The 57,671-nt window shown below is 36.3% G+C and carries 53 protein-coding genes and 1 other RNA gene (2 of these 54 cut by a window edge); 20 read left to right on the top strand and 34 right to left on the bottom strand.

Features of this window, described 5'->3' with window-relative positions; translation table 11 throughout:
- From M030_RS0117150 to M030_RS0117215, 14 genes are all read right to left on the bottom strand, one after another.
- Nucleotides 1-948 carry the 5' portion of a nucleotide sugar dehydrogenase gene (locus M030_RS0117150; protein ID WP_027374622.1) on the bottom strand. It extends 348 nt beyond the left edge of the window, so the window shows 948 of its 1,296 coding nt (coding positions 1-948); the start codon lies at nucleotides 946-948; its stop codon lies beyond the left edge, outside the window.
- Complete coding sequence (locus M030_RS0117155; protein ID WP_027374623.1) at nucleotides 948-3,347, bottom strand: GumC family protein; 2,400 nt, start codon at nucleotides 3,345-3,347, stop codon at nucleotides 948-950. Before M030_RS0117155 ends, M030_RS0117150 begins: the two co-directional genes overlap by 1 nt.
- A gap of 7 nt (nucleotides 3,348-3,354) precedes the next feature.
- On the bottom strand, nucleotides 3,355-4,176 hold the full coding sequence (locus M030_RS0117160; RefSeq protein WP_027374624.1) for a polysaccharide biosynthesis/export family protein: 822 nt from the start codon (nucleotides 4,174-4,176) through the stop codon (nucleotides 3,355-3,357).
- 36 nt (nucleotides 4,177-4,212) lie between these two features.
- Entirely contained in the window at nucleotides 4,213-6,141 is a 1,929-nt protein-coding gene (locus M030_RS0117165; RefSeq protein ID WP_027374625.1) for a polysaccharide biosynthesis protein, read from the bottom strand.
- A gap of 127 nt (nucleotides 6,142-6,268) precedes the next feature.
- Nucleotides 6,269-7,369, bottom strand: a complete 1,101-nt coding sequence (locus tag M030_RS0117170; RefSeq protein WP_034722816.1) for a DegT/DnrJ/EryC1/StrS family aminotransferase — start codon at nucleotides 7,367-7,369, stop codon at nucleotides 6,269-6,271.
- 59 nt (nucleotides 7,370-7,428) lie between these two features.
- Nucleotides 7,429-7,887, bottom strand: a complete 459-nt coding sequence (locus tag M030_RS0117175; RefSeq protein WP_171032604.1) for a regulatory protein RecX — start codon at nucleotides 7,885-7,887, stop codon at nucleotides 7,429-7,431.
- A gap of 56 nt (nucleotides 7,888-7,943) precedes the next feature.
- Nucleotides 7,944-9,209: a serine hydroxymethyltransferase gene (gene glyA, locus M030_RS0117180; protein ID WP_027374628.1), complete on the bottom strand. Its 1,266-nt coding sequence runs from the start codon at nucleotides 9,207-9,209 to the stop codon at nucleotides 7,944-7,946.
- Nucleotides 9,210-9,361: 152 nt separating this feature from the next.
- Complete coding sequence (locus M030_RS0117185) at nucleotides 9,362-10,267, bottom strand: NAD(P)/FAD-dependent oxidoreductase (RefSeq protein ID WP_027374629.1); 906 nt, start codon at nucleotides 10,265-10,267, stop codon at nucleotides 9,362-9,364.
- Between the two features lie 152 nt (nucleotides 10,268-10,419).
- Nucleotides 10,420-11,175 carry a CIM family subclass B1 metallo-beta-lactamase gene (gene blaCIM, locus M030_RS0117190; RefSeq protein WP_027374630.1) on the bottom strand — a complete coding sequence of 252 codons (756 nt, stop codon included), beginning with the start codon at nucleotides 11,173-11,175 and terminating at the stop codon, nucleotides 10,420-10,422.
- Between the two features lie 67 nt (nucleotides 11,176-11,242).
- Complete coding sequence (locus tag M030_RS0117195; RefSeq protein WP_027374631.1) at nucleotides 11,243-12,772, bottom strand: glycosyltransferase family 39 protein; 1,530 nt, start codon at nucleotides 12,770-12,772, stop codon at nucleotides 11,243-11,245.
- A gap of 118 nt (nucleotides 12,773-12,890) precedes the next feature.
- Nucleotides 12,891-14,102 carry an efflux RND transporter periplasmic adaptor subunit gene (locus M030_RS0117200; protein WP_027374632.1) on the bottom strand — a complete coding sequence of 404 codons (1,212 nt, stop codon included), beginning with the start codon at nucleotides 14,100-14,102 and terminating at the stop codon, nucleotides 12,891-12,893.
- Between the two features lie 94 nt (nucleotides 14,103-14,196).
- Complete coding sequence (locus M030_RS0117205) at nucleotides 14,197-15,468, bottom strand: ABC transporter permease (protein ID WP_027374633.1); 1,272 nt, start codon at nucleotides 15,466-15,468, stop codon at nucleotides 14,197-14,199.
- 40 nt (nucleotides 15,469-15,508) lie between these two features.
- Entirely contained in the window at nucleotides 15,509-16,738 is a 1,230-nt protein-coding gene (locus M030_RS0117210) for an ABC transporter permease (protein ID WP_027374634.1), read from the bottom strand.
- 93 nt (nucleotides 16,739-16,831) lie between these two features.
- Entirely contained in the window at nucleotides 16,832-17,521 is a 690-nt protein-coding gene (locus M030_RS0117215) for an ABC transporter ATP-binding protein (RefSeq protein ID WP_027374635.1), read from the bottom strand.
- Between the two features lie 424 nt (nucleotides 17,522-17,945).
- Here M030_RS0117215 and M030_RS0117220 point away from each other — a divergent pair, with 424 nt between their 5' ends.
- The 3 genes from M030_RS0117220 (at nucleotide 17,946) to M030_RS0117230 (ending at nucleotide 21,056) form a co-directional block, all read left to right on the top strand.
- Nucleotides 17,946-18,920: a ribonucleotide-diphosphate reductase subunit beta gene (locus M030_RS0117220; RefSeq protein ID WP_027374636.1), complete on the top strand. Its 975-nt coding sequence runs from the start codon at nucleotides 17,946-17,948 to the stop codon at nucleotides 18,918-18,920.
- Nucleotides 18,921-19,051: 131 nt separating this feature from the next.
- Complete coding sequence (locus M030_RS0117225; RefSeq protein ID WP_027374637.1) at nucleotides 19,052-19,342, top strand: hypothetical protein; 291 nt, start codon at nucleotides 19,052-19,054, stop codon at nucleotides 19,340-19,342.
- Between the two features lie 55 nt (nucleotides 19,343-19,397).
- Nucleotides 19,398-21,056 carry a ribonucleoside-diphosphate reductase subunit alpha gene (locus tag M030_RS0117230; protein ID WP_027374638.1) on the top strand — a complete coding sequence of 553 codons (1,659 nt, stop codon included), beginning with the start codon at nucleotides 19,398-19,400 and terminating at the stop codon, nucleotides 21,054-21,056.
- Nucleotides 21,057-21,257: 201 nt separating this feature from the next.
- Here the strand turns inward: M030_RS0117230 and M030_RS0117235 are convergent, their stop codons facing one another.
- Nucleotides 21,258-24,443, bottom strand: a complete 3,186-nt coding sequence (locus tag M030_RS0117235; protein ID WP_027374639.1) for a TonB-dependent receptor — start codon at nucleotides 24,441-24,443, stop codon at nucleotides 21,258-21,260.
- A gap of 419 nt (nucleotides 24,444-24,862) precedes the next feature.
- Here M030_RS0117235 and M030_RS25620 point away from each other — a divergent pair, with 419 nt between their 5' ends.
- Nucleotides 24,863-25,021: a hypothetical protein gene (locus tag M030_RS25620; protein ID WP_155860269.1), complete on the top strand. Its 159-nt coding sequence runs from the start codon at nucleotides 24,863-24,865 to the stop codon at nucleotides 25,019-25,021.
- Between the two features lie 134 nt (nucleotides 25,022-25,155).
- Nucleotides 25,156-26,046: a DUF72 domain-containing protein gene (locus tag M030_RS0117250; protein WP_027374640.1), complete on the top strand. Its 891-nt coding sequence runs from the start codon at nucleotides 25,156-25,158 to the stop codon at nucleotides 26,044-26,046.
- 222 nt (nucleotides 26,047-26,268) lie between these two features.
- Here M030_RS0117250 and M030_RS0117255 read toward each other — a convergent pair whose 3' ends face one another.
- The 7 genes from M030_RS0117255 to M030_RS0117285 all read right to left on the bottom strand — a co-directional run bounded on the left by M030_RS0117255 (nucleotide 26,269) and on the right by M030_RS0117285 (nucleotide 33,100).
- Nucleotides 26,269-26,862: a hypothetical protein gene (locus M030_RS0117255; RefSeq protein ID WP_027374641.1), complete on the bottom strand. Its 594-nt coding sequence runs from the start codon at nucleotides 26,860-26,862 to the stop codon at nucleotides 26,269-26,271.
- Between the two features lie 37 nt (nucleotides 26,863-26,899).
- Complete coding sequence (locus tag M030_RS0117260; protein ID WP_027374642.1) at nucleotides 26,900-27,544, bottom strand: HD domain-containing protein; 645 nt, start codon at nucleotides 27,542-27,544, stop codon at nucleotides 26,900-26,902.
- Nucleotides 27,541-28,386 carry an alpha/beta fold hydrolase gene (locus M030_RS0117265; RefSeq protein ID WP_027374643.1) on the bottom strand — a complete coding sequence of 282 codons (846 nt, stop codon included), beginning with the start codon at nucleotides 28,384-28,386 and terminating at the stop codon, nucleotides 27,541-27,543. Before M030_RS0117265 ends, M030_RS0117260 begins: the two co-directional genes overlap by 4 nt.
- An 89-nt stretch (nucleotides 28,387-28,475) precedes the next feature.
- A complete protein-coding gene (locus M030_RS0117270; protein ID WP_027374644.1) occupies nucleotides 28,476-29,366 on the bottom strand; it encodes a ribokinase in 891 nt (296 codons plus the stop codon).
- A 68-nt stretch (nucleotides 29,367-29,434) separates the two neighbouring features.
- Nucleotides 29,435-30,070, bottom strand: a complete 636-nt coding sequence (locus M030_RS0117275) for a DUF4241 domain-containing protein (protein ID WP_027374645.1) — start codon at nucleotides 30,068-30,070, stop codon at nucleotides 29,435-29,437.
- Nucleotides 30,071-30,264: 194 nt separating this feature from the next.
- A complete protein-coding gene (locus M030_RS0117280; protein WP_155860270.1) occupies nucleotides 30,265-30,411 on the bottom strand; it encodes a hypothetical protein in 147 nt (48 codons plus the stop codon).
- A 73-nt stretch (nucleotides 30,412-30,484) separates the two neighbouring features.
- Nucleotides 30,485-33,100, bottom strand: coding sequence for a valine--tRNA ligase (locus M030_RS0117285; protein ID WP_027374647.1), 2,616 nt, complete (start codon nucleotides 33,098-33,100; stop codon nucleotides 30,485-30,487).
- A 128-nt stretch (nucleotides 33,101-33,228) separates the two neighbouring features.
- On the opposite strand from M030_RS0117285, the gene M030_RS0117290 reads away from it, so the two are divergent.
- The 4 genes from M030_RS0117290 to M030_RS0117305 all read left to right on the top strand — a co-directional run bounded on the left by M030_RS0117290 (nucleotide 33,229) and on the right by M030_RS0117305 (nucleotide 35,927).
- Nucleotides 33,229-33,693: a DUF1573 domain-containing protein gene (locus M030_RS0117290; protein ID WP_027374648.1), complete on the top strand. Its 465-nt coding sequence runs from the start codon at nucleotides 33,229-33,231 to the stop codon at nucleotides 33,691-33,693.
- A 257-nt stretch (nucleotides 33,694-33,950) separates the two neighbouring features.
- Complete coding sequence (locus M030_RS0117295) at nucleotides 33,951-34,823, top strand: polyphosphate kinase 2 family protein (RefSeq protein WP_027374649.1); 873 nt, start codon at nucleotides 33,951-33,953, stop codon at nucleotides 34,821-34,823.
- 147 nt (nucleotides 34,824-34,970) lie between these two features.
- Nucleotides 34,971-35,348 (top strand): hypothetical protein, encoded by a 378-nt coding sequence (locus M030_RS0117300; protein WP_027374650.1) that lies wholly within the window; start codon nucleotides 34,971-34,973, stop codon nucleotides 35,346-35,348.
- A gap of 54 nt (nucleotides 35,349-35,402) precedes the next feature.
- Nucleotides 35,403-35,927: a hypothetical protein gene (locus tag M030_RS0117305; RefSeq protein WP_027374651.1), complete on the top strand. Its 525-nt coding sequence runs from the start codon at nucleotides 35,403-35,405 to the stop codon at nucleotides 35,925-35,927.
- 58 nt (nucleotides 35,928-35,985) lie between these two features.
- On the opposite strand, the gene rnpB is transcribed toward M030_RS0117305, so the two are convergent.
- Nucleotides 35,986-36,309: RNase P RNA component class A (rnpB, locus tag M030_RS25050), an RNA gene on the bottom strand.
- Nucleotides 36,310-36,493: 184 nt separating this feature from the next.
- On the opposite strand from rnpB, the gene M030_RS0117310 reads away from it, so the two are divergent.
- From M030_RS0117310 to M030_RS0117320, 3 genes are read left to right on the top strand one after another with little or no spacing between them, the layout of a single operon-like run.
- On the top strand, nucleotides 36,494-36,985 hold the full coding sequence (locus M030_RS0117310; protein ID WP_027374652.1) for an RNA polymerase sigma factor: 492 nt from the start codon (nucleotides 36,494-36,496) through the stop codon (nucleotides 36,983-36,985).
- Nucleotides 36,978-37,652: a hypothetical protein gene (locus tag M030_RS0117315; RefSeq protein WP_027374653.1), complete on the top strand. Its 675-nt coding sequence runs from the start codon at nucleotides 36,978-36,980 to the stop codon at nucleotides 37,650-37,652. The genes M030_RS0117310 and M030_RS0117315 overlap by 8 nt, the downstream gene beginning before the upstream one ends.
- A gap of 59 nt (nucleotides 37,653-37,711) precedes the next feature.
- On the top strand, nucleotides 37,712-39,337 hold the full coding sequence (locus M030_RS0117320; protein ID WP_027374654.1) for an AMP-binding protein: 1,626 nt from the start codon (nucleotides 37,712-37,714) through the stop codon (nucleotides 39,335-39,337).
- 70 nt (nucleotides 39,338-39,407) lie between these two features.
- Here M030_RS0117320 and rpoN read toward each other — a convergent pair whose 3' ends face one another.
- The 3 genes from rpoN to M030_RS0117340 all read right to left on the bottom strand — a co-directional run bounded on the left by rpoN (nucleotide 39,408) and on the right by M030_RS0117340 (nucleotide 44,942).
- The gene (rpoN, locus tag M030_RS0117325; RefSeq protein ID WP_027374655.1) at nucleotides 39,408-40,871 is read right to left on the bottom strand and encodes an RNA polymerase factor sigma-54; all 1,464 of its coding nucleotides are present in this window, start codon (nucleotides 40,869-40,871) and stop codon (nucleotides 39,408-39,410) included.
- 159 nt (nucleotides 40,872-41,030) lie between these two features.
- Nucleotides 41,031-42,479: an asparagine--tRNA ligase gene (asnS, locus tag M030_RS0117330; RefSeq protein ID WP_027374656.1), complete on the bottom strand. Its 1,449-nt coding sequence runs from the start codon at nucleotides 42,477-42,479 to the stop codon at nucleotides 41,031-41,033.
- Nucleotides 42,480-43,217: 738 nt separating this feature from the next.
- The gene (locus M030_RS0117340; protein ID WP_027374657.1) at nucleotides 43,218-44,942 is read right to left on the bottom strand and encodes a helix-turn-helix domain-containing protein; all 1,725 of its coding nucleotides are present in this window, start codon (nucleotides 44,940-44,942) and stop codon (nucleotides 43,218-43,220) included.
- A 319-nt stretch (nucleotides 44,943-45,261) separates the two neighbouring features.
- Between M030_RS0117340 and M030_RS0117345 the strand changes: the two genes are divergently transcribed.
- The gene (locus M030_RS0117345; RefSeq protein ID WP_027374658.1) at nucleotides 45,262-46,101 is read left to right on the top strand and encodes an SDR family NAD(P)-dependent oxidoreductase; all 840 of its coding nucleotides are present in this window, start codon (nucleotides 45,262-45,264) and stop codon (nucleotides 46,099-46,101) included.
- A gap of 101 nt (nucleotides 46,102-46,202) precedes the next feature.
- On the top strand, nucleotides 46,203-47,117 hold the full coding sequence (locus M030_RS0117350; protein WP_027374659.1) for a helix-turn-helix domain-containing protein: 915 nt from the start codon (nucleotides 46,203-46,205) through the stop codon (nucleotides 47,115-47,117).
- Between the two features lie 49 nt (nucleotides 47,118-47,166).
- On the opposite strand, the gene rimM is transcribed toward M030_RS0117350, so the two are convergent.
- The 5 genes from rimM to M030_RS0117375 form a co-directional block, all read right to left on the bottom strand.
- Entirely contained in the window at nucleotides 47,167-47,709 is a 543-nt protein-coding gene (gene rimM / locus M030_RS0117355) for a ribosome maturation factor RimM (protein WP_027374660.1), read from the bottom strand.
- A gap of 14 nt (nucleotides 47,710-47,723) precedes the next feature.
- Nucleotides 47,724-48,290, bottom strand: a complete 567-nt coding sequence (locus M030_RS0117360) for a 30S ribosomal protein S16 (RefSeq protein WP_027374661.1) — start codon at nucleotides 48,288-48,290, stop codon at nucleotides 47,724-47,726.
- 183 nt (nucleotides 48,291-48,473) lie between these two features.
- The gene (locus M030_RS0117365) at nucleotides 48,474-48,983 is read right to left on the bottom strand and encodes a nitroreductase (RefSeq protein WP_027374662.1); all 510 of its coding nucleotides are present in this window, start codon (nucleotides 48,981-48,983) and stop codon (nucleotides 48,474-48,476) included.
- 139 nt (nucleotides 48,984-49,122) lie between these two features.
- Nucleotides 49,123-49,572 (bottom strand): hypothetical protein, encoded by a 450-nt coding sequence (locus tag M030_RS0117370; protein WP_027374663.1) that lies wholly within the window; start codon nucleotides 49,570-49,572, stop codon nucleotides 49,123-49,125.
- A gap of 214 nt (nucleotides 49,573-49,786) precedes the next feature.
- On the bottom strand, nucleotides 49,787-50,311 hold the full coding sequence (locus M030_RS0117375; RefSeq protein ID WP_027374664.1) for an SRPBCC family protein: 525 nt from the start codon (nucleotides 50,309-50,311) through the stop codon (nucleotides 49,787-49,789).
- A 212-nt stretch (nucleotides 50,312-50,523) separates the two neighbouring features.
- On the opposite strand from M030_RS0117375, the gene M030_RS0117380 reads away from it, so the two are divergent.
- The 4 genes from M030_RS0117380 (at nucleotide 50,524) to M030_RS0117395 (ending at nucleotide 54,022) form a co-directional block, all read left to right on the top strand.
- A complete protein-coding gene (locus tag M030_RS0117380; protein WP_027374665.1) occupies nucleotides 50,524-52,545 on the top strand; it encodes a M3 family metallopeptidase in 2,022 nt (673 codons plus the stop codon).
- A gap of 69 nt (nucleotides 52,546-52,614) precedes the next feature.
- Nucleotides 52,615-52,998 carry a tetratricopeptide repeat protein gene (locus tag M030_RS0117385; protein WP_027374666.1) on the top strand — a complete coding sequence of 128 codons (384 nt, stop codon included), beginning with the start codon at nucleotides 52,615-52,617 and terminating at the stop codon, nucleotides 52,996-52,998.
- A gap of 28 nt (nucleotides 52,999-53,026) precedes the next feature.
- Entirely contained in the window at nucleotides 53,027-53,227 is a 201-nt protein-coding gene (locus M030_RS0117390; protein ID WP_027374667.1) for a YqaE/Pmp3 family membrane protein, read from the top strand.
- 63 nt (nucleotides 53,228-53,290) lie between these two features.
- Complete coding sequence (locus tag M030_RS0117395) at nucleotides 53,291-54,022, top strand: class I SAM-dependent methyltransferase (RefSeq protein ID WP_027374668.1); 732 nt, start codon at nucleotides 53,291-53,293, stop codon at nucleotides 54,020-54,022.
- A 225-nt stretch (nucleotides 54,023-54,247) separates the two neighbouring features.
- On the opposite strand, the gene M030_RS0117400 is transcribed toward M030_RS0117395, so the two are convergent.
- Both M030_RS0117400 and M030_RS0117405 read right to left on the bottom strand, forming a co-directional pair.
- Nucleotides 54,248-55,651, bottom strand: coding sequence for an MFS transporter (locus M030_RS0117400; protein ID WP_027374669.1), 1,404 nt, complete (start codon nucleotides 55,649-55,651; stop codon nucleotides 54,248-54,250).
- A gap of 40 nt (nucleotides 55,652-55,691) precedes the next feature.
- Nucleotides 55,692-56,240, bottom strand: coding sequence for a TetR/AcrR family transcriptional regulator (locus M030_RS0117405; protein ID WP_027374670.1), 549 nt, complete (start codon nucleotides 56,238-56,240; stop codon nucleotides 55,692-55,694).
- A gap of 193 nt (nucleotides 56,241-56,433) precedes the next feature.
- On the opposite strand from M030_RS0117405, the gene M030_RS0117410 reads away from it, so the two are divergent.
- Nucleotides 56,434-56,811 carry a VOC family protein gene (locus tag M030_RS0117410; RefSeq protein WP_027374671.1) on the top strand — a complete coding sequence of 126 codons (378 nt, stop codon included), beginning with the start codon at nucleotides 56,434-56,436 and terminating at the stop codon, nucleotides 56,809-56,811.
- 149 nt (nucleotides 56,812-56,960) lie between these two features.
- On the top strand, nucleotides 56,961-57,572 hold the full coding sequence (locus M030_RS0117415; protein WP_027374672.1) for a hypothetical protein: 612 nt from the start codon (nucleotides 56,961-56,963) through the stop codon (nucleotides 57,570-57,572).
- A gap of 55 nt (nucleotides 57,573-57,627) precedes the next feature.
- On the opposite strand, the gene M030_RS0117420 is transcribed toward M030_RS0117415, so the two are convergent.
- Nucleotides 57,628-57,671, bottom strand: the final stretch of a protein-coding gene (locus M030_RS0117420) for a hypothetical protein (protein ID WP_027374673.1). 325 nt of this gene lie beyond the right edge of the window; 44 of the gene's 369 nt are visible here — the last part of the coding sequence; its start codon lies beyond the right edge, outside the window — the gene reads right to left on this strand; the stop codon is at nucleotides 57,628-57,630.

Consider the following 57,671-nt stretch of genomic DNA (forward strand, 5'->3'; position numbering starts at 1 on the left):
TTTTGCAATTAAAAGCTTAACTACTTTGGACGCAACAAACTTGGCAATTGAATCATTTACCCTACGTCCTGAGAGAATTACATCTGGATGATATCCTAACTGTTCAGCTTTGTGAGCAAGATAATAAGGGTCAACTGAAATACAGTGTCCTCCAACCAATCCTGGTTTATATTTAAGGAAATTATATTTTGTTCCTGCGGCTTCTAATACATCATTGGTATCAATACCAATTCTGTCGAAGATCAGTGCCAGCTCATTCACAAAAGATATATTTACGTCTCTCTGCGCATTTTCTATAGCTTTGGATGCCTCTGCTACTTTAATACTTGATGCTTTATGTGTTCCGGCAGTAATAATTTTTTTATACAATTGATCTACTTCTTCGGCAATTTCATCTGTAGAACCAGAAGTTACTTTCTTAACACTTGTAAGTGTATTTACTTTATCACCCGGGTTAATTCTTTCCGGAGAATAACCTACAAAAAAGTCTTTATTAAATACCAGACCTGAATGTTTTTCAAGGATTGGAACACATTCTTCTTCTGTACAACCAGGGAAAACAGTAGACTCATAGATAATTATATCCCCTTTTTTTATAATCTCTCCCAACATTTTTGATGCAGAAATCAATGGTTTCAGATCAGGAGCATTATATTTATCAATAGGCGTCGGAACAGTAACTATGAAAATATTAGCTTCAGCTATGTCAGCCAAAGTACTGGTAGCCATATATCCTACACCTCCATTAGAGTCTTTGAAATTTTTTAACCCGTCATTAAGTTTTTCAATTTCAGCTTCAAGAGTAATATCGACTCCCTGATTAAGCTGACTAACTCTTTCTGCATTGATATCAAATCCTAAAACCGGATAGTGAACAGCAAATTCTAAAGATAAAGGCAGCCCTACATAACCTTGCCCTATAACAGCTATTTTATATGTTTTCATCATTAGCTAAATTTATTTTTAATTTTTTCCAACCAGGTTTGTTCTTTCTGATTATTATATCCATAACCGTACTTATTACTATATCCCAGATTTTCTCTGCTGACATCGTTTAGAACAAATCCAACGTTTTTAATCTTATTTTGATCAATATTTTTATTTGCAAATTCTGTTAAAACTTTTTCTGTGTATTTAGATCTTGAAACGTAAATAGTGACATCTGCAAGTTCTGCAATCAGGAATGTATCTGTCACTAAAAGCAACGGAGCGGTATCCAGAATAATGTAATCATACTTCGACTTCAACTGATCCAACAATAATGCATAACGTCCGTTAGAAAGCAATTCTGTAGGATTAGGAGGAATCATTCCTGAATAGATAACATCCAAATTAGGATTAAATGATGAAACATGTATAATTTCTTCCAATTTAGTCTGATCAGAATAAAGATACTCAGTAAGTCCTGCCAGTCCTTTTCTAGAAGGGTTATATCTTTGCAGCTGAGGATTACGAATATCAGACCCGATAATAATCGCTTTTTTCTTAGGATTAGCTAAAGTAAGGGCAAGATTTACTGAAGTAAAAGTTTTACCTTCTCCCTTGACTGTTGAAGTCACAAAAACAATTTTTCCTCCATCCTTATTTTTAGAAAGCATAAAATTCATATTTGTGATAAGAATTCTGAATGCTTCAGCCATTGGAGTAATGTCGTTTACTCTGACAATATCGGAATCTCCTTTTTCAAGACTAGGTAATTCTGCAATAACCGGAGCATGAACTAATCTTTCAAGATCATGTTTATTAACAATTTTATTATTCAGCAATTGTAATATATAAACAATTACAAATGGCACTAATAATCCTGCTGCCAAAGCTGCAAGCAAAATAAAATTTCTTTTCGGCGCAACAGGTATACTTGACGCGTATGCGGTATCAATAACTCTTGCTTTAGGAGCTGTAATAGATTGAGCAATTGCTGTTTCCTCTCTTTTTTGTAAAAGAAGCAGATACAAATTTTCTTTTATTTGTTGTTGTCTTTCAATGCTTCTGAACATCTTTTCAATAGAAGGAAGCTTTGAAATTTTACCTGAAACTTTATTTTGTTCTCCTAAATATTCATTTCTGGCTAACTCAAGCCCTGTTCTGTTTCTTTGCAAACTTTGCGTAATAGTACCACGCATTGTATTAATCTGTTTGGTAATATCAACAACTGTAGGGTTTTCTGCCGTTGCAGATTCAAGCAATCTGCTTCTTTGTAAAATTAGCTGGTTGTACATTGAGATGCCCGCGGTAGCCTCAGGATTATTCAATCCAACATTTGCAGGTAGAGCCTGAAACTGTCCTTGCTTCGAAACAAATCCAATTAATGCATTTGTTAATTCGAGCTGAGAATCGATTTCAAGTTGCTTGGCTCTTGCAGCTGCAGAGCTTTCTAAACTAATTTTAGCCTCGGTTTCAATATCTGTAAGGTTATTTTTTGACTTAAAACTTTCTTTTTGATTTTCAACCTCCCCTAGCTCTCCAGATAGCTTCTTGATTCGATCTTCAATAAAATCCAATGTCTTTCTAGACTCTGTATTTTTGTCTAGAATAGCATCATTATTATAAGCAATAATCAAACTGTTAAGAATGTCTTCTGCTTTTTCTATTTGAGGATATTGCATTGCTAATCTTACAACAGTAGCTTCTTTTGATATCAAACTTACAGTTAATGCATTTTGCAGGCTTAATACTTTAGATTCTAATGATGAAATCTGTAGTTGAAGATTTTTAGAATCAACTCCCTTTATTAAGTTGGGATTAAATTTATTATTTTTAGTAATAATGATATTTGCAAATGGTAATCCTACTGTTTTACCATAAGTAGTTATTATATCTTTTTTAAATTTTTCCGAAGAAATTGTAAGTTTATTTCCATCAATAGAAAGATTAACTGTATTAATAGGACCTTCTGTAAGTTTTTCGGAAACTACTTTAATTTCAACTGGAGAAGTTTCTTTATACAGTTCCATGCTAGCGAGTCTGCCCTTCCCTATAATATTTGTCTGAAGATTCTGGTTGACAACTACTTCTCTCATCATTTTTTTTGATTTAAGAATCTCTATTTCATTGGCAACACTATTTGTTTTTAAACCTCCTAAACCTGACAAATCGGGTAAAAAACCTAATTCATTGGCAACTGGCGAACCTGTTCCTTTAGAATCCTTTACAAGCACAGTCGCCTGTACTTCATAGACAGGTGTCATAAATTTTAATGCAATATATCCTATGATCAAAGCCATAAGAGCACTTACAATAAACCATGGCCACTTTCTAACATATGGTTTAACTATTTCATTAATATCAATACTACTTGAATTATCATTTTCAACTTCCGAAAGTTGTGACGATTTCTGAATATCCATCAAATTTTTATTTCTTGTTAAATAAGCTTACTACAACAGCGACAGCTGTAACGGCAATGGAAACACCCGTTAAGATAAGGCCAGTATTTGGATTTTGTTTTGCTAAAACATCTTTAGTATTATTTGAAGAAATAATAATAGCGTCGCCTTGCTTAAGATTATAGTAAGGTGAATTAATCAGATTAGCATCTCTAAGATTAACACGTCCATGGGAAACAACACCGTTCTCCGTTCTGATTACCAACACATCTTCCCTTTTTCCATATGAAGTAAGATCTCCCGCCATACCTAAGGCGTTTAAAATAGTTCCTTTTCCATTTACTATTGTATAATCTCCCTGTCTGTTCACTTCACCTAAAACAGTTACTTTAAAATTCGCCAATCTTACACTAACTGTGGGATTAATGACATATTTGGTCATTTTTTTATAAAGCTCTTCTTTAAACTCTAATAAAGTTTTATCAGTTGTGTTTATTTTGCCTAAAACAGGAAAGTCTATATTGCCTTCTGCATCTACAATATAACTAGGTCCTGTAATAGTTGTCATCCCTTGATTAGGAGTATTTCCTCCAGCCAGAGAATTCGTTTGAATAAGTTCAGACGAAGAATAATTTTGATTGAATGGCTTTACAACATCCATATCTTTTGCAGTAATCATGATAATCAACTGATCCCCTGCTTGTATTGTAGATTGAGAATTTTTCTCTGATGCCTCTATAGCCACTTTTTCTATATTCTGCATATAGTTCAAGTCATTTGGTCTGGATTGGTTAACTTTACAGGAAACCAGTACCAAAGCCAGAGATATTGCTAATATTTTTCCCTTCATATTTTTAAAATTGTACAAATATACATTTATATTTTTCTATTTATCCAATGCCTCGTAGATAGAATTATTACTCCTAAATTCGGGCACAATCATTTTTAGAAGCTTGACAACTTCTACCTTGTCTCTTCGTAAAGAGGCTTTCGTAATTTGCTTGGTCAGCAAATCAATTTCATCAAATCCTATGGTTGGATCTTTAGATACCATAATTTTTTCATTATGAGTAGGAAGCGTTTTGGCATTATCACTTAAAAGCTCCTCATAAAGCTTTTCTCCAGGTCTTAAACCTGTATAAATTATCTTGATATCAATATTGGGTTCAAATCCTGAAAGCTTAATCATTCTTTTCGCCAGATCAAGAATTTTAACTGGCTCACCCATGTCAAACACAAAAATTTCTCCGCCCTGTCCCATCGTACCGGCCTGTAGAACCAGTTCACAAGCTTCAGGAATGGTCATGAAATATCTGACAATATCAGGATGGGTAATCGTTACGGGACCACCTGCTTCGATCTGTTTTTTAAAATGAGGAATCACAGAACCGTTTGATCCTAAAACATTTCCAAATCTTGTGGTGATAAATTTAGTAGTATTACCTTCCAGATTCTGGAGAGATTGTACAAAAAGTTCAGCGGCTCGTTTTGAAGCTCCCATTACGTTCGTAGGGTTTACTGCTTTATCAGTGGAAACCATGACAAAACGATTCACCTTATATTTACTGGATAACCTTGCAATAATTTTAGATCCTAAAATATTAACAAAAATAGCCTCATGCGGATTTTCTTCTACTAATGGAACATGTTTATAGGCAGCTGCATGATAGACCATTGAGAAATTATATTGCTGGAACAATGATTCCATTCTGTGCTGATTAGAAACGTCTCCTAAAACAAATTTAAAAGCTATATTAGGAAACTTCTCTCTCATTTCAAGTTCAATCTCATACAGTGGCGTTTCGGCCTGATCAAGCACAACAATTAATGAAGGATTAACTAAAGCAACTTGTCTTACGATTTCGCTTCCTATAGATCCTGCTCCTCCGGTTACCAGTACGTTTCTTTCAAAATGTCTGCTTTTAATTTTTTCGTTTTGGATCTTGATAGGTTTTCTGTTCAATAAATCTTCAATTTGAAGATTCTTGATGGAGCCGCCTAAATCACTGTCTCTAAGCTTTTGTACAGATGGTGCTTTGAAAACATTTAAATCTTTTTCAAGGAACAAGTTTACCCATGAATTCATTTCTTCTCTGGCCATCATTTCCTTAACGACCAACACCCCGTCAATGATCAGATCCTCTTTTGTATTTTCTTCAATTTTTTGTTTCTCGTAGATAGGCTTACCTAGCAAAGAAGCTCTTTTGGAATCTGTTCTTTGGGTTAAGAAACCAACCACCTGATACGGCAGACTTGGATTATCCAAAATAGCTCTGGCAATTGCAATAGATTGCTCATCAATACCAAGTACCAAGATTCTTTTCTTCAGAGCACTTCTCCTGTATTCTCTCACCACATGAAAAAATTCCTTAACATAAAGCCTGAAAAGAAATAACCCCATAAAAGAAATAACAAAATACAGCACCAAATAGGGAGTCAGTATAAACTTACTTCCAGTAGTCCAGAAATAGAATATGTTTATTGTTCCAATGGCAAGCATTGTACAAAGACATGATACAAATAATTTAAAAAGATCTATAAATGTTGAATGGCGAATGATGCCTGCATAGGTCTTAAAAAAATACATAAAGACAGTATTTACGATTACGATAAAAGCAAAAACAATACTTTTATCTTCATGGTAAATAAACTCCCTTTGCGTAATTTTCTCTATGATATACGTTGAAAGGAATAGCGAAATTACCAGAATGATAATATCTATAATTAGGATTATCCACCTGGGTAGATATCTTACATCTGAGAGATTGACAACATTATCTCCTCCAAATATTTTTTTCCTGAAAGAATTATACATTGTCTTTATTTGTGTTCATATGTTATTATTACGGTACAATCTCAGTTACCAATTTAAAATACTGTAAAGCATTGCTACAAAATTAAAATAAAATATCGTCTATGCTTCAGATTTTAAAAAAATAAATCTAGCTCCTGAAATTTATTAAAATGTTCATTATTTTATCTTTGTCACGATCAGTCAAATTTGTGCCTGACGGTAAACATAAACCCTTGTCAAAAATTATACCACAAACATTACTTCCAAAGAATTTATACTCTTTAAAAAGTGCTTGCAAGTGCATGGGTCTCCACAAATACCTGGTTTCTATATTATTTTGAGAAAACTTTCTTTTTAAATTTTCTTTTGTTGTTTCTATATTATTTCCTTCAATGGTGATTGTATTTAACCAATAATTAGAAAAATAACCATCCGCAGGTTCCTCAAAAAGATTTACTTCCTCAATATTTTTAAAAATATTTTTATAAAATTCGTGATTTTCTCTTCTTTTAAAAATTCTTTCTTCCAAAACCTCAAGCTGCCCCCTGCCGATTCCTGCAGATATATTATTCATCCTATAGTTATATCCTACTTCGGAATGGCTGTAATAGTCTCTGTTTTCTTTGGCCTGGGTGGCAAAATAGATCGCCCTATTCTTACTTTCCTTATTCCGAGATATCAGGATCCCACCGCCTGAAGTTGTGATAATTTTATTTCCATTAAAGCTGATGACTGAAAGATCCCCAAAAGTTCCACAGGGTTTATTTTTATACTTACTTCCCAAGGCTTCTGCACTGTCTTCAATGACCGGAATATCATATTTCATTGATAATTCAAGGATTTCATCTACCATAAATGGCATTCCGTATAAAGAAACGGTAATGATTGCTTTGGGTTTTTTACCTTGCTTCAAGCAGTATTTAATAGCATCCTCCACGGCGTTTGGACACAGGTTCCAGGTAGTAGACTCACTGTCTACAAAAACAGGTATCGCTTTTTGATAAAGTATAGGATTTGCGGAAGCAACAAAAGTAAAGGACTGGCATATGACGAAATCCCCTTCTCCCACATCCAGCAATCTTAATGCAAGGTGTATTGCTGCTGTACCGGAAGACAACGCCGTTACGAATGAATTATTTCCCAGTGAATTTTCCAATATTTTTTCAAATTCATCGATATTTGATCCATACTGAGAAATCCAGTTGGTATCAAAAGCATCCTGTATATATTTCAATTCGTTTCCTCCCATGTGCGGAGGTGACAACCAGATCTTATTTTCTTCCAAGTCTTTTGTGTTGTTATTAATTTTCAGCCAAAAATATCAATTATTTTCTCATATTCAAAACCTCTGCTCATGAGATATTTTATGGTTTTGGATTTTCTTTGATATTCGGGCATCCCTTTTTGCTTTGAAAAGTAGTCTTCGTAGATTCTTGAAATTGTTTTTATATAGTCATCTTCATAAATTTCATCAAAGCACTTATTCATCAGTCTTTCAGAAATTTGCTTCTGTTTAAGATGCATTCTGATCTTATTTTTACCCCAATGTTTGATATAAAATTTTCCTCTGATATAGCTACGGGTAAAACGCTCTTCGTTGAGATAATTTTCTTTCAAAAGAAATAAAATAATTTCTTCTTTTGCTTCATCAATAAGCAAAAATTCTCTCATTTTCTGTTCTACTTCTGCATGACAGCGATCCTGATATACGCAATAGCTGACCAGTTTTTGCTTAATTTCATCAAAAGTAAAAGATTTTTTCTCCATGTGTATAAAAAAAGAATGAGCAAGCGCTCATTCTTTATATGTTATAATACTCTCAATTAATAGTTGAATAAAGCCTTCCCTTCCATCAGTTCGTTTACTTTCTTTCTTACGGAAGCAAGAACTTCTTCGTTTTTGATATTGTCAACAACTTCAGAAATAAGTCCTGCAATAGTATCCATATCATTTTCTTTAAGGCCTCTGGTAGTAATGGCAGCTGTTCCTAATCTGATACCTGATGTAGTGAATGGTGATTTATCATCAAAAGGAACCATGTTTTTGTTACATGTAATATCGGCAAGAACTAATGCTTTTTCAGTTTCTTTACCGTTTACTCCTTTATTTCTAAGATCTACCAACATAAGGTGATTATCAGTTCCTCCACTTACAATATCAAATCCTCTGTCGATCATTGCTTTTGATAAGGCCTGAGCATTAGCTTTCACTTGTTTTGCATAGGTTTCAAACTGTCCATCAAGAGCTTCTCCGAAAGCAACTGCTTTACCGGCGATCACGTGCTCCAGCGGACCTCCCTGTATTCCCGGGAATACAGCTCCGTCCAATACCTGGCTCATCATTTTAATTTCTCCTTTGGGAGTCTTATGACCGTATGTATTTTCGAAATCTTTCCCCATCATAATCATTCCTCCTCTTGGACCTCTTAATGTTTTATGAGTGGTCGTAGTTACTACGTGGCAATGTTCAAACGGAGAATTCAGTAATCCTTTGGCTACAAGACCTGCAGGGTGTGCAATATCAGCCCAAAGTGTCGCACCTATTTCGTCTGCAATCTCTCTGTATTTAGCATAATCAAGATCTCTTGAATAAGCAGAGAAACCTGCAATCATCATTTTTGGTCTTTCTCTTAGAGCTACTTCTCTCATTTGATTGTAATCGATAAGGCCTGTTTCTCTTTCTACTCCGTAAGAAACGACCTCGTATTGAATTCCTGAGAAGTTCACGGCAGAACCATGAGTAAGGTGTCCTCCCATTGAAAGGTCCATCCCCATAATTTTATCACCTGGTTTCAAAACTGCAAGATAAATGGCTGCATTGGCCTGAGAACCTGAGTGTGGCTGTACATTTACATAATCTACACCGAAAAGCTCTTTTGCTCTGTTGATCGCAAGAGTTTCAACCTCATCTACTACTTCACATCCTCCGTAATATCTCTTTCCGGGATATCCTTCAGCATATTTATTGGTCAGTACACTTCCCATTGCTTTCATCACATTTTCAGAAACAAAATTTTCTGATGCGATAAGCTCTAATCCATGAGTTTGTCTTTGTCTTTCTTTTTCAATCAGGTCGAAAATAATATCCATTTTACTTTTAGTTTTTGAAATTTTTCACTCCAAATGTACGGATTTTTCGTCGAGATTTCAGTATCAAAAAAATGATTTTTGAACGCGAGATATGGAAAAACAATAGGTTAAATTATGACTTCAGGTCTTCATAATCATATCAGATTCATGGTTTAAAAAGCTTCATCAGCGAGCTCTTTATTGGCTACAGCGCCCGCAAAATTTCCTTGAGCAACGGCATTAGCAACCGATCTCATCATCGTTACATTATCACCACAGGCAAAGACTCCGGGAATACTTGTTTTCTGCATAAAATCAACTTTTACAAATCCCTGTTCTGTCATTTCGCAGCCAAGATCTTCAGAAATATTGATATTTTGTTGGAAAGGAATTTTAGCATATAAAGCTTTTAGCGGAAGAAAAGTTCCGTCTTTAAAGACAACCTTTTGAATATATCCGTCTGTATGTTCAATCTTATCAATTTCATTTTCATTCAGGCTGATAGTATTTTGTTTTAATTTTTCAATCTGTTCATTTGTTAAAACAGAATTTCCATTCGTCAGCAAGGTCAGGTCTTTTGTCATGTTAAAAACCAGTTTTGAAAAGTCAAAAGCCATATCTCCGTCAGACAGAATTCCCGTGGTCTCATTTTTCACTTCATAACCGTGGCAATAAGGACAATGGAGTACAGAAATTCCCCAGCACTCTGCAAACCCCGGAATCTCAGGCATGATGTCTTTTACTCCTGAAGCCAAAATCAGTTTTTTAGCGTAAAAAAAATCATGGGTATCGGTTTCTACTTTAAAACCTTCGGGAGTCTTTTTTGTCTTAATGACAGTTCCCGGATAAAATTTCACTGTATTATATTTTTCTACCTGTTCTCTGGCCAGCCCCGCAATTTCTTTCGGAGGCCTTCCGTCGTGAGTGATAAAATTGTGTGAATGGGGAGTCTGCCTGTTGCAGGGTTTTCCGCTATCAATGATTGCAACATTTCTCAATGATCTTCCTAAAGCCATCCCTGCAGATAACCCTGCATAGCTGCCTCCAATGATAATAACGTCAAAATTTTTATTTTCCATTGTAATTGGTTCTAAAGCAATAATAACTGTTTGCCATGACAAAGATAAATCAAAAAACAGTTAACGCAATAAAGTTGCATTAAATATTTTTATATATTTATATTTATTATACACCTGATCCGTGGAAAGGAAAATTCTATGCATTAAAGAGGCTATGATTCATCCTTGAACAGGGCAATCGTATAATCCAGTAGTTTTATTCCTCCTGTATCACCATGACCCGGGATGATAATTTTCACATCAGGATAATGTTTTTTTATCTTGGCCACGGTAGCTGACCAGTCTTTTACATTAGCATCTCCTAAGTAGCCTTTGCCTGCTCCTATTTCTTTGATCAAACAACCTCCAAACATAATCCGTTCATCAGGAAAGTAGGCTACTACATTATCTTTTGTATGGCCTTCACCGAAATATTTCACAAAAACATTCGTACTCCCGACTTTTAATGTCAGATCATTGTCAAAACTATACTGTGGAATATTTGCATTATTCTTTTGAGCAAGACCGATTGTTTTCTTACTGGCATAGGAAGGGATCTTATTTTTATCAAATTCTTTAAGACCGCCCAAGCAGTCATTGTGAAAATGAGTAGCAACGACAGCATTAACACCTGCATTCAGATTATTTTTAATCCAGGAAATAAGGTCTGCTGAACTTTTGTCATCAGAAGGAGTATCTAATATTACGGTTTCATCTCCCTGCTTTACAACCATTCCGTTGCAGGGTACCCGGCCAAAAGAGTCTGTATTCAGGTAAGAAATATGCTGGTACACATGATCGGACAACTGAATAACGGTGAGGTTATCGGTTTTAAAGACTACCTTAGGCACATGTGAAGGTTTCTTGGTATTGCAATTCAAAAAAAATAAAAACAGGGAAAGTAATAGTATTTGGGAAACGGACTTCATATCAATTCTTTAACGATGTAACTAATTTAAAGATTCTTATCCGTTACCTCTTGCCAAAAAAAGTTAATTATCTGTTAAGATACCCTTTAACCTCATCTATTTCATCTGATACTCTTTTGTTGATGTCTATTTTCGCTCCTTTAAACCCGAAAATAACGGCACCGTTTTCTCTTGCAAACGGATTGGTAACTGAACCAACCACTACACTGTTTTCGAAATAAGGACCTGTTTCCCTGAGCTCATTTTTAGACTCGGAATAATCTTTAACCCTGATGACATTATTATATTTTTTACTTAAATCAAACCAATTGATATAATCTGCATTGAATGACACAGCCCTGATTCCCAATTTCGAATAATAATTGATGGCACCGGCCTGGCCGTAATTGTCACATAAAACCAATGTATTTCCTGATTTTGACAAATAAGAGTATTCGCTATCTACTTTCTGTGCCAGCTCCTTCCATCCCTGCATATCAGCAAAATCCTGAGGTAAGGAATGATCTTTTCCGTCTTCCCATCGAAGCAAACCTATCTCTTTGTACCATTTCGGGTGACCTGCAATATACTCAGGACTGTTATTGGGGAATGCAAAGAAATATAAGGGAAGAAACATAAGTATGGGAAATATAATACATAAAGGTTTACAAACTTTTTTCCATCCTTTACCGAACCAATAATCAAGATAAACACTCCCAAAAGCAATATACACGGGATAAAGCCCTATCGCATAATAATCTTTTGCTTTGAAAAACATAAATAATCCTATTGTAAAGACATATCCCCAGAAAAAGAACCGGAATTTTTCAAAAGGCCGATAAAACAACAAGGCATACCAGCCGGCAATAACAGCAAAAACAATCCCTATAAAAAACAGCATCTGAGCTTTTAAAAAATCAAATCTGTTCACATTAACCAACTGCCGTTCTGAAAGTTCTTTCATATGGTGTATGACAGGAAACCGATAATGATATTGCCAGAGAAGATTGGGCAACACAATGATGAATGTTAAAAGTAACGCTCCATATACATGTTTGTTGATGAAAATTTTCCTTTGACGGGTGAATAAAAGGGCCGGAATAAAACCCAACGCAAGAAAAGCAATATTGTATTTATTTAAAACCCCAAGGCCAAAAACAAATCCTCCCCAATAGAGCCATTTTACTTTTTCTGAATTGATATATTGGATCAGAATGTAGAAAAACAAGGTCCATAGAAGCACTTCTAATGAATTAGGCTGGAAAAGCATATTTAAACGGAGAAGTATTGATAATAGCAGTCCTAAAGAGGCTAAAACCTGAGCAAACAGGCTTCCCTTTAATTCTTCAATGATCTTCCAGACTACAACGATCGTTAAGGCTCCGAATAAAGCCGGGAAAAATTTAACCCAAAACACAGAACCTCCCAACATCCTGATCATCCAGGCCTGCCATGAGGTAACGGGTGGAACAGACAAATATCCCCATGCGAGGTGATATCCCTGATCGAGGTGCAGATATTCATCGCGCTGCAATTCATATTCCGGAGCAATGAGTGAATACTGAAGAATAAACTTTGCAATAATAAAAAGAAGGAGGACCACATAACTTTTCTTCATGGTTTAAAGTTTGGAATTAAAATTAAGACATTTTACCTTTCTTTTTTATTACATCACAAAAAATCCCGGAGACAGGTCTCCGGGATTCAACAGTTTAAAAATGTATAGTGTTAGTTTATTATTTTTTCTTTGCTTTTTCTTTTAGTTCTTCTTTATCTTTATCAGACGGGTTCCATACTTTCACTTCAGAATCTTTGGTTATTTCTGAGCCAGGAAGAATCTGAACATTGATCCCATCGCTGGCTCCCAGTTTCAAGTATACCTTTTTAAATTTTCCGTCTTTTTGCTTTACCTCTGCAAAAGGAACATCTTTCCCCTGTTTCTTTTCATACTGAACGAGGGACTCATCCAACAGCAGAGCATTTTTTTGTGAGCTTAATACAATTTCACCATTCGCAGAGAACCCTGCTCTGATATATTCATTATTAGGATTTTCCACATTCCCTTCTACCGGGAATTTGATGGTTCCTGCATTATCTTTTCCTTTAGGAGCGATCATGGTAAGTTTTCCCGGAAATGTTTTATTCTGTAAGGCACCGATCACAATATTCATTTCCATTCCCTGGCTTAATTTGCCGGCTTGTGCCTCATCAATTTCTCCTTTAAAGATTAAAGAATTTAAGTCTGCTACTGAACAGATCGTTGTTCCGGCGTTGAAATTATTTGCTTCAATCACCTGGCTTCCCAATTTTACAGGAACTTCAAGAACGGTTCCTGATGCCTTGGAACGAATCTGTGTAGTGGCAAGACCTTGCCCCTGAAGTTCCGGAGTTGCTCCTGTTTTTGCAATCTGCAATCTTTTTTGAGCGGTATTCAATTGTTGCTGAGCATTTTTAAGGGTCTGCTGCTGAGAAAACAATTGTTGCTGTGAGTTTAGATAATCCTGCTTAGAAACTACCCCTTGCTTGTAAAGTCTGTCCTGCATATCATATTGCTTCTGCATATTTCCAACATTCAATTTGGCATTACTTATTTGAAGCTGTGCATTTTGAACTTCCTGCTGAGCAGCGTTTACTTCAGAAATACTGGGAACAATTCTTACAGTAGCAATCAACTGTCCTATCTCCACTTTATCTCCTTCTTTCACTAAAATTTTATCGATAATCCCGGTAATATTCGGTTTGATTTCAATTTCCTCTTTCGGAACAATTTTTCCTGTAGCCATTACCTTATCATCCATATTCTGAATCGTAGGTTTACGGGTCAGGAAAGCTTCTCCCTCCTGAGAGTTCGATTTAATAAGATAGCCAATCCCTGAGAACAATGCCACTGCAAATAAAAGCCCCAACACTATATAAATGGCTTTTTTCCAAGTGAATTTCTTTTTCATATGTATAGTTGTATAGTTTATTTTTTTATATAAAGTTTAAAAGCTAAAAACAATTTTTTATCGAATGATGTGATCAATTTTATTTTCAAATGAGTTACTCTGTTCTTAAGGCTTCAATAGGTCTGATCTTTACGGCTCTCTGTGCAGGGATCATTCCGATTATTAATCCTAAAACAACCATCACACCCATGGCTGCAAATACGTTCCCATAATTCACGGTCGGATTATAGAATGGAAATGCGTCCTGGCCCTGCGTCAATGCATTTAAAATCATCAATACAAAAATCCCGAACATAAAGCCCAACAATCCCGAAGAAAGTGTGATTACGACACTTTCCAGCAAGATCTGGTTTCTTACTTCCGAAGGTTTGGCTCCCAGTGCACGCCTGATTCCTATTTCTTTTGTTCTTTCTTTCACTGTAATAAGAAGGATATTGGAAATTGCGATTACGCCTGCGAGAATCGTCAGTGTTCCCACGATAATGGTCAACAGCTGCATTCCGGTAAGGAAACCTGTCAGTTTTTTAAATTCTTTTCCTAAGTTGAAACTCCCGAAAGCATTGGTATCTTCAGGGGAAATTTTATTTTTAGATTTTAATACCTGCTTTACATCCTGTTCTACGGAATTCACATTTGCATTAGGCTTGCTCACGATCGAAAATAAATCAATCTGCTCTCCGGCATTATACATTTTCGTATAGGTAGACAATGGAATAAATGCAGTCTGATCATTTTCAAAACCACCTCCTTTTTTCACTCTGAAAACTCCGATTACATTAAAGAAAATGCCTTTGATATTGACAGATTTACCGATAGGGTTTTCTTTCTTCTTGGAGTCAAAAAAGTTTTTATAAATTTCTTCTCCGATGACAACTACATTTTTATTTCCTGAAACATCAGCATCATTGATGTAGCGCCCGAAAATGAGTTTCTTTTCTGATATTTTATTTCCTACGGCATAATCTCCGGTCAGGGAATACGTTCCGTTTTTACCGTTTCTTGACATCGCTTCACCGGGAGTTCCTGTAAAACTTCCTCTTGCATTTTGTGGTGATATGTAATCTATAGCGGTGACCTTTCTTTTCAGCATATCCATGTCAGAAAGCTGCAAATGCACTTCCCTGCCCTTGGGAAATCCTTCGTACGGAATGGAGGTTTTCTGTGCCCAAAGGAAGATTGAGTTGGTAGCAAATCCTGAAAACAGTTTATCGAAACCGTTTTCCATTCCTTTTGCCGCTCCGAGAAGGCTTACATACAAAAACATTCCCCATCCCACACCGATCATGGTAAGAAATGTACGGAGTTTATTATTCCTCAATGAATAATAAATCTCCTGCCAAGTATCTTTTTTAAATATGATATTCACCTTTCTGAATTATAGATTATACATTCTGTTTGTCTATTCATTATTCCGTTCTCAATGCCTCAATCGGTTTAATTCTTGAAGCTCTGTAGGCAGGAACAAATCCTGCGATGAGTCCTGAGAAAATCAATGCAATAAATGCCATAAACACAGTTCCCCATCCTACACCAGGATTTTTAATAAAAAATTCTTCAAGGCTATCTCCAAGTAAATTCAATGTTAAAATCCCCACACCGACTCCTACAAATCCTGAAATAACTGTAATGACAACACTCTCCTGGACAATCAAAGCAACGATTCCTCTCGGTTTGGCTCCGATCGCCTTTCTCACACCAATTTCTTTGGTTCTCTCCTTTACGATATACACCATGATATTACTGATCCCGATAATTCCGGCCAATAATGTCCCGAGACCGATAAATCCTACAATCGCGGTAAGAACAGCCATAAACGTAAAGGTATCATTCATATTTTTGGCATTATTCCATACACGAACTCCGTTTTCATCATCAGGGGAAACATTTTTTCTAGATTTTAATTTATCCTGCAGCTCATCACCGTATTTGATGGCCTGATCGGGAGTCAATTTATCATTATATGTGATATAGGCTATATTTACCGTATCAGAGCCTTTTTTCATCTGTTGTAAAGTGGTAATCGGCACTGTAATATGTCTTTCGTCCCTGTCTCCACCGTCATCTGAAAAAACTCCGATCACCTTGTACATTGTTCCGTTAATATCCAGCTCTTTTCCAATCGGGCTTCCGTTTTTAATCAAATCCCGCTGCACCATTCTTCCAATGACCGCAACATTCAATTTTCTTGTCAAATCCATGGAGGTCAGGTAGCGGCCGTCAATAACTTTTCTGTTTTCAATAACCTGCTCACCCGGTTCAGCACCATTGATCTGATAAAGGCCACTCTCCTTTCCGTATTTCACCATTAAATTGGCGCTGTATCTGGGGCTGGAGGGACCTGCTTTTTTCTTATCGGCATTCACTAAAAAATCATAGTCTGCATTATTCATGGTAACATTACGATCAGACTGCAGACCTTTATAGGCTAAGGTCGCTTTTCCTGTAGAAATAATAATAAGGTTTTTGGCATCACCGGCGAAACCTTCGGAGAAAGCATTTTGAAGTCCTTTTCCTATTCCGAAAAGCACAATAAAAATAAACAACCCCAAAGCCACCGTAAACCCGGAAAGTACCGTTCGAAGTACATTACTCCGAATAGAACTGAATATTTCCTGCCAACGATCTAGGTCAAACATTTTAGTTGATATTAAAAGATTGAAAAATTTAAAGACTAAAAAACTGTATCATTAAATTTTCAAATTATTCTATTTTCAAATTCTCAAATTCCTTTATAAAACAATCTGCTTAATAAACTCATCACTTTCGATGATCCCGTCTTTCAGCACTACATTCCTTTTGGTCTGCGCTGCCACATCAGGTTCGTGAGTCACAACGATAATTGTTTTTCCTTCATTGTTAATATCCTGAAGAAGCTTCATGATATCGTGAGTCGTTTTGGAATCCAATGCTCCCGTAGGCTCATCTGCCAATACGACTTTTGGATTGGTAATCAAGGCTCTGGCAATAGCAACTCTTTGCTTTTGTCCCCCTGACAGTTCACTCGGAAGGTGGTTCGCCCATTGTGCAAGGCCTACTTTTTCCAGATATTCCATCGCCTTCTGATTACGTTCTTTTCTGGGTACGTTCTGGTAGTATAAAGGAAGTGCTACATTTTCCAGAGCGGTTTTATAATTGATCAGATTAAAGGATTGAAAAATAAATCCCAGGAACCGGCTTCTGTATTCTGCTGCTTTTACTTCAGACAAATGCTCAATGGGAACTCCGTCCAATTCATAAGTTCCTGAATCTTTTTCATCCAGAATCCCAATAATATTAAGAAGTGTAGATTTTCCCGAACCGGAACTTCCCATAATAGAAACAAACTCGCCTTCTGAAATGTTCAGATTAATCCCTTTAAGGACGTGAAGTTTACTTTTTCCCGTATCGTATGATTTATGTAAATCCTGAATTACTAACATTAAGTGATCTATGTTTTATACCCAATAAGTAGATGATATTTTCAAATTGTTACAAGAATAAAAATTTATTCAAATATTTTTTTGTTTAATACATTAATCCTTTATTACAAGCTATTTATTGAATTTTGTTTAACTGTAACTTTAGTTTTCTATCTATTTCTCCACTCTATCCCTCTTCAGGCTATTATTCGTGGCTGTTTCATGTAAATGTGGAAAACTTTTACGGCTAAAAGTCAACTGATTAGTATTTACCTCTTTCAAAATCAGTTCTTTTTTTCGAACTTTGTATTTAGATTCTGATCAGAAACACAAACTTAAAATGTGAATAACCAATATTCACAACCATCACAAAAACAAAAGGTTACACATTTTACGAACGTTATCCACAGAGATCTGAATTATTTAATTATAAAGATATTTTAATATGGGAATTTTTGATAAGAGAGTAAGTTATAAGCCATTTGAATACCCGGAGGTGCTGCAATTTGTAGAAGCAATCAACAAATCATTCTGGGTACATTCGGAAGTGGACTTTACTGCAGATGTACAAGATTTTCATTCGCAGTTGGAACCGCATGAGAAGAACGCTGTGAAAAATGCGCTGTTGGCCATTGCACAGATCGAGGTGTCTGTAAAGACATTCTGGGGAAATTTATATAACCACCTTCCAAAACCGGAATTTAATGGATTAGGATCTACTTTTGCAGAATGCGAGTTCCGTCATTCTGAAGCATATTCCCGTTTATTAGAGGTATTGGGATATAATGACGAGTTCCTTAACGTCATTGAAATTCCTGCCGTAAAAGGCAGAATCGAGTTTCTTGGAAATGCCTTAAAACATGCCAATTCAGCAACTCCCAAAGAATATGTTTCTGCACTGTTACTTTTCAGTATCCTGGTAGAAAACGTTTCTCTTTTCTCTCAATTTGCCATCATTCTTTCTTTCACAAGATTTAAAGGATTCATGAAAAATGTTTCCAATATCATCGCATGGACTTCTGTAGATGAGCAGATTCACGCCAATGCAGGAATCTACCTGATCAATAAAATCCGTGAAGAACAACCTGATCTTTTAACAGACAGCGATATTGAAGATATCTACACGCTGGTAGATGAATCTATCGCAAGAGAAGGTGACATCCTTAGCTGGATCTTTGAATTGGGTGAAATCGACAATGTGTCTAAAGAAGACCTGTTGAACTTCATGAAGTACCGTGTAGACGACAGTTTAAAGAAAATCAATATGAAAACAAGATACAACATCACTCCTGAGCAATACAGACCAATGGTATGGTTCGAGGAAGAAGTATTCGCAAATTCATTGGATGATTTCTTTGCCAAAAGACCTGTAGATTATACGAAACACGATAAGAGTATCACTGCAAACGATTTATTCTAAGAGAAAAGGCGCGAGCGAAGCGAGCGTCGAAACATATAGTATTAGCGTTTTGTCGTTCTGAACAAATAAAGGAATCATACAGCATTCTTCATTTCTCAAAATGACATGTTTAAATAAAAATAAACACAAAAATGATTAATGTAATCGTAACCTATACGGTAAAACCTGAATTTGTTCCAGCTAATAAAGCTAATATTCAAAAGTTCCTGGATGATTTTAAAAACCTGGATCAATCAACCTTTGAATATAAAGTGTATACAAAAGAAGACGGCGTTACATTTTTGCACTATTCAAACTACATCAATGAAGAAGTTCAGCATGAAGTTTTGAATAAACCATCTTTTAAGGAGTTTCAAAGATTAAGAGATGAAAGTGGGCTCAATGGTTCCCACAAAGTAGAAATTTTACAATCAATAATATAAAAAAACAAAATTCCGGAGTGATGATCCCATTCCGGAATTCGAAAATATAACATCTATGGAAGAGCAAAATTCAAATATATGGTGGCTCAACGAGGAGTCTGAGCAAATGCTGAACAGAGGGTATCTGTTGAAAGGGGAAACGGTAGACGGGGCTATCGACAGAATTACCACTGCAGCTGCAAAAAGACTGTATAAACCTGAGCTTCAACCGGCTTTTAAAGAAATGATCACTAAGGGATGGATCAGTTTCTCATCTCCCGTATGGGCTAATATGGGAACGCAAAGAGGTCTTCCTATCTCATGTTTTAACACCCACATTCCTGACAGTATTGAAGGTATTACTCACAAAATGGGTGAAGTAATTATGCAGACAAAAATTGGTGGAGGAACTTCAGGATATTTCGGAGAATTAAGAAACAGAGGTACTGCAGTTACTGACAATGGAAAATCTTCGGGAGCCGTATCGTTTATGAAACTTTTTGATACCGCAATGGATGTTGTATCTCAGGGAGGCGTAAGAAGAGGTGCTTTTGCTGCTTATTTAGATATTGACCACGGAGATATTGAAGAATTTTTATCCATCAAAGATATCGGAAGCCCTATTCAGAACCTGTTTACAGGGGTATGTGTTCCGGATTACTGGATGCAGGACATGATCGACGGTGATATGGAAAAACGTAAAGTTTGGGCAAGAGTTTTAGAAAGCCGCCAGCAAAAAGGTCTTCCATATATTTTCTTTACAGATAACGTTAACAGAAATAAGCCACAGGTTTATAAAGATTTAGGAATGACGGTGAATGCAAGTAACCTTTGTTCAGAAATTATGCTTCCATCCACTATGGAAGAATCTTTCATCTGTTGCCTTTCGTCAATGAACCTTGAGTTGTATGATGAGTGGAAAGATACAGATGCTGTAAAATTAGCTGTGTATTTCCTTGACGCTGTTTTATCAGAATTTATTGATAAGACAGAAGGAAACTATTACCTTCAGGGAGCAAGAAACTTCGCTATGCGTCACAGAGCTCTTGGATTAGGAGTTTTAGGATACCATTCTTATTTACAGAAAAATATGATCCCTTTTGAAAGTTTTGAAGCAACCCAATTCAATGCAAGAGCATTCAGACATATCAAAGAACAAGCTGAACAGGCTTCAAGAGAGCTTGCCAACATATACGGAGAACCTGAGGTATTGAAAGGATACGGACTGAGAAATACCACGACCATGGCTATTGCTCCTACCACTTCAAGTTCTGCCATCTTAGGACAAACCTCTCCGGGAATTGAGCCTTTCTCTTCCAACTACTATAAAGCAGGTCTTGCTAAAGGAAACTTTATGCGTAAAAACAAATACCTTGCAAAATTATTGGAAGAAAAAGGATTGGACAACGAAGAAACATGGAGAACCATCATGTTGAACCACGGTTCCGTACAGCACCTGAATGAACTGACTCCTGAAGAAAAGGCAGTATTCAAAACATTCAAGGAGATTTCTCCGATGGAGATCATTTCTCAGGCTGCACAGAGACAACAATATATAGACCAGGCACAATCACTGAATCTTCAGATTCCTTCTACAATGCCTGTAAAAGATGTGAATTACCTGTATATTGAAGCCTGGAAAAAAGGAGTAAAAACATTGTATTACCAAAGAAGTTCTTCTGTTTCAAAAGAAATGATGGTGAACTTTGTGTCATGTTCAAGCTGTGAGGCTTAGACTCAAGTAATAAACACGCTATATTATTAAAGGCATACCGAAAGGTGTGCTTTTTTATTTTCTTAACCGGCCGGCTTTATCCCTAAGAAAATTGTACTACTTTTACAGTTACCAGGATAAAAAATTATTGCCATAGAAAAGGCCCGGAAAGAAAATCCGGACCTTGAAAAAGAATTATATCGAAGTAAAGTAAATAAAGTATTAAAAATTATATCTTATCCCCAGCTGCGCCTGGAATCTGGAGGCAAACTGATCGATAGTATATGGCAATCCCGGTGTTTTAAAGTTATAGGTAGGATCACCCGCTGATGGTTGACCTGCAGCTACGTTTCCTACTTTAGTCAATCCTACACTTGCCGTAGAGTTGAATGTATTAGGTACAAAATACACTTTTCCCCAGTCTTTATTCAGCAGGTTGGTAAAGTTGATAATACTTAACGAAATCTGTAGTGTATTTTTAGATTTTTCACTCAATTTGATTTCGTCCATTATTCTGATATCAGCCTGAATATTCCAAGGGGTAACATCTCCGTTTCTCTCGGTAAATTTTCCTCTTCTGGATTTTAAATAATCATTATTGTTGACAAAATTTTCATAATCAGCAATCTGTTGCTGGGCACTTACCAAAACATTTCCTGTTCCGTCTTTGATGGGAACGATGTATTTGGCTGCTTCAGCGGCATCTTTAAAAATATAAGACAGACCTGCCGCTTGTCCCGTATTAGCAATGGTACTGTTGACAAATCCCCACGTGAAAGGATTTCCTGATTGTGCATTGAAATATACATTGGTGTACAACCTGTTCGATTTAGAAATATTAAAGGCATATCCCAGATTTGCCACTACCCTGTTTTTGATGGCAAAGTTGGAAGTTGTCAGCTTAGGATCATTAGGAGTTAATGACTGGTTCATTTGCCAGTTGCTTTCCATAGAGTTTCTGATCCCGTTGGTAATATCTTTAGCATCCCCATAGGTATACGCAACAAAGAAATTGAATCCGAAGTTATATGATTTTGACAACTGCGCTGTCAGGTTATAGCGGTATCCTTCTTTTGTATTGGACAGGAGGTAAGCATTAGAAAACTTACTGTTGATATTGGTGGTATAGATCGGCATCTCATGATTCACATCATAGCTGTAATAGGTCACATTATCCGTTTTATTAACCTGCTGGAATTTTAAGTCGTACAGTACTTTTGTATAAATTCCTTCCAAAGTAAATTTATATCCTTGTAAGTTATAATCAAATGCAAGGGAACTTCTCCATACTCTCGGCATTTTAAAATTATTATCAATAAGGTCTACCTGTACCTTGGAAGAATTCTGCCAGTTCGCAAAATTGGAACCTATCAGCGGGTCTCCGTTGGCAGCAATCTGAGCAGCTGTGGGTGCATTATAATCGTAGCTTCCAAAACCTACCCCGTCATTGTAATACGCATATCCAAGCCATGCAAATGGAATTCTTCCTACAAAAATACCCGAGCCACCTCTCAGAACCATTGATCTGTCTTCGGTAACATCAATGGTAAACCCTAGTCTTGGAGAGATAGTCGGTTTATTAAGATACGTATTGGTTAACTGGCTTAAGGGCGTATAGGTATAAGTGTTCCCAAAATTAGGATCTTGTGGAGAATTGTTTACCAACGGGCTCAGCTGCGGTTTATTAGGCAAATCGGTATAATCTACCCTGATTCCCGGAGAAAGTCTTACCCTTCCCCAATTGATCTCATCCTGCAGGTATAATGAAAGGAGATTGACTTTATACTGGGCATAAGGATTATCAAAAAGAGTCTGTCTGCTGTCTCCGTTAAAAGGATAGGTTCCTCTTATTCTGGAAGGAGTACCGTTATAAAAATCATTCAAACTTTTATAAGATATTCTTCCGTTTAAAGCATTGACAAAACCGTAATTGATATTATACAGTTCATTATGAGTTCCCAATAAGAAAGTATGGTTTCCTGTTTTATAAGTAAGGTTGTCGGTAATTTCGAATGTTTTCTGTTTCATGTTGAAAACAGTTGCTTCCCTGTCATTACCCAACAGAATAGTTCCGCCGTTATAACTGATTTCGACCTGCGGAAACATCGCATTTCCTGAGGTAGGATCTCTGTAATCATGAATAGAAGAATACCCTGCCACAAAACTATTGCTCCATTTATCATTGAAACGGCTTTTCAACTCAAGTGTGGTAGTAGACGCAGTATTTTTCTGGACGAAATCCATACTGGCAAATCTGAAATTGGCGCCATCCCTTTCCAGGTTGGAAGCCTGGGAAAATACTGTATTATTTTTAATGGATAAGGTATGTTTATCATTAATTTTCCAATCTAACTTGTTGAAAAGCTTGGCGCTTTCAGAGAAATTATTGTACTGATTAAAACTACCAACGTTAAAGCCATATTTGTTTTGTACAAAATCTGAAATCTGTTGTGCTACGGTCTGGTTTACCAATGCATTGGGATCACTGGCGTTATAAAAAACAGGATCTGTTCTCTTTGTATATTCGAGATTGGTAAATAAAAACACCTTGTCTCTCACCACCGGCAAGCCAACTCTTCCACCATAGATAAAATCTGAGAAATCCTTGGGCATTTTTGAATGATCTCCTACCCTGTTATTCCCGGTAATCACAGCATTCCTTCCGTACACATACATAGATCCCGTAATATCATTACTTCCGCTTCTGGTCACCGCGTTGATACTTCCTCCGAGAAAATTTCCCAGCTTTACGTCATAAGGAGCAATATAAACCTGTACATCCTGAATAGCATCCAGACTTATCGAGTTGGAGCGCGTACTGCTACCAGGCATCCCGGAGGTTCCCGTCTGCCCTCCTAACGAAGGACTGAACCCAATGGCATCATTATTTATAGAACCATCAATCGTAACATTATTATAACGGAAATTTGTTCCGTTAAAAGAGTTATTGGCGCTCTGAGGCACCAATTTGGTAACATCCTGAATCCCCCTGTTGATATTAGGAAGCCCTGATATCTGAGCCTGAGTGATTCCCACACCATTCTTTACCGCAGTCTTTTTAGATGTTATTTTCACTTCATCGATTGTCTTTTCCTTACTCCCCAAATCTACCAAAGGTAGATCGTTATTTCCTAAAGACAGCTGTAAATTGGTATTTTCATAGATCACCTTTGAACCATCCAGGACCTCGATCTTGTAAGGACCACCCGGCTGAAGGTTATCCAGACTAAACTGTCCTTTACTGTTACTTTTCGTCTCAAAAGTACTATTGGTAGGCACGTGTACTACCTTTACAGTGACTTCAGACGAAATCCCCTTTAATCTTCCAAAAATTTTAGAACTGGTTTCCTGTGAAAATGCAAACCCAAACGATAATAAGGCAAAAGCACAGATCAATTTTTTCTTCATATTTTTTATTACTAAAACCTGCCGTAAAAGTAGATGTACTAAATATGAAGTGTGGTAACATAAAATTAATATTATGTAACAGGATGTTTAACATTTCCTTAAAAAAAACTTAATATCAATACCAGAGGAGTTTTCGACATTTTTTCCCACATATTTATTACCATTGGCATCTTTACCGCTGATCAACCAGCTGAATACCTCTCCTAGCGGTAATGTAAGAAATGTCTTTTTAATAATTGTCCCCAGATTACTCACCTCAACTTTTCCGGTTCATCACAATTGCAGGGAGTTTCGTTATGGAATATGGCGAATTTCACATGCGTGAACTTAAGAAACGGCTCAACGGAAGATTTAGTTGATTTTAACAATAATAACTCCGGCTTATCGGTTTGTGTGGATGACAGATAGATGAGGTTCAGATGATGTATCCTGATATCACATTTACGACCAACTGTAGGGAAAGCACACGGGCCCTCACACCGGGAATCACAGGAAAGAAAATCCGTTTTTTTCCCAACGCTGTAAAAGATATTCTTTTTGTGAACGCAGATTCTCCTATACAGGGTTATAACAAATAAAAATCAGGTTACAGAAAAAATCATCACAAAATAAAAAGACTTAATACAATTGTTTTCGATAAAAATCATAGAACTTTCTATGATTTTTTTGGTTTATATTTGTGTTTATTGTTTAACACTACAAAATTACAGATATGAAATTCGGACAAGTAGAAGACCCGTCAAAAATAGATTTTACCCTACCCAAAGATCATTCTAAAACCAAAGAAATTTTAAACCTTAATAAAAAAGGTCTTGAAAATATCTCTATCGGATGTGCCAAGTGGAATAAAACGGATCTTAAAGGTTTTTATCCTAAAGGAACCAAAGATGAACTGACCTATTATGCAACTCAATTCAACTCTATTGAACTGAATGCTACTTTCTACGGAATGCCAACCCCGGATCAGGTCAAAACATGGAAGGAAAAAACTCCGGAGAATTTCAAATTTTTCCCCAAAATCACCAATACGGTTTCTCATTTCAGAAGGTTAATTGACGTGACAGATCCGGTTACCCATTTTGCATCGGCTGTCATGAATTTCGATGAAAAACTGGGAATGGCTTTTCTTCAGCTTCATGATAACTTTAAACCCAAAGATTATGACAGGCTGGAAAAATTTGTAAAAGAATGGCCTAAGGAAGTTCCGCTAGCTATAGAACTCAGAAATACCGAATGGTTTACTGACGAAGAAATTCTCAATACAACATGTGAACTTTTCGAAGCCCATCATATTACCAACATCATTGTAGATACAGCGGGAAGAAGAGATATGCTGCATATGCGCCTTACGACTCCCAATGCGTTTATCAGGTATGTAGGAGCTAATGCAGAGAGTGACTATGAAAGGCTGGATGATTGGCTGAAACACCTCACCCAATGGAAAAAGCAAGGGCTTCAGAATCTTTATTTCTTTGTACACCAGAATATCGAAAAAGCGTCACCGCTGTTATCAGCTTACTTTATCAAAAAATTGAACGAGGAATGGAAAACAGATTTGCATATTCCACAAATGGCTACGGAAAACACCGGTACACTTTTTTAATACAAAATAGAAAATTATCTAAAAAAGATAATCAAACCGATTTTAAACTGTTGATTTTACAGTAAAAAATCCTTTTCACATCAAAAAAACATACATTAGGCATGATAAGGCTGTCCGGAAGACTGCAAAGAACAGATGATGCTGATCCTGAATTATCATTAACGCAATACAGCCAATGGGTAAGATATCATCTCTTACCCATTGATTTTTTATCTTATATCACTATTTGTTTTTTCTCAGAAGCAATACCAGATTAAGAAATAAAAGCAGAAAATCGAGGGTAATCCAGATTCCCAGTTTTGTATTCTCATAATTATATGCATCGACTTGTTTTTTGGCAGCGTCAGAAAGTTTCATACTCTGGTTGATATAATTCTGTACTTCTACAATCTGATCAATATTCTTGTTGGGAACTGCATGCTGCGAAAAGTAGACGAGGTTCTTTTTGCCGAGATAGCCGACGATCCAGTACTCATCAGACTTATCCATTTTCAGATATTCTACTCTATAATATTCCGGGCGTATTTTACCAATATGTTTAGGAATAAGTGTAGTACTTTTATCCACCTTATCTACATTGATGAGATAAAAATCAAGGGCCTGAGGAAGTTTGTTCACCACCTGAAGTCCTACAGAATTATCCACAAATGCAACAGCACTTTTTTTGATAAACCAATACGCAAAAAACGAGATTGAAAAAACAAGCGTCAGGATCCGAAACAATTTTGCCCATTTTGCTATCCTTCCCGATTTAACCTTATATAAAATCAGGGAAAGCACACAAGTCCAAAAGATAACAACGATGAAAAATTCCATACGGCAAAGATACTGATTTCAGAATTGAGTGGGAAGATTAATCTACATTCCACTCTTTATAAAACTGATCGAGGAAATTCAGCATATAGTCATGCCTTTCTTCCGCCATTTTTTTTCCATGCTCTGTATTCATAAGATTTTTCAGAAGCAATAATTTTTCGTAGAAATGGTTGATCGTAGTACCATTAGACTTTTTATATTGTTCCTTGGACATATTCAGGTCAGGCTTCGCTGCAGGGTCATACATCGGATTGTTTTTAAACCCTCCAAAATTAAACGTTCTGGCAATTCCGATAGCTCCAATGGCATCAATTCGGTCTGCATCCTGTACAATCTGAAGTTCAATAGGCGGATTTACCGGAGCCTGATCTCTGTTTTTAAATGAAATATTTTCAATGACAAACAAAACCTTTTCGATGGTTTCATTGGTTACATTCTGCTTTTCAAGAAACTCGCGGGATATTTTTGGGGCTATAGTTTCGTCACCATTGTGAAATTTAGGATCGGCAATATCGTGAAGAAGTGCAGATAATTCTACCACATCTTTGTCGCAATTTTCTGTTTCGGCAATTTTTCGGGCCAGCTTCCACACTCTTTCAATATGAAACCAGTCATGTCCTGCTTCTGCGCCTTCCAGTTTTTCTTTTACAAATTCTACCGTGTTGTTAATCGTACTTTTCATTTATCTATCAGTTCATTTAAAATAATATCCCAAAGTTTGTGGTTATAACTTCTAAAAAAATTAACGTGGCCGATCTCTTTTTTCACAGATTCCGAGGTTTTTATAAGTCTGTAGGTAGGTTTCAGATTAGGATAGGTATTGTTCAGTAAGCTGAGCACTCCCTTTTCTGTAAGCCATACATCATCTTCGGCACGAATTACAAATACTTTTTGTGTCAAATTTTTAGAATAATCATCAATTTTTTCCAACAGCCTGTTGGTTGATTTCTTGTTTAAAATTAAGGTTCTCCAGTCATATGCACAATTTTTTGGAAGACTTTCTCCAAGTCCAAACCAATTTGCCGGGAAATATCCTAACAATGAAGTAGTTAACGGCTGAACGATTCCAAAGCCCAGATAAGCTTCAATTTTGGTTCTCAATTTCAGGTTTCCTACGAAAGCATTCTGTGTACCTACAAAAATAAATTCATCGAACATTTCGGAATCCTTGTTCATTCCTAAAATCAATGCTCCTACAGAATGGCCAAGGCAATATTTTTTATAATCGGGAAATTCTGTTCTGATATATTGAGTTACGGCTTTATAATCTCTGGATCCCCAAATCCTCATAGACCCGTGGAACCCCCTCATATCCTTCGGCTTCGAGAGTCCGATTCCCCGGTAGTCATAAGTAATCACAGTAAAGCCCTGTTGAGAAAAATAGCTGGCGAAAGAAAAATACACCTGTTGCTTTACTCCTGTTGCAGAGTTAATCAGCAGGAATTTACCGTTACTTTTTTCTGGCCGGAAAAGATGAACGGCTAATAATGCATGATCTTCTGTGGTAAGTATTAGTTTTTCCATATCTTAAAAGAAAATGTCCACTATAAAAGTGAACATTTTAGGTATATTTTTATGTTAAGTTTTAAACTTTTGATATGCCGTAAATAGCTTTAAGAAAGGAAATCTGAGATTCTGGGCAGCCCTGTCTGAGATCCTTTTCCTCTGGAAACCCTTGACGAAACTTCATTTCCGAATTTCACACAATCTTCAATGGTATTCCCATGGCAGAGTGCTATTGCAAATCCTGAAGTAAATGCGTCTCCCATTCCCATTTTATAAACGGTTTCATCTTTATCATTTCTGTAATACTTCATCTCTGTACCGTCAAAATAGATCGTTGAATTGGTATCATCCCTTACAAACACCTTGTTGAAGTATTTGGTAAGAACTTCTTCTCTTTTCTCTTGCCCAAAGATGATATACAGTTCGCTGCTTTTTGCTACAATAAAATCAACATTGGCTAAAACATCATCACTGACCCTCATCGCAGGAGAAGCATACAAACCTACTTTTTTACCATGTCTTTTGGCTTTTTTAACGGTGTATTCCACTACCTCCATCGATACTTCAAGCTGCACGAGAACAAGATCAGCACTGTAAAAATACTTATCCGCTTCGTCAATATGAGATTTATTAAGATATTTATTGGCTGCAGGCACCACCACAATCGCGGCATTTCCGTTGCTGGTTGTCACATATGCCGTTCCTGTCGCTTCTTTATCCGTTTCATGAACAAAACCCACATTGACATTCTCGCTCACAAGGTTTCTCATGATCTGTTGCCCCAGAGGATCCATTCCTACACAGCCTATGAAATAAACACTCGCTCCGAGCCTTGATGTACCTACTGCCTGATTTGCTCCTTTTCCTCCGAAATAGCTATCTGAATTTACAGCTAAAACGGTTTCATTCGGTAAGGGAAGCTTTTCTGTTTCCAGGACAAGATCTATCGAAGAACTGCCTACAACAATAATTTTGGGTTGTTCTGATGAGAAATTCATTGTGTTTTTGACATTAGTTTTACAATTTATAATGAATGAAAATTCTGTATAAAAATAAATAATTTTACTTAACTAATTTCAATAAATTCAGTTATTATCTTCACGGGTGATTGATCTTTATCATAACCAATGTAGCTGGCATAGAATCCTTCACCGTATCCTGTCTCAAAAGCAAGTATAGTTCCGGGATGTGTTTCTGAAGGTTTTAAAAATGCGTACTGGTCAATCGCTCCGTTTTCATCAAAGAAATGTCCATGGAAAAATTCTTCATAAATTCCCATAAAATCTCCGCCTTTATTTTCGTATAACCTCTGCTCAAGGTCATTAAGACTCTGCTGTGTTTCTACATCCATAAAGCAGCCCATTCCACTTTCAACGGGATAACCAAAGACCTCTCCATCAGCCAGTTCTTTTATATTCTGCCCGTTGGTGGTTGCCAGTTTCCATTCTTTAATTTCAGAATGGCTAAAGATAATTTCGGCATAGGCCACACAATTGCTTTCCCTTTCTTTGTGTAGCGTCACAGAAAAATCCCCTTTCGGGAATTCGGTAGAAAACGGAATCATATCATTGGTGATCAGAGGATCACATGCAACCAGTTTCCCACTGGAAAGATAGATTTTCCCGATTTCAAAACTTTCCAATAAAGGACTTTCTACAAAGTCTTTTGAAAATAGTTTTTTTATGTTTTCTATATGTTTCATTGTATTATATTACTTATTCTCCGTGAAAGGTTAAACAACGCAGAAGGTATTCATCACGGTCAGAATAGCTTACTGACAATTCTTTGAATTGATCCCAATTATTTGTATCGCCCCTTTTCCCTTCTGTTCTGACCTTTCACCTGATTTTCAAACCCAAGAGTTTGAATGATGTCATTAAATGCAATAAAAGAAGACTAGTTGAACCGGTCTTCTTTTATAGGTATCATTTTCAGGAAATTTACCTGATTGATATTGTACAAAATGGCTTCAATATCATGGGCAACTCCTGTATAATAGGAGTTGTTGGAACATCTTAAAATATATACGAAATTTTGTTTCATTTTTATTTCAAAAACAGGCTTTGACTCTGCCGCAGCCCGACATTCCAACAACTTCTTTAGTTATTGGGGTTATTTACAAACTTTTCAGTTTCTCTTCCAAAATTGCAATTTTATCAAGAGCATCTTTTTGTTTCTTACGCTCAACCTCAACAACTTCAGGTTTTGCATTGGCAACAAATTTTTCGTTGGAAAGTTTTTTGTCAACTGAAATTAAAAATCCTTTCAGATATTTTAATTCTTCTTCAGTTTTCGTTTTTTCTTCTCCTAAATCCAGGTTTTCACTCAAAGGAATTGACACTTCCGTAGCTCCTACCAGGAATGTAAAGCTTGGCTTATCCGTTTTCTGTCCGAAGTGGATTTCCGCAACATTGGCCAATTTTCTCACTACTGCTTCATTAGTAAATTCTGCAGCATTAGTATAAACTTCAACAGCCTCTCTTGGCGAAATCCCTTTTGTCTGACGATAGTTTCTTACTCCGGAAATCAATTCTTTTGAAATCTCAAAGTTTTTAATGACATCTTCATTAAAGCTGCCCGCCTCTTTTTGCTGAGCAATGACCAAAGCCTCATCCAACTTTCTTTCTGAAATCAGTTGCCAGATTTCTTCTGACTGGAAAGGCATGAACGGGTGAAGTAACTTCATCAGTTCTTCAAAGAAACCAATGGTTCTGTCATAAACTTCTTTAGAAATTCCTTCTCCATAATTCGGTTTGATAGCTTCAAGATACCATCCGCAAAAATCGTCCCAAATTAATTTATAAATCAGGTGTAAGGCATCAGAGATTCTAAATTTCTCAAACTGATCATTGATTTCAACAATCGTTTTATTCAATTTATTCTCAAACCATTCTATAGCCTGATTATCTGTAGCAACAGCCGGTTTGTCCTCATGATTCCACATATTGATCAAACGGAAAGCACTCCAGATCTTGGTCATGAAATTTCTTCCCTGAAGCATAAGATCTTCATCAAAAAGAAGGTCGTTTCCGGCAGCAGAGCTTAACAAAATACCCACACGTACTCCATCAGCCCCGTATTTTTCCATCAATTCGATAGGATCCGGAGAATTCCCTAAAGATTTTGACATCTTTCTTCTCTGCTTATCTCTTACAATCCCTGTAAAGTAAACATTTTTAAAAGGAACTTCTTTTTTATATTCTAATCCGGACATGATCATTCTCGCTACCCAGAAGAAAATAATATCCGGTGCCGTTACAAGATCAGAGGTCGGATAATAATACTGAATATCTTTGTTTTCAGGATCTAACAACCCTTCAAATACAGACATTGGCCACAACCATGCTGAGAACCATGTATCCAATGTATCCTGGTCCTGTCTTAAATCTTCTGGAGTCAGTTCCTGGTTTCCGGTTTTTTGTTTTGCCAATAGCAAAGCTTCTTCTGCGGTTTCTGCCACTACAAAATCATCATCTCCCGTTCCGTAGTAGAATGCAGGAATCTGTTGTCCCCACCATAGCTGACGGGAAATATTCCAGTCGCGGATGTTTTCCATCCAGTGTTTGTAGGTATTTTTGAATTTCTCAGGATAGAATTTTACCTCGTCATCCATTACAACATCCAACGCCGGTTTAGCGAGGTCAGACATTTTAAGGAACCACTGAACCGAAACCTTAGGTTCGATAACAGCTCCGGTTCTTTCTGATGTACCTACTTTATTGACGTAATCTTCTGCTTTTAATAAAAGATCTTTTTCTTCCAATTCTTTGGCAATCTGTTTTCTTACATCAAATCTGTTTTTTCCTGCATAGTGAAGGCCGTGCTCATTTAAATTTCCATCATCGTCTAAAGCATCAATCATTTTCAGCTGATGTTTTTGTCCGATCTCATAGTCATTGATATCGTGGGCCGGGGTAATTTTCAACGCACCTGTTCCGAATTCAATATCTACATATTCATCTTCAATAATAGGTACTACTCTGTTTACAATCGGAACGATTACATTTTTACCTTTCAGGTGCGCATATCTTTCATCATTAGGATTGATACAAACGGCGGTATCTCCGAAGATGGTTTCGGGACGTGTTGTCGCAACGGAAAGAAATTCTTCCGAACCTTCTATTTTATATTTCAGGAAATATAATTTTCCGTTTTGTTCTTTGAATATTACCTCTTCATCTGAAATATTGGTCTTTGCTTCAGGATCCCAGTTTACCATTCTGTATCCTCTGTAGATCATTCCTTTATTATAAAGATCCACAAAGCTTATAACAACCTGTTTTGAAAGGTTATCTTCCATGGTAAAGCGAGTTCTGTCCCAATCACAAGAACATCCCAGCTTTTTCAGCTGCTCAAGGATAGTTCCTCCATATTTATGAGTCCAGTCCCATGCATGTTGTAAAAACTCTTCACGGGTAATGTCTGACTTATTGATCCCTTCAGACTTCAACTTAGCAACAACTTTAGCTTCAGTAGCGATGGAAGCGTGATCTGTTCCCGGAACCCAGCAGGCATTGAAGCCGCGCATTCTTGCACGACGGACCAGAACATCCTGAATGGTATTATTCAACATATGGCCCATGTGTAAAATCCCCGTAACATTGGGTGGAGGAATTACCACGGTATATGGTGGTTTATCATTGGGTTCTGAATGGAAATACTTGTTTTCCAGCCAGTATTTGTACCATTTTTGTTCTGTTTCCTGTGGATTATATTTTTCTGAAATCTGCATAAATTCTATTTCTTTGGCTTACAATTTGCAAAAATAGTCTAAAGAAAAAAATTTTTAAGCATGAATTAAAATAATTTTTAACTTTGTTTCACAAAATTTATCTAACAAACATATTAACATTCAAGAATATGAAGAAATTAATCGCAGGAATTGCATTATTCGGAACATTTGCTCTGGCATCTGCACAAACTATTACGTTTGATAAAACTACTTTCGACTACGGTACTATTAAACCTGGTGCTGACGGTACAAGATTTTTTACAGTAACCAACACTGGTGATAAGCCTTTGATTATTTCAAATGTAAAACCTTCTTGCGGATGTACTACACCTGAATTTAGTCAGGATCCGATCATGCCTGGAAAATCAGCTAAGATCAAAGTAGGATACAATACTGCGCTTAACGGAGGATTCAACAAAATGATTGAAGTTTTCTCTAACGACCCTGCCAACAGCAGAAGCGTAATCTATATTAAAGGTAACGTAGATGCTAATGCTCCTGAAGCAAAAGTATTAACTCCTGCTGAGCAGAAAGAAGCTGCAAAAGCTGAGAAAAAAGCTGCAAAAATTGCTAAGAAAGCTGCTGCAAAGTAAGCTTTACTCAAAAAAATAAAAAAACCGTCTCTGAAGAGGCGGTTTTTTTATTATATTTATGTTTGATTAGATAGTGTAGAAGCAATAATACGTAGCAGGTATTCAAATTTTTCAACAACATTACCCAACGTTTTGACTGGAACCGGTTGATAGGTTGTACTTTATTCAGGCAGATAAAGCTCGCCTCTTTTGATATAACCACGCACAACGACAATATCTTTTAATCAATACTGAATCATTTAAATTTAAAAAAACATATGGACACCAATTTCACAAATGATTTTCGGGTACACGGAAAATTCTCAATCAAGAAAGCATCAACATCATACAAAGGAAAACTGACTAAAGAGGAAGGTACTGAACTATTGATCAAGGAGAAAGAAAAACTTCGTGAATTGCAGGAAAGATTGTATGCAGACGGAAGCCAGTCTCTGCTGGTTGTGCTTCAGGCAATGGATGCCGCAGGAAAAGACAGCATGATTGAACATGTTTTCGGAGGCGTTAATCCACAGGGTTGTAACGTTACCAGTTTTAAAACTCCCAGCTCAAAAGAATATTCCCATGATTTTTTATGGAGGCATTATCTGGCATTGCCCCAAAAAGGAATGATCGGAATTTTCAACCGGTCTCATTATGAAAGTGTATTGGTTTGCAAGGTACATCCGGAATATAATTTAAGTGAAAAAACCTGGTCTTCAGTAAAAGATTTTGATGATACATTCTGGGAAAACAGATATGAGAGCATCCGTAATTTTGAAAAACACCTTGCCCAAAACGGGACTACTGTTATCAAGATCTTCCTGAATGTATCGAAGGACGAGCAAAAGAAAAGATTGCTGGACAGAATTAAGGAGCCTGATAAAAACTGGAAATTTTCCACAGGAGATTTACCTGAACGGGCATTGTTTGATCAGTATATGAAAGCGTATGAAACGGCAATTAATGAAACTTCAAAAGATCATGCTCCGTGGTATGTACTTCCCGCTGATAATAAATGGTTTGCAAGGGTTGCCGCTGTTCAGATTATCATTGATGCTTTAGAAAAAATGAACCTAAAATATCCGCAACTTTCGGACAAAGACAAACAAGGGCTTATTGATGCTAAAAATACTCTTGAAAGCGAACAATAAAATAATGTAGTATTTTTATACGTAATTGAATAAATAAGAATATTTTTAATTTAATAAATAAAAACAGTGAATAATTTAAATTAATCACTGTTTTTTTATATATTTATCACAAGTGATTTTCACTTTCAATTATAAAAACTTTTACCTATGAAAAAATACCTATCGGTAGCTGCATTAAGCCTTATTGGCTTAATCTCCTGCAGTAACGAACAAAACATTCTTACCAGTGTAGAAAGTATGAAAACTCCCGAAGTAGAAGCTTTTGACAAGGCTTTCAAAAGTTTGGGAGATCCCAAAAACCAACCTACAGCTGAAGAAAAACAAGGAAATTCTGTTGAATTAAGTGACAGAAGAAAAGAAATCATCCTTCCGTCCTCAAAAGCATTAATTGTCTCTACAGGTGTTTCGGAAGCGGAAATGAACAGAAAAACAGGAGGTGATAAAAATAAAATCATCGCCTGGGCACTTGATATTAGTTTCAAACAGAAAGAACAGATATACAAAACAGTAAAGATTGCTAACTAATCTTTAAGAGTTTCAATATCACTTTTTTATTCTCTCACATTTTAAATTATTATCATGAAAAAAATAACCCTGTTCATTTTCTTACTGGTGACAACCATTTGTTTTTCGCAAAGTAAAGTCTTTGTTGTTTATAATTATTCTGACCTTAAGCTTGAAGGACGATTAACCGCCTGTAACCCAACCAATTTCTATCCTGCTGTGACTGCCAATCCCGCTCCAGGAACTACAATATTTACAATACCTGCCAAACTGATGACGAAGATTTACTCATTGGATACTTCAGGAACTTCGATTGTACCAATATATGACTGGTCTGTAAGTACTTCTCCTCAGACCGGTGGCAGCTATAATTATACTGATCCTTACCTCACTACCATTATGCCTTATCTGGCCTGGGGTGCCTTTTCATTTAGAACTGTGGATAAGACGGGTGCTATCCGGGATTATTTCAATATGGGAAATCCAAATGTATATCCCTCCACAGTTTATACTAATCAGGTTGGCCAAAATATGCCCAATATCACTGTGGAATGGGTAGAATATGCAGATTATATAGCTTTAAGCGTATATCAAAACTAAAAAAAATAAGCGGAGAACATTCTCCGCTTTATTTTTGATATTAAATACAGTCTACAAAATCACGAGAAAATCTATAAGCCGGATTTTGTACTTCTGAAGAAGCGCCTGTTATTTATCTACGTTTTACATTACTGCAAAACTTGAGCTGATTACCCCTCGGCTTTCAGGACGAGCCGCCCCTATTTCCATTACTGAAAAGAACCGATATACTTATCATTGCACCGCAAAGAGTTTACCTGGTTTCACTACAGCCGAACTGTACCTGCTTTCTGTTGCACTTGTCCTACCCTCACGGGTGACGGATGTTATCCGCTTTGCTGCTCTATGGTGTCCGGACTTTCCTACCTCCCGTAAACGGGAAATCAACAGGCCGATTTTCTCGCGGATGCAAAGATACGTAAATTTCATGGTAAAACAGGTACACACACCTGAGAGCAATCTGATCTCAGCATTTTTATCTTCGGTTCGAAAGTCATTTTTATGCTCAGTTTTATCCTTTTAGGATTTTACGATTATAATTTTCACTAATTACCACATTATTATTATCTTCGTGCGATTATACATCTATGAATTCCAGGGAAAAAGAATTTGCGCAACTTATTAAAGATAATCAGGGCTTGATTATTAAAGTATCGCGCTTATATACCAATTCTCTTGAAGATGAAGAGGATCTTTTTCAGGAAATCGTATTACAGCTCTGGAGAAGTTATGATTCTTTTAAAGGAAATTCCAAAATTTCTACATGGATGTATCGTGTAGCGCTCAATACAGCCATTACTCTTTTTAGAAAAAAAAGCAAAAGCCTTCCCACGAATGAACTTGATATCAACCACAAGGATTTTGTGGAGGATGATGATGAGAAACAACAACAAATTTCGCTTTTGTATACTGTGATCAAGACTCTTCCTAATATAGAAAGAGCCATTGTCATGATGTATCTTGACGATCTGCCTTACAAGGATATTGCAGAAAACCTCGGTATCACTGAAGTCAATGCCCGCGTGAAAATGAACAGATTAAAGAAAACCCTTAAAGAACAGATGGAAAAATATGCCTGAATTTGATTTAGACAGTTTTAAAAAAACATGGCAGGAACAACCTGTTCAGCCTAAATATGACAACAGTGAGATTCTTCAGATGTTGAATCGAAAGTCGCGTAATTACGTAAAGTATATTTTCTGGATCAGTGTTGTAGAATTTTTATTCTTTTCCGTACTGGGATTGTTCTATTTTTTCCAGGAAGAAGAATCAGATAGTTTTCGCAAGGTACTGGAAAGATTGGGAGCACAGGAAGCGCCCGAGGTTGAAAACAATTTTGGCCATGTCTACCTGGCGATTAAAATACTAAGCTTACTCATTACAGCATATTTTGTATTAAAATTTTATCAGAATTACCGGAGAATAAAGATCGAAGAAAATCTTAAGGGGCTTATTACAAGAATCATTAAATTCAAAAGAACAGTTAATGCCTTTATTTTGATCAGTATTGTACTTCTGCTTGCCTTTACCTTCGTACTGACAGCTTTTATATTTTATATTTTAGACACTCAGAATGTGCAGCCTAGCAACTCCAACCTTACCATTATCATTGTCGGGATTACCGTGAGTACATTTCTTGCTATATCGATGATCTGGCTGTATTACAGGCTGGTATACGGTACCATTATTAAAAAACTGGATAAAAATTTAAAGCAACTTAAGGAAATAGATTCTCAGGAAAATTAATATACGTAGGTTATAGTTCAAGATATATTCATTATTTTTATTCCACCAAATCTTACACTATGCCTTTATCTTATGTCTATGGAGCATCCGAGGTTCCATTATTAGGACAGACTATCGGAGCCAATCTTAAAAGTACAGTTGAAAAATACCCCCATCAGGAAGCATTAATCTGTGTTCATCAGGATTACAGGGCTACGTATCAGGAATTTTATAATCAGACAACTGCTGTCGCAAAAGCATTGATATTCTTAGGTGCAAAAGCCGGTGACCGGGTTGGAGTATGGTCTTCCAACCGTTACGAATGGGTACTTTTACAGTATGCAACGGCCAGGATTGGGACGATTTTAGTCAATATCAATCCCGCTTACCGTACGCATGAACTTACCTATGTTCTTAATCAGTCTGAAGTTCGTTTTATCTTTTCTTCTTTACATTTCAAAACCAGTAATTATAAAGAAATGGTAGAATATGCGAAAGAAGTATGCCCGAGCCTTGAACACGAAATTTTCTTTGATGATACCTGGGAAGATTTTGTAAATAACGGGCAGAATATTTCGGATGAAGTACTTCACAGTTTTGAAGAACATGTACAATTTGATGATCCTGTGAATATTCAGTATACTTCAGGCACTACGGGTTTTCCTAAAGGAGTAACACTTTCTCATCATAATATTTTAAATAACGGGTATTTTATCGGGATACGTTTACATTATACGGAAAAGGACAGGGTGTGCATTCCCGTACCTTTTTATCATTGTTTCGGAATGGTCATCGGGAATATATGCTGTACCGCTCACGGAGCCTGTATGGTAATCCCGAATGACAGTTTTGATCCGGATATCACCTTAAAGGTAGTCTCGGATGAAAAATGCACATCTTTATATGGTGTTCCTACTATGTTTATTGCTGAACTGGCTGTAAAAGATTTTGAAACCTATGATTTTTCAAGTTTAAGAACAGGAGTGATGGCAGGTTCAGTTTGTCCGCCAGAAATCATGAAGAAGGTGGAAAGCCTGATGAATATTAAAGAAATGAGCATCTGTTACGGAATGACGGAGACCTCTCCCGTCTCTACCCAGACTTTAATTGGAACTCCACTGGCCAAACAGGTAAGTACCGTAGGCACAGTACAGGATCACCTTGAGATAAAAATTGTTGATGAAAATGGCAGAATCCTGAAACGCGGGGAACATGGTGAACTTTGTACGAGGGGATATTCCGTTATGCTGAAATACTGGAATGACCCTGAAAACACAAAAAAAGTATTAGACCACGCGCGCTGGATGCATACAGGTGATCTGGCGGTAATGGATAAGGATGGCTATATTACCATTTCAGGAAGAATTAAGGACCTGATCATCCGCGGAGGAGAAAATATTTCCCCTAAAGAAATTGAAGATTTTTTATATACCTATACCCATATTCTGGATGTTCAGATCATAGGTATTCCCAGTGAAAAATTTGGAGAGGAAGTCATGGCATGGGTGAAGGTAAGAAAAGGATTTACCATTACTGAAGATGAATTGGTTGAATACTGCAAAGGAAAAATTGCCCATTATAAGGTTCCGAAATACTGGAAATTTGTAGATGAGTTTCCAATGACAATCTCAGGAAAGATAAGAAAAGTGGAAATGCGTGAAATTTCTATGAAAGAATTGGGTCTTGAAAATGCTAAAAATATATAACTAAATTATATTTTACTAAAAACAAAAGGTGAACATTTAACGTTCACCTTTTTATATTATCCGATACTATCTATAGTTCTTTCCTTAATCTTGCAACAGGAATATTAAGCTGCTCACGATATTTTGCGATCGTTCTTCTGGCAATATTATATCCTTGTTCTTTTAAAATCACTACCAATGCATCGTCCGTTAATGGTTTTCTCTTGTTTTCTTTATCGATTACTTCCTGCAGGTGGGTTTTGATTTCTTTTGTAGAAACTTCTTCTCCGTCATCATTCGTTAAACTATCAGAGAACAGATCTTTAAGATAGACGATACCGTTTGGGGTATCGGCATATTTACTTTTTACCACTCTGGAGATGGTAGAAATATCAAATCCCGTTATATCTGCAACATCTTTTAAGATCATTGGTTTCAGAGATTTTTCGTCCCCTGTAATGAAATAATCTTTCTGGAACTTTACAATCGCGGTAATGGTTTGTAATAATGTATTCTGACGCTGGTTAATCGCATCGATATACCATTTGGCAGCATCAAGCTTTTGTTTGATAAACAAGGCCGCTTGTTTATGCTCTGAAGAGTTTTTATCGTGTGAGTAGGTTGACAAAATATCTTTGTATTCCTCAGATACTCTCAGAGTCGGTGCATTTTTACTGTTAAGCATCGGGATTACCTGTCCGTCCTTCACCTGAATCACAAAATCCGGGATAATTTCCTGATTGATGGTAATCGTCTGGGTATCAAAGTTACCCCCTACTTTTGGAGATAGTTTTGATATTTCGTCCAATGCATCCTTCAGATCATCTTCTTCAATATCATATTTCTGGATGATCTTATTGTAGTGCTTATTAGTCAGGGCATCAAACTGATACCTCAAAATATTGGCTGCTAAAGAAACAGCTTTATCTGAGCTGACCTTCTTCTCAATCTGTAATAATAAACATTCCTGCAATCCTCTTGCACCGACACCCGGTGGATCCAGTTTCTGAATGTAATTTTCTAGAATATCCTCTACCCTTTCTCTGGTAGTATAAATTCCTTGTGAGAAAGCAAGATCATCAACGATAGATTTAATTTCCCTTCTCAAATATCCGTCAGTATCCAGATTGCCGATAAGGTATTCTGCAATTTTCAGGTCTTCTTCACTGATATTCACCAAATGGATCTGCTCCAGCAGATAATCATATAAAGACTGGCCTTCCGTCAGCAGGCTTTCATTATCAAACTCTTCATCATCAGGGGAGTAATTGCTGGATGCGGTTTTATAGCTAGGTTCGTCGTCATAAAGATATTCATTAACGTCGAAGTCTGTTTCAATGCTTTCTGTACCCTCATCCTGATAAGCATCTTCCAAAGAAGAATATTCATCTTCTTTAGAATCTTCTTTTACAATTTCCAAAGCAGGGTTTTCTTCTAACTCTCTCTCCAACTCCTCTTCAAATTCAAGAGTATGAAGCTGAATCAGCTTCATCAACTGGATCTGCTGAGGAGCCAGCTTCTGTCCTAATTTGAGTTGTAAGTGTTGTTTAAGCATATTCGTGTTTGCGTTTTAACATAACATATTCTACGAATTTAATAAATTTATTTGATAAAAGATACAATTAGCATGATTTTTGCATTACAACTTTCAACATAATAAACTATTAAACAATAAAAAAAGCCTTAATTTTTCATTAAGGCTTTTTTTATTGTTCTAGAATTCAGCACTTTTCGGCGTTCTAGGGAAAGGAATCACATCTCTGATATTTGTCATTCCCGTTACGAAAAGAACAAGTCTTTCCAATCCCAAACCGAAGCCTGCATGCGGCACAGAACCAAACTTACGGGTATCAAGGTACCACCAAAGCTCGTGCTCATCTACATGCATATCTGCCATCTTCTGTTTTAAAACATCCAGTCTCGCTTCTCTTTCCGATCCTCCGATAATTTCACCAATTCCCGGGAAAAGAACATCCATTGCTGCCACTGTTTTATTGTCATCATTTAACTTCATATAGAAAGCTTTGATTTCTTTCGGATAGTCAAATAATACTACAGGGCTCTCAAAATGTTTCTCAACGAGATATCTTTCATGCTCAGACTGAAGGTCTGTTCCCCATTTTTCAACAGGGTATGCAAATTTTCCTTTTTTGTTTTCCTTAGAGTTCAATAAGATCTCGATTGCTTCCGTATAACTTACACGCTTGAAACGTTTAGCCACTACATTCTGAAGTTTCTCGATAAGGCCTTCTTTTGCTCTTTCTTTTTCAGGTTTTGACTTCTGCTCTTCTTCGAAGCGCTTATCAAGGAATTCAAGATCATCTTTACAGTTGTCCAGAACATATTGAATCACATACTTCAGGAAATCTTCGGCAAGGTCAATATTGTCTTCAAGGTTGTTGAACGCTACTTCCGGTTCAATCATCCAGAATTCTGCAAGGTGTCTTGTTGTGTTAGAGTTTTCAGCACGGAAAGTAGGGCCGAATGTATAGATTCTTCCTAATCCCATAGCTGCAGTTTCTCCTTCAAGCTGTCCTGAAACGGTAAGGTTTGTTTTTTTTCCGAAGAAATCCTGTGAAAAATCAATTTCGCCCTCTTCAGTTTTTGGCATATTGTTCAGGTCAAAGTTCGTCACCCCAAACATTTCTCCTGCTCCTTCTGCATCAGCTCCGGTAATTACAGGCGTATTGATATAGAAGAACTGGTTTTTGTTGAAGAATGAATGAACGGCAAAACTCACTGCGTGACGTACTCTGAAAACAGCTCCAAAAAGGTTGGTTCTGAATCTCAGGTGGGCCTGCTCACGAAGTTTCTCCAAGCTGTGTTTCTTAGGCTGAAGAATTGTACTTTGAAGTTCTTCAGTAAAGTTATCTCCTAAAATGATAATTTTTTTAGCGATAATTTCCACAGATTGTCCTGCTCCCTGGCTTTCTACCACTTCACCTACTACTTTAAGAGAAGAAGCCGTACTAATTTTTTTGATGATCTCTTCATCAAAATTTTCGAAATCAACAACTATCTGCAAATTATTAATCGTAGAACCATCATTAAGCGCAATAAAGCGATTCGCACGGAATGATCTTACCCATCCGTAAACTGTAATGTCATGATGTAATACTTTCTTGTAATCCTTCAGGATTTCTTTGATCGTTTGCTTTTTCATTTGTTGATGATAAATTTTTTATAGAAAAATTAATGTCTGCAAAGTTACAAAAAAACAGCGCAACTTAATGATTGCGCTGCCTTTAAAAATCATTTAACAAGCATTAAAACTTTCAATTCAGGAAAACTATATTTTTTATGGTTATTACCTGACCACTCTAAAGATTTAAATTTATCTGAATATGATCCTGAATTTCAATAAAATTCGCATTAACCTGAACGAATATCACTATTTTATAAAGAATACATTATATTCTGAGTTTTCATGGTTTTTAGTTTTTATCCTTTGTATCGAAATGGTTATTAGTTTTTTTTTGAGGTGATACTTTTCCGGTCAATGATCCGATCTATAACAACGTGGTTGATTCTCATGGTTTTTGTTGAAAGCAGATCGAACGGACTTCTGTTTTAATTACTTTAATAATTTTCAAATGATTATTTTCTACGTACCAAATTTTTAATGTTTACCTGTTCACTTTCTTTTTTCTTTTTTAATGTTTTTTTTCGATTAATTTTTTCCGGTCATTCAAACCTGATTGTTTTTTTGCTGATCAGCAATTTTAATTTTGAAATTCAGACTGTGCACATCCAAGTTCCAAATGTTGTGTGTTTTTACCTGGAACAAAGATGCATGAAGAAGTGTAACGACACAAGCAAATAGTCCATAAATTCATAAATTTATATACCTAAAAACATGAATTTATAGACGATAAAATATTGATAACGAAACAATTAAATATTAATCCACTTTCATTTCTTCTATTTCTTTCAAATAGACGGAAAGTGGTGTTCCGGTTCTTTTTTTGAACGCCATTGTGAAGGCCTGTTCATTATTGTACCCTAATTCTTCGGCAATAAAAGGAACTTTATAAGAGCGAAATTTTCTGTCGGTAGCCAATCTGCTGATGGCATAATCAATTCTTAAATCATTCAGATAGGTAGCGAAATTTTTTCCTTTGTAGGTATTGATGATTTCTGATAAATATCTGGAGTTGGTTTTTATTTTTTTAGCAAGAACACCTAATGTAATTCCTTTACTCAAAAACTGTTCTTTTGTTTCAAAGGTTCCAAGCTCCTGCAAAATAGTCTGGGCAATGTCTTCAGAAATTGTTCTGCTCGTTTTATCTTCAGCATTATCGGTGAGAAAAGAATCTGAATCTATTTCATTCTTTGATTCGTCATCCGTCTTTATTTTTTTCTCATTTACAGACTGGATCAGATCCTGAGCAATTTTTTTATATTTTTTTTCTGTTTTTTTATACTTAAAATAAAAGTTGATAAACAGGAGATGGGAAATCAATAAAAGGCTAATGACAATATAAAAGAGTTTCTTCCTTTTTTCAAGTTCATTCGTAATCGTTTCTTTTTCCTGTTGTAAGGTCAGCACATCATATCTTCCCGGGAGTTCCCGCGATATGTACCGGAACTGCGTATTGAGAATATGGTCAATTTTAAAAAAACGTTCAACATAGTACAGCTGTTTTTCCTGATCTCTTATTTCCTTATAATGATTAATCAGATAGGTATAAACTTCTCTGAGCTCAGGATATATATAATCTGTCTTAAGGACTATAGAATCAATTTTCTTAAAACATGCGATCGCGTTGTCTTTCTGTTGGAGTCCTGCATAGGATCTTCCTAGATTCAAAAGTGTGTAATTTTCATTTCGTTGACTTTCATCACTTGGTGTAAAGAAAAATTTTTCGCATTGCAACAAATCATCAATTGCATTTTGATATTTTTTTGACTGCAAATGATAATACCCTAATAATCCTAAGTTTTGATAATAGCGGTACATATCATTATTTTTTTTGGAAGCCTGCAAACCCTCTTGGATCAGTATATGAGCCGAATCCATTTTATTAATCTCTATATAAGCGCCCGCAAGATTGAGCTTAAGGCCATCGCGCTCCTCATCGCTCATATATTCAGCATTATACAAATAATTCCTTAAGGTTTTAGCGGTTTCGGCGTGTTTTCCGATATAATTGTTCAGATTAGCAATTCCGATATGAGCCAGGGCAATCTGTCTTTTATCATCTTTTTCCTGTGCATATTTCAGCCCCAGCAGATAATTATCCAGCGCAGCATGAAGATCATTGAACTTCCAGTATAAATTGGCCCTCAACAAGTAAGTTCTGGCAGGATTATAAATTTGTTGAGAGTTTTTTGTAATCTTTTGTAGACTGTCAAGATATTTTAAAGCAACCGGTAAAGGTTTATCAAAATGTAAAAGTACATATGCCTCAGCAATCTGATCAACATTGTTCTCAGCTTTAGCTTTTTTCAGATACAGTTCAGCATTATTTTTTCTGATTTTGTCATCACCTGATTTACCTTTATAGAAATTGTTTTCCAATTCGCCATAGGTACTTTTTTCTGAAATGTTCTTTTCAACACTTGTGGTTTGTGCATTTAATATGTTACTGAGAATGAGTAACAGGATCAGATATTTTATTCTCATCAATTTCCAGGGTATCTTACAAAAGTATTATTATTTGGTATAAGTTACAACAAAGGCAGCCTAATCCGGTCAGGCTGCGTTTTAAAATCATAAACAATTTTAATCCAGAATGAAAAACCAGTCTGTTTCTACGGAAAAAGAATTAAATCCTTTGATAAAAAACGTTTCCTGAACCCTTTGATAAAGGTGAATATTGATTGAGATTTTTCTGTATAATCATCATTCACGATTTGGATACATCATTCACCGATCCGGCTACATTTTCTCTGTCGTAAGTTTCCATCTTTGTCCCATCATTTAAACAAAAAAATATTTAAAAATGGAAACAAAAAAAGTATGGTTCGTGACAGGAGCTTCAAAAGGCTTAGGATTTGAATTGGTTAAAAAATTACTGTCGGAAGGATTTCGGGTGGCCGCAACAAGTCGTTCCGTTGATTCCCTGTTTTCCGCTTTCGGAGAAACTTCAGAAAACTTTCTTCCTCTCGGTGTAAACATTACAGATAATAACGATATTAAATCTGCTATAACGAAAACAGTGGAACATTTCGGACGAATTGACGTGGTTGTGAACAATGCAGGCTACGGCCAGATCGGAACTCTTGAAGAGCTTACCGATGAAGAAGCAAGAGAAAATTATGCCGTGAATGTTTTCGGAACGCTGAATGTGATCAGGAATGCAATGCCTTATCTTCGTGAACAAAAATCAGGAAATATTTTCAACATTTCTTCTGTTGGAGGGTATTCTGCTAATTTTCCAGGCTGGGGAATCTATTGTTCTACAAAATTCGCTGTAGCCGGATTTACGGAAGCACTCGCTGAAGAAGTAAAAGACTTCGGAATTCATGCTACGGTTGTTTATCCGGGGTATTTCCGCACAGATTTTTTAACGAAAGATTCGGTAAAAACACCAGCCAACCCTATACAGGCCTATGAAGCAGCAAGAAATTCGGAACAGGCTCACCTCAATGAAATCAATGGTAATCAACCTAATGATCCTGAAAAAGCAGCAGATGTCCTGATCCGGATCAGTAAAGAAAAAAATCCGCCTGTCCATTTATTATTAGGGGTAGGAACAGTGGAATTTCTGAATAACAAAATTGATATTTTAAAGAAAGATGCTGAGAAATGGGAAAGTCTTACGGTTTCTACAGCGATTTAGTCTGATCATATTATCCTTTAGCTTCGCTCACGTATGGGGAGCTAAAGGCTTTTTAAGTCAATGCATTATATATTATTTACAAAACCACTACCTTAGCTAATATGAAACAGCCCGTCCGTTTTAATTCTATTTCAGATTTTCATGCTTTTTGTAGTCTGCCCAATCCTGAGCATCCGTTGATCAGCATTATAGATTACAGCAAAGTACGGTATGTAGTGGATGATCATGAATTGAAGTGGATACAGAACTTTTACTCCATCGGCCTGAAAAAGAACGTCAGTCCCAAGTTCAATTACGGACATCAACAATATGATTTTGACTCAGGAGTATTGTGCTTTGTTTCACCTCAACAATATTTAAGTCTTGAAATCAATCCGGATGTTGAAGTAGAACCTACCGGGTTTTTATTGCTGATTCACCCTGATTTTCTATGGAATACTTCATTAACGAGGAAAATTAAATCTTATGACTTCTTCAGTTATCAGGTAAAAGAGGCTCTTTTTCTTTCTGATAAAGAAGAAAAAATTCTTGTTGATATTTTTAAAAATATTGAACGTGAATACCAGACCAACAACGATAGATTTACACAGGAACTGATCATTAGTCAGATTGAATTATTACTGATTTATTCTGACCGTTTTTATGAGAGACAATTTTTCACCAGGAAAAAATCGAGTCATGAGCTGTTATATAAATTTGAAGATATTCTTTCCCGGTACTTTGATAACGGAAACCTTCTTGAAAATGGTATCCCATCCGTAAAAAGCATTGCTGAGCAGATGAATATCTCACCCAACTATCTTGGGACCTTGCTCCGCCTGCATACCCGGCAAAATACACAGCAGCATATTCAAAATAAGTTAATTGATTGTGCAAAAGAACGTTTGAGCACCACCAGTTTATCTGTAAGTGAAATTGCTTATGAGCTGGGATTTGAGCATCCGCAGTCTTTCAGTAAACTGTTTAAGCAGAAAACCAACCAGTCTCCGGGAGAATTCAGAAAATTATTTAATTAGTGATATAATAAAAAGTAAATGACGATGAGGATTTATTGCTTCACTGCAATTATTCGTCTTTCTTGGAAGGGATCAGAAAAACATCGATAAGCCCTTCAGGAAGTTCCATTTTAATGAATCTTTCTTCTCTGTTTACTTCAAGAATCCAGTCTTTAATCATAGGAATTACCACTTCTTTTCCATCCAGATTGGTAATGAAATATACCTGTGCTGTCTGATCGTTTACAGATCTTATGACTCCACAGTTATTATCATTTTGGTCAAAAATTTCAAATCCGATGATCTCGTGATAGTAGAATTGTTTTCCTGAAAGTGTAGGCAATGTAGTAAGCGGCAGGTAAACACTTTTACCTAAAACCTGATCTACCATTGCTTCAGAAGAGTTTTTGAATGCAAGATTCAGAGCATCTAATTTGCTCCATGATGATTTTTCAATAAAAAATGGAACCAATAATCCGTTGATTTCAACGAATATTGATTCCAATTTATTGTAAAGCTCGGGTTGATCGGTATCCAATTTAAGGATCACGTTGCCCGCAAGTCCGTGTCTGCGTGTGATTTTACCTAAAAAATAGCAATCTTCTTTACGCATAACAGGGTTTGTTCTTAAGCTTCAGTGTTTTCTTCAGTTTCAGCAGCAGGAGCTTCTCCTTCTGTAGCTTCAGCAACAACTTCTTCAGCAGGTGCGTTTGCAGCTTCTTCAGCAGCTTTAGCATCAGCCTCAGCTTGTGCAGCAGCAGCTACTCTAGCTTCATTTACTTTTACTTCAGCTTCGAAAGCAGCTTTCTTAGCATCAGCTTTAGCAGTAGCTAAACCTTCTACTTTACCTTGTACTTTAGCATCTTTAGCTTCTACCCAAGCGTTGAATCTTTTCTCAGCTTCAGCTTCATCAAAAGCACCTTTAGCTACACCACCTTGTAAGTGTTTTTTGTAAAGAGCACCTTTGTAAGATAAAATAGCTCTAGCAGTATCAGTAGGCTGAGCACCGTTGTTTAACCACTGTACAGCAGAATCAACGTTCAACTCGATAGTTGCTGGATTAGTAATTGGGTTGTAAGTTCCTAGTTTTTCGATGAATCTACCATCTCTTCTAGCTCTTGAATCTGCAACCACGATGTGGAAAAAAGGTTTACCTTTTTTACCGTGTCTTTGTAATCTGATTTTTACTGACATAATGTTTGAATTTTACGGGAACTCGTCCCAGTTAAATATTTAAGAGTGCAAAGATACATAAAAATTCTAATTGAACAATTAATAAATATAACAATTTATTAATCTAATGGTATAACAATATTTTGCACCTGTTTAAACCATTGATATATTGGAAAATTTTCACATTACTTACATAGAAACATGCTATACTGTCCCCATATAGAACAGCCCCAAACATTTTTGGTTTTCTTCGATAGTGAGAGAATCTTTCAAGTGGTTGACAATTGTTGGGGAACTCCAGTAACAGCCGATATTGTTTGCTGTACAAGTCAGATACATGTTCTGCACGGCCATGGAAGTAGCTGCTATTTCTTCCCAATCAGGAACCATACCGCTGAAGTTAACAACGATAGAAACGACTACGTCAGCTTTATTGATTTTAAAACCGATATCATTATATTTTTTTTCCAGGAAAAGCTGTTCAGGCTGGGTTGCTTTATAAATAGCCTGCATTTCTGAGGCAAGCTGAGCTTTTTCTTCTCCTTTGAATATTTTGAAGCGCCAAGGCTTAGTCCGTTTATGATTAGGAGCGAATGTGGCAGAGTGTAGAATTTCTTCCAAAATTTCCTGAGATATTTCTGCATCAGCATAATCTTTTGGAAAAATACTTCTTCTCTGCTCTATGATTTCTTTTAAAATGGATGCTTTATTCATACCTGCAAATTTACAACATGGAATTCAATCTGTTGTATTTAAAACAAGTATTCCATAAAAAGAAAAAACTTCAAATACATTTGAAGCTCTATTGATCAGATTTATGATTAATAACCTGTGAAAAAAAATTATCATTCACTTATAATACTTCCACAATCTTCTGATGGATCTTGTTTAACGTAAATTCATCCCCAGATTTCATTCCCATCATTTTTTTGGCCATCGGACTTTCCGAAGATATGGCATAAAACCTGTCTCCTTCAAAAAAGAACTCTCCCAGGGATACAGAAATATAAAACCGGGCTTTATTGGTAATCACCAGCGAACCAAGCTGTACTCTTTCCGTAGAGGTATTCAGTACTTTTGCCATATTTCTTTTAAGATCGTTCAAAGCTCCCAGCTGTCGCTGCATCTGATAGATCTCCTCCTGCATTTCTTCCCTCATGCTGTCATACTTCGGAGTTTTCTTGATGTCACGGCTGGCTTCAAGAGTAAATTCGATAAAATTTTTAAGCTTCTCTATTTTCTCTGCGATAGTCATTGTCACAAAGTCTCTGATATCACTTTTTTCAAATACAATCTTCTCCATACAATCGATTCTTTATATAAAGATAATATTTTTAGAATAATAGTATCCATTTTCATTCCATCATAAAAATTATTAATCATTTATCGTCAAAAAAGAAAGAAAAACTTAGCAACAGTGACTTTTATTACTAAAAAAGCTGCCTTCAACCAGAAAACAGCTTCAATATAATTTTTTTTAAATGCGCTATTGAATATGTGAGGACCTTTCTGAGATTCTACTTCTCTGCAAGTTTCTTAAGATCTGCCAGCCCCTGTCCGAACATTTTATCCATATTATTATCCATCATTGGCTTCATCATTTTCATCATGGTATTCAACTCATTGTCGATCATCCAAGTTACCTTTGTTCCGTTTCCTTCCGGAGTTAAAATTATATTGCTCACCGCGTCACCTTCAAAGGGTTTAATAAAATGAAGTTTTGTCACCATCTTTTCGTTAGGTACAATTTGAGTAATTGATTGTTCACCTTCACTGTCATCACCTTTCCAATGATAAGAATCACCCATTTTACTGCCTTCTCCTGAGTATGTAATGGTAATATTTTTTATTTCTTTCGAAAAAGGGTCCCAGGTATTATAGGCTTTTAAAGAACCTGCGTGCTGCCATACCTTTTCTTTAGGTGCATTAATGACTACAGATTTTTCAAAATGATAATTTTTACTGAAAGCCAGCATAGCAAAGATCGCGTATACGATAATCAGCAAAATGATAATGCCGATAATTTTTAAGAGTGTTTTCATAGTATTATTATTTAAGGTTTAATTTTCTTGTGTAATCGTTTACATTTTTGTTCAAAATTAAATATTCTCCCTCCACTCCAACTTCTCCTATGACAAGATAAATTAAAGATAGTGTATTTTTGTCATACCTGTACATTAAGGCATTATTTTTGAGTTTTCAAGCTCAGATTCCCCTGTGAATCATTAAATTTACCTTTAATAAAAATCGAAAAATGAATATTTTAACAGAAAAATTTAACACACCATATCATTCGGCTCCTTTCAGCCAAATTAAAAATGAAGATTATCTTCCTGCCTTTAAGGAATTGATTCAGAGATCAGAAGAAGAAATTGATGCTATTGTTAACAATCCTGAACCGCCAACATTTGAAAACGTTATTGAGGCATTAGCTTATTCAGGAGAACAACTGGATGTGGTTTCCAATATTTTTTTCAATTTAAATTCGGCAGAGACCAGTGATGAAATTCAGCAAATTGCCCAGGAAGTTTCTCCGATTCTGACAGAATATTCTTCAAAAATATCTCAAAACGAAGCCCTTTTCAATAAAATTAAAAAAGTATACGACGAAAAAGAAAAATACGACCTTAATGAAGAGCAGGAAATGCTTTTGAATGAGACCTACAAAGGCTTTGTAAGAAGCGGTGCGTTATTAAATGAAGAAGACAAGGAAAAATTAAAAAATATCAGCATGGATCTTTCTGTAAAATCGCTACAGTTTGGTCAAAATGTACTGGCTTCTACCAATGCGTATTTTAAGCATATTACTGACAAAGGGCAATTGGCAGGTATTCCGGAAGCCATTAGTGATCAGTTTGCTGAAGAAGCCAAAGAAAGAAACCTGGAGGGATGGGTAGTTACCCTTCAATATCCAAGTTATATTCCTTTCATGACTTATGCTGAAAACCGTGAATTAAGAAAAGAGCTGGCCTTAGCAAATGGTAAAAAATCTTTTGACGGTGGTGAATTCGACAACCAAAATCTGATCAAAGAACTTCTTCATTTAAAACAGCAGAAAGCTCAGCTTTTAGGATATACTGATTATGCTGACTATGTTCTTGAAGAAAGAATGGCCAAATCTCCGGTGAAAGTTTTTGATTTCTTACATGAACTTTTAACGAAAGCAAAACCTTATGCTGATAAAGAAATTGAAGAATTAAAATCGTTGGCAAAAGCTGATGGTATTGATGACATGCAAAGTTATGACCATGCTTTCTATGCAGAGAAGCTGCGCAAACAAAAATACGACCTTAATGATGAAGAACTGAAGCCTTATTTTCCTTTGAACCAGGTTCAGGATGCTGTTTTCGGACTGGCTGGAAAACTTTTCGGATTAACATTTGAAGAAAGAAATGACATACCAAAATACCATGAAGATGTAAAAGTATATGAAGTAAAAGAAAATGGTAAGTACAAGTCATTGTTATATGTTGATTATTTCCCGAGAAAAGGGAAAAGAGCCGGGGCATGGATGACAAGCTACAAAAATCAATTTATACAGAATGGAGAAAATTCCCGTCCGCATATCTCTATCGTTTGTAATTTCAGCAAACCTACAAAAGATACTCCTAGTTTACTGACCTTCCAGGAAGTGACTACCCTTTTCCACGAGTTTGGACATGCGCTTCACGGGATGATGGCCAATACACAATATCCTAGTCTTTCCGGAACTTCCGTAAAGTGGGATTTTGTGGAATTACCGTCACAGTTTCTTGAGAACTTCTGTTATGAGCCGGAATTCTTAAAATCGTTTGCTAAACATTATAAAACCGGAGAAGTGTTGCCGGATGAAAAAATAGAAAAAATCGAGCAGTCTAAAAACTTTATGGAAGGCTACCAGACATTAAGACAACTCGGATTCGGAATCCTGGATATGAGTTATCATACAAAAGTCGAAGAACTTGAAAAAGAAAGCATCAAAGACTTTGAAGACAAGTATACCAAAGCCACCACACTTTATCCTTTGAATGCTGAAACCGCTATGAGCCCGAGTTTCTCGCATATCTTCCAGGGTGGGTATTCTGCCGGATATTATTCTTACAAATGGGCGGAAGTATTGGATGCAGATGCTTTCCAGTATTTTAAAGAAAACGGAATTTTCAATCCTGAAATTGCGGCAAAATATAAAGTTCTTCTTTCGTCAGGAGGAACAAAAGATCCGATGGAGTTGTACAAAAATTTCAGAGGAAGCGAGCCGAAAGTGGAAAGCCTGTTGAAAAGAGCGTTTGGCAGCTAACAAAAATAGAATACTAAATTTGCATCATATAACATATAAACGGTAAGAATCAATTCTGTAATTGTAAAAATGAGTAGTATAACATCAAGATTAGAAAACGTAAAAAAACTCCAGGCTAAAAGATGGGAAAATGAAGACCATTGGGATACATTAAATGATTTACTGGTTAAGGAACTGGATGAAATTTTGCTGGTTGAGCCTGAAAATACTTCAGCGTTAATCAATATTGGTGCGATTTACTCTGATATGGGGGAAAATGAAAAAGCGTTATTCTATTTAAAAAAAGCGTTACATCTGGGTTCGAATGACAAAAATTTATTTGTCAATCTTGCAGTGGTACTGATTTATATGGAAAAACATCAGGAAGAGTATCTGGAATACCTTGAAGAAGTTGAGGATAAAACCGAGGATCCGCTTACGTTTAAAGCCTATTTTGATCCTCAGTCTCATTAAAATCTATTATCAATTAAAACCTTACGCCATGTTATTAGCTATTTTACTTCCCTTCCTTTCCTTTATGGTTCGTGGGAAAATTATTACAGGAATTATCTGTCTGATTTTACAAATCACTGTAATTGGATGGCTTCCTGCCGCGATCTGGGCTGTATTATCTTTAAATAATGCCAGAGCAGACAAAAGAACTGACCGTTTGATCAAAGCAATGCGTGAAAACGAAAAATAATTTATATTTTGAAATCCTTTACCCGGGTAAAGGATTTTTTTATCTCACCTAACGACTGATCCTATGAAAGAAAATAAATACGATACCCCGTCATTTTTCGATCAATATGAAAAAATGCTCCGTTCTCAATTGGGGCTGGAAGGTGCCGGAGAATGGCAGACTTTAAAAGGAATGCTCCCTGATTTTAAAGCTAAAAAAGTTCTTGATCTCGGATGTGGATTTGGCTGGCATTGCCGCTATGCCATTGAAAACGGTGCCGAATCCGTTACCGGAATTGACCTCTCTGAAAAGATGTTGTCCAAAGCTCAGGAAATCAATAATCTGAAGGGCATTCAATACGAACGAAAAGCTCTGGAAGATGTGTCTTATCCTGAAAGCACATTTGATATTGTTCTCAGCTCATTAACATTGCATTATGTGGAATCATTTGACCCCATCGCCAAAAGTATTTATGGATGGTTAAAACCCGGAGGATATTTTGTGTTTTCAGTGGAACATCCGGTCTTCACTGCAGAAGGTGGACAGGACTGGGCATATGATAAAGATGGGCAGAAAATCTATTGGCCGGTCGACCGTTATTTTATAGAAGGAAAGAGAAATACGACATTTTTAGGTGAGAATGTGACCAAATATCACAGGACCCTGACCTCCTACCTGAATAGTCTGTTACAATGTGGTTTCAGGCTTAAGGAAATCATTGAACCTCAGCCTGGCGAAAGCATGCTGAAAGAAATCCCTGAAATGAAAGAGGAGCTCCGCCGTCCTATGATGTTGTTAATAGCTGTAGAAAAGTAAACAAATATCAGTAATATTAGGATTAATCGCATTCGTAACATGGGAGTCTACCTTCCGGAAGAAGATCTCTACGTCACATGGCTCAGCAATTGCGACTGCCATTCTCCTACTGAAATCACTAGAAATATAGCAAAACTCACATCGGCATTTTTGAAAAAACAAACTTATAATAGCAGGAAGTAAAAGATTATCATATTACTAAACAAAGCATGCCGTTCCGGATGCTCAGGGACGAATTCTTTTGGGAAGAACATATTCCGGAACTTTGAAAACAGCCAGCATTACAAAAAAAAGACAAAGAATATTAATCAATACAGCTATTGAAAAAGCATACTGATAATGCTCTTGTAAAGACTTCCCGCCAAGAAAATAATAATATATACTTCCAACAGCCACAATTCCTACAATAGCTGCTACCTGCTGAAAAGTATTGTAAACCCCCGAAGCACTCCCCGCCAAAGATTCAGACAGTCCCGATAATGCAATATTCGCTAAAGAAGGAATGACAGATCCGACTCCCACGCCATGCAACAACAGCAAAATATAAAAAATATACAAAGGCGTTCCGGTTTTGAATAAAAAAATCTGCAGCATAAGAACGATTACAATCAAACTCAGGCCCAGCAGCAAAACATTTTTCCCATAGGTTAAAATCAGTCGGGGAGAAACAAACGAAGCCAGAATAAAGCCGGCACCCTGGAATACAATCACCTCCCCTGCTGCTAACGGGTTTATTTGTAATCCATCCTGAAGAAACACAGATAAAATATAAAAATACGAATCCAGCATAATGAAAAAGAAGGTCACCGCTATAATGCCGAGGTTAAAATTTTTGTATTGAAACAATTTAAAATCAATCAGGTAAGAGCATTTGTTCCGGAGTTTTGTTTTCTGGCTTTGAAAAAAATACAGCATCACCACAACCGATACGAGTATGGAAAGAATATTCTTCGGAGTAAAACCTTCCTGCTCCGATGACGTCAATGCATAAGTAAAACAGAAAAGTCCTGTTGAAAGTATAAGGACACCCTGGATATCAAAAGTTTTTCTGACAGGGTCTTTAGATTCTTTCAGGAGTTTCAGGCTTAGGAAAACTGCCGGAAGACAAATAGTAATGTTCATCAAAAAAATAAGTCTCCAGGCTTCTTTCATGATGGTAAGAGACGAAAAATATCCGCCCAGAAATTGCCCGAGTATAGTCCCTATCCCGATAGTGATCCCGTACCATCCCATAGCTTTTGTTCGCTCTTCATGATGAGGAAACAGGATCTGTATCATCGACAGCACCTGCGGAGCCATCACCGCTGCACTGATTCCCTGAATGCATCTTGAAATAATAAGCGGAACAGCCCCTACAGATATTCCACACGCTACAGAGCTGAGCATAAAAAATACCAAGCCCATAATAAATATTTTCTTTCTGCCATATACATCTCCAAGCCGTCCCCCTGTAATCAAAAAAGAAGCAAAGCCGATAAGATAAGCGGCAATCATCACCTGCATTTCACCATGAGACGCATCAAGATCTCTTTGGATGGAAGGAATGGATACGTTGATAATAAAAATATCCATTATGGTTAATAGCTGACCAAAAAGTACAACTATAATTATTAATTGATTACGTTTCATTTTTATATAGATATATCTATTTTTTTTAATTCAAAAAAACTTAGGATACTAAATCTTTCACAATTTTTTTCACCTGAACAAAAGCGTCATTGCTTTTAGTAATCGTTGAGGTGACCACAGCTCCCTCGATCAGTAGAAAAATATTTCCGGTAAGTGCCTCTGCATCTCCTCCACATTCAATTACCATAGTTCTGATCAAGTCTTTTTGTTTCTCTTTATGTTTTTTTACAAACTCTGAAACAGCAGGATTTGTATCTCCTATTTCAGAAATAATCTTTATAAAATGACAGCCGGCAAATTGAGAAGATCGCTGTAGTTTTATGCGATAATCGATCAAACTCAATAGTTTTTCTTTAGGATCAGAAATTTTACCCGTACCTTCTTCAAAACCGTTAAACCATTCCAGCTCTTCCTGAAGTAAATAAGCCTGAAGAAGATCATTTTTGGATGAAAAATGATTGTAAAGAGATCCTATGGCAATACCGGCCTCTGCAATAATCTGGTTGATTCCCGTAGAATTAAAACCTTGCTTATAAAACAGATCTGAAGCTACCCTGATGATCCGGTCTTTAACTTTTTCTTTTTTCATTCTGAAAACTTTGTACAAAGCTATACAAAAAATAGATAGATCTATCTATTTTTTAGCCTTAGCTATAATTTTTTTTATATTAGCACACAAAATAGTTCTGTAGATGAGATTGATACAATTTATTTTTCTTTTTTTCACAATGATAGGTGTATCTTGCAATTCACTGCAGAAAGAGCCAGCCAAAACAAAAATTATGACCCGATCTAATCCTGTTGTTTACTTTGAAATTCCGGTTGCTGATCTGGAACGTGCAGAAAAGTTTTACACTGCTGTTTTTAACTTCACATTTGAGAAGGAAATCATCGATAATTACGAAATGGCTCTGTTTCCGTTTGAAGAAAAGAATTCAGGTATCACTGGAGCATTAGCGAAAGGAGAGGTCTATAAACCGACTAAAGAAGGCGTGATTATCTATTTTAAGACAGAAAACATCGATGAAACTTTAAACAGAGTTCTGACACAAGGTGGAAAAATTCTTTATCCAAAGAAAACAGATAAAAAGCATGGCTTTGCTGTTGCAGAATTTGAAGATTCAGAAGGAAACAGAATTGCTTTGCATCAAACCCTGTGATTACAATAATCTCTAATCTCTTATTCAGTATATTTAATAATAATAATTTAAATTTTACTATTTCGCATTACCATTCTATGCATACTATTTTGTAGATGTTATTTTGTATCTTTAGTTACCAATTCCACAAAAATATTTGGTACATAGCTATGGCAGAAGAACTTTATTTCATAAAAACCAACCCGAATATTGCCAAGATTAATTTGTACAATAAAATCTGTCGTGAAGAAGATGATGCTCTTAAGTTTATACCGGAAGGTAATCTTGACACCATTAAAGATAAAATAAAAGATTCTGTTGAAGAACTTTCTAAAGAAGAACTTTCTAACATATTCACCTGGTTTTCTTCCATTTATCAGGCAGATAATGAAGAAATTAAAACTCAGCTTTTTATCAACGGAATTGATCTTTTCTACGAAATTCCCACCTCAGAGCATGTAAAAACGTTTTTACAGATCCTTTCTGATTATGAAAAATCGGCTAAAGAACATCTTGATTATATTGTTGATGCCCAGAATTTCAATCAGTTTCTGATCTATGGAATTTTTTTTACAGAGATTATCAGCAAAGACAAGAAACAAGATAATATCCTTTCCGACTACCTGAAATCGGATTATCAGACTTTATTTTTACTCGCCGAAAATCAATGTAAAGAAAAAAATTTCGAAGAAAAAAACGGGCTTATCCTTCAACGCAACTTTGTTGAACTCTATGACCAGACTAAATTTTACAAGGGCTCTATCATACAACTTGAACAGTAACGGGAATTATACTTTCAAAAATTTAATTAAACCTAACTGATCAATCTCCGGACCTTTATTTTTCTTCTTTTTTAAACCTTCTGAATGATTTTATTCTAA

This window comes from Chryseobacterium sp. UNC8MFCol (assembly GCF_000482305.1).
GTDB lineage: Bacteria > Bacteroidota > Bacteroidia > Flavobacteriales > Weeksellaceae > Chryseobacterium > Chryseobacterium indologenes.

What these genes read in the sequence shown, in the direction of transcription:
- M030_RS0117260 (WP_027374642.1), bottom strand. Translation starts at nt 27,544, where the DNA reads ATGAAAAGTACGATTAACAACACGGTAGAATTTGTAAAAGAAAAACTG.
- glyA (WP_027374628.1), bottom strand. Translation starts at nt 9,209, where the DNA reads ATGGATATTATTTTCGACCTGATTGAAAAAGAAAGACAAAGACAAACT.
- M030_RS0117380 (WP_027374665.1), top strand. Translation starts at nt 50,524, where the DNA reads ATGAATATTTTAACAGAAAAATTTAACACACCATATCATTCGGCTCCT.
- M030_RS0117315 (WP_027374653.1), top strand. Translation starts at nt 36,978, where the DNA reads ATGCCTGAATTTGATTTAGACAGTTTTAAAAAAACATGGCAGGAACAA.
- M030_RS0117170 (WP_034722816.1), bottom strand. Translation starts at nt 7,369, where the DNA reads ATGGGAGGAAACGAATTGAAATATATACAGGATGCTTTTGATACCAAC.
- M030_RS25620 (WP_155860269.1), top strand. Translation starts at nt 24,863, where the DNA reads ATGATGTATCCTGATATCACATTTACGACCAACTGTAGGGAAAGCACA.
- M030_RS0117365 (WP_027374662.1), bottom strand. Translation starts at nt 48,983, where the DNA reads ATGAATAAAGCATCCATTTTAAAAGAAATCATAGAGCAGAGAAGAAGT.
- M030_RS0117290 (WP_027374648.1), top strand. Translation starts at nt 33,229, where the DNA reads ATGAAGAAATTAATCGCAGGAATTGCATTATTCGGAACATTTGCTCTG.
- M030_RS0117250 (WP_027374640.1), top strand. Translation starts at nt 25,156, where the DNA reads ATGAAATTCGGACAAGTAGAAGACCCGTCAAAAATAGATTTTACCCTA.
- M030_RS0117265 (WP_027374643.1), bottom strand. Translation starts at nt 28,386, where the DNA reads ATGGAAAAACTAATACTTACCACAGAAGATCATGCATTATTAGCCGTT.
- M030_RS0117220 (WP_027374636.1), top strand. Translation starts at nt 17,946, where the DNA reads ATGGGAATTTTTGATAAGAGAGTAAGTTATAAGCCATTTGAATACCCG.
- M030_RS0117345 (WP_027374658.1), top strand. Translation starts at nt 45,262, where the DNA reads ATGGAAACAAAAAAAGTATGGTTCGTGACAGGAGCTTCAAAAGGCTTA.
- M030_RS0117385 (WP_027374666.1), top strand. Translation starts at nt 52,615, where the DNA reads ATGAGTAGTATAACATCAAGATTAGAAAACGTAAAAAAACTCCAGGCT.
- rimM (WP_027374660.1), bottom strand. Translation starts at nt 47,709, where the DNA reads ATGCGTAAAGAAGATTGCTATTTTTTAGGTAAAATCACACGCAGACAC.
- blaCIM (WP_027374630.1), bottom strand. Translation starts at nt 11,175, where the DNA reads ATGAAGTCCGTTTCCCAAATACTATTACTTTCCCTGTTTTTATTTTTT.
- M030_RS0117320 (WP_027374654.1), top strand. Translation starts at nt 37,712, where the DNA reads ATGCCTTTATCTTATGTCTATGGAGCATCCGAGGTTCCATTATTAGGA.
- M030_RS0117215 (WP_027374635.1), bottom strand. Translation starts at nt 17,521, where the DNA reads ATGTTAGTAATTCAGGATTTACATAAATCATACGATACGGGAAAAAGT.
- M030_RS0117235 (WP_027374639.1), bottom strand. Translation starts at nt 24,443, where the DNA reads ATGAAGAAAAAATTGATCTGTGCTTTTGCCTTATTATCGTTTGGGTTT.
- M030_RS0117255 (WP_027374641.1), bottom strand. Translation starts at nt 26,862, where the DNA reads ATGGAATTTTTCATCGTTGTTATCTTTTGGACTTGTGTGCTTTCCCTG.
- M030_RS0117185 (WP_027374629.1), bottom strand. Translation starts at nt 10,267, where the DNA reads ATGGAAAATAAAAATTTTGACGTTATTATCATTGGAGGCAGCTATGCA.
- M030_RS0117285 (WP_027374647.1), bottom strand. Translation starts at nt 33,100, where the DNA reads ATGCAGATTTCAGAAAAATATAATCCACAGGAAACAGAACAAAAATGG.
- M030_RS0117270 (WP_027374644.1), bottom strand. Translation starts at nt 29,366, where the DNA reads ATGAATTTCTCATCAGAACAACCCAAAATTATTGTTGTAGGCAGTTCT.
- M030_RS0117310 (WP_027374652.1), top strand. Translation starts at nt 36,494, where the DNA reads ATGAATTCCAGGGAAAAAGAATTTGCGCAACTTATTAAAGATAATCAG.
- M030_RS0117275 (WP_027374645.1), bottom strand. Translation starts at nt 30,070, where the DNA reads ATGAAACATATAGAAAACATAAAAAAACTATTTTCAAAAGACTTTGTA.
- M030_RS0117165 (WP_027374625.1), bottom strand. Translation starts at nt 6,141, where the DNA reads ATGTATAATTCTTTCAGGAAAAAAATATTTGGAGGAGATAATGTTGTC.
- M030_RS0117390 (WP_027374667.1), top strand. Translation starts at nt 53,027, where the DNA reads ATGTTATTAGCTATTTTACTTCCCTTCCTTTCCTTTATGGTTCGTGGG.
- M030_RS0117160 (WP_027374624.1), bottom strand. Translation starts at nt 4,176, where the DNA reads ATGAAGGGAAAAATATTAGCAATATCTCTGGCTTTGGTACTGGTTTCC.
- M030_RS0117395 (WP_027374668.1), top strand. Translation starts at nt 53,291, where the DNA reads ATGAAAGAAAATAAATACGATACCCCGTCATTTTTCGATCAATATGAA.
- M030_RS0117230 (WP_027374638.1), top strand. Translation starts at nt 19,398, where the DNA reads ATGGAAGAGCAAAATTCAAATATATGGTGGCTCAACGAGGAGTCTGAG.
- M030_RS0117305 (WP_027374651.1), top strand. Translation starts at nt 35,403, where the DNA reads ATGAAAAAAATAACCCTGTTCATTTTCTTACTGGTGACAACCATTTGT.
- M030_RS0117350 (WP_027374659.1), top strand. Translation starts at nt 46,203, where the DNA reads ATGAAACAGCCCGTCCGTTTTAATTCTATTTCAGATTTTCATGCTTTT.
- M030_RS0117175 (WP_171032604.1), bottom strand. Translation starts at nt 7,887, where the DNA reads ATGGAGAAAAAATCTTTTACTTTTGATGAAATTAAGCAAAAACTGGTC.
- M030_RS0117155 (WP_027374623.1), bottom strand. Translation starts at nt 3,347, where the DNA reads ATGGATATTCAGAAATCGTCACAACTTTCGGAAGTTGAAAATGATAAT.
- M030_RS0117370 (WP_027374663.1), bottom strand. Translation starts at nt 49,572, where the DNA reads ATGGAGAAGATTGTATTTGAAAAAAGTGATATCAGAGACTTTGTGACA.
- M030_RS0117415 (WP_027374672.1), top strand. Translation starts at nt 56,961, where the DNA reads ATGGCAGAAGAACTTTATTTCATAAAAACCAACCCGAATATTGCCAAG.
- M030_RS0117405 (WP_027374670.1), bottom strand. Translation starts at nt 56,240, where the DNA reads ATGAAAAAAGAAAAAGTTAAAGACCGGATCATCAGGGTAGCTTCAGAT.
- M030_RS0117295 (WP_027374649.1), top strand. Translation starts at nt 33,951, where the DNA reads ATGGACACCAATTTCACAAATGATTTTCGGGTACACGGAAAATTCTCA.
- M030_RS0117280 (WP_155860270.1), bottom strand. Translation starts at nt 30,411, where the DNA reads ATGAAACAAAATTTCGTATATATTTTAAGATGTTCCAACAACTCCTAT.
- M030_RS0117410 (WP_027374671.1), top strand. Translation starts at nt 56,434, where the DNA reads ATGACCCGATCTAATCCTGTTGTTTACTTTGAAATTCCGGTTGCTGAT.
- rpoN (WP_027374655.1), bottom strand. Translation starts at nt 40,871, where the DNA reads ATGCTTAAACAACACTTACAACTCAAATTAGGACAGAAGCTGGCTCCT.
- M030_RS0117340 (WP_027374657.1), bottom strand. Translation starts at nt 44,942, where the DNA reads ATGAGAATAAAATATCTGATCCTGTTACTCATTCTCAGTAACATATTA.
- M030_RS0117360 (WP_027374661.1), bottom strand. Translation starts at nt 48,290, where the DNA reads ATGTCAGTAAAAATCAGATTACAAAGACACGGTAAAAAAGGTAAACCT.
- M030_RS0117300 (WP_027374650.1), top strand. Translation starts at nt 34,971, where the DNA reads ATGAAAAAATACCTATCGGTAGCTGCATTAAGCCTTATTGGCTTAATC.
- M030_RS0117195 (WP_027374631.1), bottom strand. Translation starts at nt 12,772, where the DNA reads ATGAAGAAAAGTTATGTGGTCCTCCTTCTTTTTATTATTGCAAAGTTT.
- M030_RS0117375 (WP_027374664.1), bottom strand. Translation starts at nt 50,311, where the DNA reads ATGAAAACACTCTTAAAAATTATCGGCATTATCATTTTGCTGATTATC.
- M030_RS0117210 (WP_027374634.1), bottom strand. Translation starts at nt 16,738, where the DNA reads ATGTTTGACCTAGATCGTTGGCAGGAAATATTCAGTTCTATTCGGAGT.
- M030_RS0117200 (WP_027374632.1), bottom strand. Translation starts at nt 14,102, where the DNA reads ATGAAAAAGAAATTCACTTGGAAAAAAGCCATTTATATAGTGTTGGGG.
- M030_RS0117400 (WP_027374669.1), bottom strand. Translation starts at nt 55,651, where the DNA reads ATGAAACGTAATCAATTAATAATTATAGTTGTACTTTTTGGTCAGCTA.
- M030_RS0117225 (WP_027374637.1), top strand. Translation starts at nt 19,052, where the DNA reads ATGATTAATGTAATCGTAACCTATACGGTAAAACCTGAATTTGTTCCA.
- asnS (WP_027374656.1), bottom strand. Translation starts at nt 42,479, where the DNA reads ATGAAAAAGCAAACGATCAAAGAAATCCTGAAGGATTACAAGAAAGTA.